This window comes from Leptospira perdikensis (genome assembly GCF_004769575.1).
Lineage (GTDB): Bacteria > Spirochaetota > Leptospiria > Leptospirales > Leptospiraceae > Leptospira_A > Leptospira_A perdikensis.
The window spans coordinates 114526-172196 of record NZ_RQGA01000007.1; the positions used below are offsets into that span (position 1 = coordinate 114526).

Here is a 57671-nt window from a genome sequence, read left to right on the forward strand (position 1 = left end):
AAAGAAGAAGGTTTCGCTATTGCTGATATCGACTTACAAAAGTTAAACGAAATTCGAAACCAATTACCAAGCTTAAACCATCGTTTGTTCTAGAAATGATGATCTAGACCCAATCATTCAGTCATGTAAAGAAAGATTTTCTATTACATTGATTTTGATCTTTTCTAAAAAAAAGATTTTTTCGTGGAAGAAGAAACCTTTTTCATGAGAATAAAATCTTTCATTACTTTCTCTGCTGCTTTTTGTTTTTCCATATGTACAAAGTGTCCACACTCTGAAAATAAAACTGCTTTGACATGGGGTGTGGTTCTTTCTAGTTCCATTACATCCTTTCCTGGAATGACTGGATCTTCTTCTCCCCGCATGATAAGGGTGGGTACGCGGTTTCCAAATACAATGGGTCTGATGTCGGTTCTATCTAACATCTCGAGGATCATCAGGATATACCTTGGGTTCAAACATTCAAATTGAGGATTGTAATCTTTTAGGAATTGTTTGATATCTTCTCTTGCATGGAAAGCAGAAGAATCATAAACCCCGTAGGAAAATCCAATTTGTAAGGCTTTCGGTAGAGACTTACCCACTTTAAACCCAAAGTCAAAAAAACTTCCTAAATTAGCACGAAGTCCTACCACACCGATTTTCAAAATCCCAGGGATGGGGCCATGGACAAAAGGTGCGATGGAAATGACTTGTTTGATCCGTTGTGGGAATAAGGAAGCGATGGCAAGGACAGCCATCCCACCTGTGGAATGACCAACGAGTGTAATGTCCTTTTCTCCTGCGGATGCCCAAATTCCTTGAGCTTGTGTTTCTAAAAAGTCTTGGAGGGTGAGTCCTTTTTTTTGATCAAAAATTTCCGCAGGATAATGCCCGACTAAGTCTAGTTCGATGACATCTCCAAACTGACGAAAAAAAGGAATGTTGAGGCCCCAATACCCTGCCGCCGAACACCAACCTCCGATGAGAACAATCGTCTCTTTGGCTTTGGGATTGAGCGACTTATGTTTAACGTAAGTGAGTCTATGATTTTTCCAATTATATATTTGTCTTTCTGACATAAGATCCTCTAGTCTTCAATGATACGGGGAAAAGAACTTAGAATTTTTGTTACCACTTCGTAGTTAATGGTTCCCGTCCAAGCGGCATGGTCATCTGCGGAAATCATTTCATTTCCTGACTTACCTAGAATCACCACATCGTCTCCTAGTTTTGCGTCAGGAATATGAGTGATGTCAAGCATTGTCATGTTCATACAAATTCTTCCTAAAATTTTAGCCCGTTCGCCATGTACCAACATGTATCCATGATTCGAAAGTTTCCGATCAAGCCCCTCATAGTATCCGACGGGAACAACTGCTAATTTCGTATCGTGAGTGGTTTTATAAGTGGATCCATATCCAATAAATGTACCTTGGTTTAGGTTTTGGATGTGTTGGATTTGTGTTTTCCAACTGAGTGCTGGTTTTAACATCCCCACATCTTTTTTCATAAGAGATAAAGAGAGTTTTGTTTCTAAACTCGGCCAAAGTCCGTAGAGAGAAATTCCAACTCGAACCAAATCCATTCTTGCTTCTGAAAATAACATTGCCGAAGCAGACGAAGCACAATGGCAAATCAGGTCAATAAACCCGTGTTTAGCGAAGGTATCAATGGTGTCTTGAAACCTTCCCAATTGTAACATAGAATAACTATGTTCTGTAAAATCTTCTGTGCTCGCAAAGTGGGTGGCAATCCCTGAGAGCGGAAGTTTCTTTTCAAAAATTTCTTTGGCAAGGACTTCTGCATCACTGGTAGGGATCCCAAGTCTCGACATTCCTGTATCCACTTTCAAATGAATTTTGGGAGTAGGGGAAAGTTTGGATAAAATTTCAATTTCTTCAATGCGAGAGACCATCACCCAAAAATTTTCATCGGCTAAAGATTCCTTTCTTTCTTTTAGGTCGGGAATACTTCCCATAATGAGGATGGTGGCTTTGGTAAATACACGGCGAATGGATAGAGCTTCTTCTAAAGAGTTAACACCCAAATAGTCAGCACCGGCATCGAGGGCGATCGAGGCGGTAGCAAGTAACCCATGCCCATAAGCGTTGGATTTGATAATGGCAGTAAACTTGGTTTTTGGTCCGATCAGTTTGCGAAATAGGGCGATATTATGGCTAAACGCCGAACGAGAGAGGTAAATTCGTGAAGAGAGCACGGTCCCATTTTTTTTTACTTTTCTCTTCTGTCGCTTCAGATATTTCTATTTTTGAATGCTTCCTAATCACTCTGAACTTCCGTCCTTCCCACCTTTTGCAAACTGGAAAGGGATCTCCCAGTACTTTCCCGTCCAATCCGATTCCGTTTGGTTGAATTATTGTGGGACTACTCCGGTCTCCACCTACGCTATCGAGATGATGAATCTCTATTTTCAAGAATATTCTAGGTTTGGAATCTTTGCCCCGAGTTTTGCTGAACCGACGATCAAAGCTGCCATCCGAAAATACATCGCAGAAATTTTGCATTGTGATCCATCTGAAATTGGGATTGTACATAACACGAGTGAGGGGATCAATCTTTATTCCCATAGCATTCAGATTCCCAAAGGAAAACGAATTTTAGTTCTGGAAAATGAATATCCGAGTAATGTATATCCTTGGGAACATTGGAAAGAAAAGGGGGTTGGTTTAGAATTTATTCCTGTGGGTAAAACTCCCGACGAGTTTTTAACCAACCTCAAAAATGAATTAGAAAAAGGGGACGTACATATTCTTAGCCTATCGCCTGTTCATTGGTGCACGGGTGTGGCATTTGATATGGATGTTGTTTCCAAACTTTGCGAAACCAATCATACCAAACTTGTGATCGATGGAAGCCAAGCGGTAGGCCATATTGACCTTGATTTTGGAAAAACAAAAGTGGCTTTTTGCGCCTTTGCTGCTTGGAAGTGGTTACTGGGACCTCTCGGGCTTGGAGTTGTATACTTATCCAAAGAAGAATCCAATGGATTCAAACTTATTTTCAAAGGCCAAGCTAGTGTTGTGAACGACTCCAGTTATTTTCCTTACAGAAACGAATGGAAACCAGCAGCCGACCAATTTGAACAAAGTACAATCAACTTCAATGATTGGATTTATTTTTATGCATCATTAAAGATGTTGTCGACTCTTGGGTTTTCTCGGGTGAGGGAAAGGATTTATGAAGTGGCGGGAATGTTTAAAGACGCTCTGCACGACTTAGGTTTTACTTTAGAATCTGATTCTTTTCCCAATGTGAAGACAGGAATTCTTGCCATCAATGGTCATAAAGATCCTTCCAAGTTCCAACCAGAAGCCATCCAGGCCTTTTTAAAACAAAGGAAAATTACTGCAGCCGTACGATTGGGACGACTCCGAATGGCTCCTCATATTGCGATTGAAGAAGAACATGTGGCCCGAGTGAAAGTTGCCTTAGAAGAATACTTAAAACAAAATTAAGTAGGGAGCTAATCCATTATATGGTCACAAAAATTTTGAAGCTGATTGTGAATGCGTTTCCGCTCGTCCTTCTTGTCGTTGCAGGTGTTGGATTTTTATATCCAGAAAAGATCATTTGGTTTAAGGGGCCTTGGATCACTTATAGTCTTGGTGCCATTATGCTTGGGATGGGTTTGACCCTAGAGGCCGAGGATTTCATTCGAATTTTAAAACAACCAAAACCCATTCTCATTGGAACTGTTTTACAATATACCATCATGCCTATCCTTGGATTTTCATTGGGATATCTCTTTCAATTGCCTGAAGCATACGCCGTCGGACTCATCCTTGTCTCTTGTTGTCCTGGTGGTACAGCATCCAATGTCATTACCTTTCTATCAAAGGCGGACGTTCCTTTGAGTGTGACTCTCACATCTGTGTCTACTATCCTTGGAATTCTTATGACACCGTTTCTTGTAGCCCTATTGATTGGCAGTCGATTGGAGATTGATCGTTTGGGTCTTGTGATCACCACCTTCCAGGTAATTTTAGTTCCCGTTGCTCTTGGTCTTTTTTTAAAATCGCTTTTTCCGAAACTTACAAAAGAGATCCAGGAATTCTTTCCTGTTCTCTCCGTTTTGCTCATTGCGATGATTGTGGCTTCGATCATTGCCAGTGGGAAAGGAACCATCCTTAACTCAGACTTTCGTATCTTTTTTGCTGTGATCCTTCTGCATCTAGGTGGGTTTGGTCTTGGTGGAATTTTCAGTTGGTATTTGACAAAGAATACAAAGACCGCAAAAACCATCTCGATTGAAGTGGGGATGCAAAATTCTGGGTTGGGAGCTGTGCTTGCCAAGACCCATTTCCTAGATCCGAGCACCGCAATTCCTAGTGCATTATCGAGTTTGACTCATTCGCTTCTTGGGAGTTTATTTGCTACCTATTTCCGAAGGGAGTCAAAAAATCCCGCTATTGTCGATTGACTATATATGGGGTCGGTACGTCATGGCATAAATTATGAGAGAAATCATAAAACTAACCTGTGTCCCATGTGCGATACCTGGGCGGTCAAATTACTTCCAGACTAAAAATAAGAAGACAAAGTCGGAAAAACTTGTGACTAAAAAATATTGCAAATTTTGCAAATCACATACTGATCACAAGGAATCCAAAGTCTAAGGATTAAGATGCCGAAACCAGCTGCAAAATCTTCATCAGCAGAGAAGGGAGTGGACAAAAAGTTCATCGAAGAGGTGCGTGAGCTCCTCCAAGAGAAAAAAGAGTCCCTTCTCATCAAACTCAACCAATGGGAAGACACAAGTTCTCCTTCTGGATTGAAAGAGATGGGAGATATTGCAGACATTGCATCCGAACTCAATTCAGAAGCCTTAACTTCTGTTTTGACTGAAAATGAAATTGAAACTCTGCGTGAGATCGAACTTGCGTTAGAAAAAATTGAAAACGGAACCTACGGGATCTGCGAAGGAACTAAGAAAAAAATTCCGATCGCAAGACTCAAGGCCATTCCGTGGACAAGATTTACTGTAGAATTTGCAGAACAAATGGCGAAAAGCCGTAACCGTGCCGGTGGATACCGTATGGATTCGTTGTCTGCTTATCCTGCAACGGGAATGGACGTGGATTCTCTGGATTAAGGGAGTCCCCTTTATTCTTTCAAATAATTCCCTTTTTCCTCACTTACGATTTCTCCCGATTCCTTAAAATTTACAATTGATTCACTACGCCAGGCTCTAAACTCTTTCTATCGTGAGTTTTCTAGGCCGACTACGCTCTTTACCTTTTTCTGATCTCGTTTTCTTTTCCTTTTGTACCTTCTCTCTGTGGACCCTCCATCGGTATGTGGAACCGGTTCCCGGCACTCACTTCTTTCCCTCTTTTCTTTTACAATTTTCCTTTGGATTCTTTCCACAGCTTTACCAAAGGAAATGGGGAAGGATATTCACTGCACTTGGAGTGTTTACCTTTCTCAGGCTTCCCTTTTTATCGGGACTGCCGATGGTAGGATCCTATCAGCTTGTTGGTTTGTTTCTTGGTTCTATTCTTGGAATTTGGACGAGAGAAACCATCCTTGTTCTATTGGGAAGGAATGAAACGGCACTTCCCAAACAATCGGAACAAATTCTCACCGATTGGATGATTCGTAATCCCACGGGGAAATCGATCCTTCCCATTTGGTATTCGACTTACTTTGGTTTTGTTTTTTTTCTTTTTGTTTTAACCTTACTTTGTCTTTTACAATACCAAGGTCTTGGGTTGGTCACAGGACTTGGTATTCAGGAATATTTGTATTTTCCTTCTCTTTCTTCAAGAGAAGCTATGGGCCTTTCTTGTAAGATCTTAATTCCTATCTCTTTGGTTGTATTGTATTTGTTTTCTGAAGAAAGGTCTATGCCTACACCGTCTAAGGACAGTTTGTCGGAACAGTTGCGGTTTGGAATCTTCTTAGGGTTTGGCATCAATTTGTTTGTAATGACGATCCAATCCATTTGGAGTTTGGAATTTTTTTCGGAAGGAACTTTGGAAAGTGTGAAGGCAGGCCGAACTACAGGGCTCCTCCAAGATTCAGGTTCCGCCTCTTGGATTTTGCCTGTTCTTTCATCACTTTGGATCACGAAACTCATCACCAACTGGCGTAAGTCCAAAGAAAGATTCAGTCTGATTCTTGCCATTCTCTCTTTTCTTTTTGTGACTTGGCTTGGTTTGAAACAGGGGAAAGCATTTTGGGTGGTATGGACAATTTCCAGTGCCATTGGAATCATCCATCTAACAACCGATTTGTGGATTATCTCTATCACAAAAAAAAGAATCACAAGGGTAGTTTTGTATTTAATCCTACCTATTTTAGGTTTTTGTGCACTCTACGGACTTAGTTTTTTAAAAAAGGATTGGGATCTTGTTGAGTTATCTAAACGTTTTATGGTTGCACTCCCGGTTTGGAAACAAAATCCATATCTTGCTCTTCAAAGAATGGATCTTATGCGAACGGAGTTACTCACCATCTGTCTAGAAGGAATCAAAAATAATCTTTGGCTCGGGAATGGAATTGGATCTTTCCCACTCGCACTTCTTGACCCATTTCGGATTGGAACAAAAACTTCTATGGAGATGATCGACTTTCCACCTAACTTCTATTTGTGGGTGATACATGATTTAGGATTTTTAGGTTTGTTCGTTTTTTTGTTTTTTATCGGAATATTTTTATGGGAGAGAGGGCTTTGGAAACAAAGTTTACTTCTAATTTTGCCCTTTTTATTCGGAGTCCAGATCCAAAATTCTGATGGAGCTTTTCTGTGTTTTTATTTGGTTTTACTTGGAGAAAAAGGATCGGGGTATTCTCCCTCCTTTGACAAACTTAGGAAAACAATTTGGTTTTCCCCTTTACTCCTCATTCTTTCTGTAGGTCTTCCATTAAATTACGCACTGTTTTATTCCCAGAGGTATTGGGATTTGGGCATTGGATCGGAGTATCGTAAGATCCAATTAAAAGAATACCAATCAGCGGCAACTATTCCTCCAAGGTCACCTAATTTTGAATACGAGTTTCATGGAAAAGTATGGGAATGGAAACTTTCAGAGTTTGGGTCGGCAAGGTCTGGGCGAATTTTTTTAGAAACTACTGATAAAAGTCCAGTAGTAGAAGTTTTATTTTTAAATTCTGATCGAACTACCCTCAAACAAGAGTTATTTGCGGAATCAAAATATGGATATGTATGGTCGGGAGAATGCCCAAAGGGAGCCTCTTTTCTTCGGTTAAAGTCTAGATCTAAATTGGAATTTCGATTGCCCAGGTCTCAGTTTGACGGCAGCAACCGAATCCAATTCTAGATTTTTATACTAACCTTCGAATGTATAAATCCTTTGTGATTTTGGCGACGGTTTTTCCGTCTTCACCTACAACTTCGGTTTCATAGGTTCGAATGGTTTTTTTCTCTTTTTTTAAAAGTTCTTTTATATCCTCAAATTCAGAATTCGGGATATGGAAAGTTGCAGTGACCGTACCCTCTCCTGGTTTGACAAAGTCGATTTTTGCACCTTTGTCCCAAACCATATAATCTTTTCCTAAGTTCATCATTAGTAAAAACATAAAAAATGGATCACACATAGAGTAAAGAGAACCTCCAAAGTGAGTGCCCACATAATTCGTGTTTGATAGTATGAGTGGCATAGTAACAACCATTGTGTTTTCATCCACAAGTTTTGGCAGAATGTTGGCACCTTCATAAGGTTTGAACATACGAAAAGCTTGTTCAAATCCGTAAGTTTGTTCCAAAAAATTCCATAAGGGGTTTACTTTGTATTCTAGAAGAATATCTCTGTTTCTCATACGTCCAGATTGGAAAATATAGAATGACTGGTCTACTATTTCTTAAGTTCTTTTTGTTATACTATAAAAATTTATCCGTTGAGTTGTCATATTCGTTACTACATAGTTTGGTGATGGTGGGGTAGTCAATTTTCCCATTGGGTAATAGGGGAAGGGATTGGTTGGTAAGAATCACTTTTGGGATATGACTTTCTGGCATTTCCTTTCGTAATGTAGTAAAAATCTCAGCCGGAGTAAGGTTTGTGGAACTAAAAAGTGCAATAGTATCTCCAATGTCATCCTGAATGCTGACACAAATAAATTTTCCAGGCAATGAGAGCCCGAGAATTTCCGATTCAATTCTGTCTAAAGAAACTCTTTTTCCTTTGTGTTTGATGATTCGATCCTTTCTTCCAAAAAGATACCAACCGCGTTCGGACCAATTTCCTAAATCATTCGTCGCATAATATTCATTATGTGGTATATCGTATTGTGTCCATCCTTTTGTTTCCAATAAGAAGGATTTATGGGATAAAAATGGACTTTTGATCTGGAGTTCAGACTCTTCTGTGCCTTCCGCTGGAACTAATTTTATTTCCAGACCATTGAGGATTTGGAACCGGTTTTGCCGGAGTGGGTCTCGAAAACCCATGGCACCGGTTTCCGTCGAACCGTAGATTTCTAAAACAGAAAGGTCACCTCGGTCTCGGAGAGTTCTTGCGAGAGGTACGGGGAATTTCATTCCAGAAACTACTGCATTTTTTGGTAGTGAGTTCCCGGAATCCAAAGCCGTTTGTAATTGGGGAGAAGAGGTAATCCAAAGTTTGGCTGCAGTCGTCGGTGCCCCTAAGTTTACAGGAACCCCAAGTTGTTTCGGAATCAAATACCCCCATAGGAGTCCATAAAGATGGCAGAGGGGAACAGAAACAAATACGCCTTCCGTATTTTGAAAGAGGGATTTGATTTCGGTTTCTTTTGTCCAGTACTCGATTTCCGTTTCGATTTCTATCCATTCTTTCCAAACCATTTTTGGAATTCCCGTCGAACCAGAAGTGACAAGACAAAAGGAACGAGGTGAATTGAGAACGGGCAGTGGAAACTTGTGGAGATGATTTTCGAGTAAGGTCCCCCGCCATAAAGGATCCACGAGGATAGGATGATTGGTTTCTAAATCGAGTTCAAATTTTCCAGAAAGGAAATACTCTGCATCAGCAAATCGGAGGATAGAAGAGGCCATAAAACAAAAAATCCTCCCCCCAAGGATTGGAGGAAGGATTTCTTTTCAAGCGGTAGGTATCTCTATTAAGCTGCTTGTTGTTTTTCTAAACGTTTTTTCATAAGGAAACCAAGAGCGGCTCCAATTACAATCAAACTTGCCGAAACTTCCAAAGCATTGTTACGAACTGCTTTGATTAAGTAGGCTGAAAAACCATTATCAGCATAAAAATCACTCACTCGAACTACATAGGAAGGACGGTTTGGTGCAGGGATTTGGTCTACATGTAGATACCAATCTTTATGAGCCACACCATTGGAGTGCATCCAAGAGTTGAAGAAGATATAACCCGAGGTAGAAGGTTTACGGATGTCAGCACCTTCTGTAGGGTGATTGAAAATTCCTGGAACAATGATGGCCCAAGGGAAACCAGTTTTGTCTATATAGGAATCTTTACCTTTGCTATCAGTGAAATAACCGGGACGGTAGATTTGTCTAAATACCCCATCTGTTTTTTGGTTGAAAGCAAGGAAGTAATTCAAATGTCCACCTACTAGGTTCTTAGTTGCATTCAAATCTACTGGTTCATCGAAAGTAATGGTTACCTGTGCAGTCACTCCACGAACAAAGTCATTGATTGTGAAAGTTGATCCTGCAGCTGGAGCATTTTTACTTCCGAAAAGTGTTTTATCAGAACTTGGAAGGAGAAGGACTCCTCGTTTGAGTTGTGCTGAATTTAAAGTCCCTCCAGTACAGTCTCCTGTAGCATTCGCAGTGTATTTTGGCGCAGCAGCACAACCACTCCATGGTTTTCCGCTACCATCTAAATAACTCACTTGCACTTTTGCATTAGTTGGAACATTCAATGAAAGTCTTAGTTCATGATTGTATCCTGCACCTTTTGCTACATGGGTGTAAGTTCCACGAATCGTCTTTACTTTGTTTGCTGGTGTTTTGTCCATCTCTGTGCTAAATACGGTGGAATGGTCATTTAAGTCAGCATCTCCCGCAGAAGGATACATGTCTTCGAAAGCAATTGTATATCGACCAGAACGTGCAGTAGTAGCCAGACTAGGATCATCTGGGAATTCATCGTAAACGTTGGCAATTCCATCACAATCAGAATCAACTGCTTGCACACAACCGTTCACTGGTTGGAAATTGGTTGTGTCTACATTGACGACCGGAGCTACAACAACAGTTCCTGCAGAACCACTACCAGTAGATGGTTGTTGAACTGGAGCTGTTCCTGTAAGTTCTACAACTTCACCAGTTGTTGGATTCACACCGATCACACTGATCTCTACTGTAGTTACAGTTGGTGGAACACTAATGGGAATGGTCACGGATCCATTGGAATCAGTGGTTCCAACTCCTACCACATTTGGTTCACCTGTTGTAGTAGTTTCTGTAACCGTCACCGGTGCGTTAGCCACAGGGCCGGATTCGTTCCCGACAACCACTGTCACCGGAACTGTAATATTTGTTTCAAAATTAAAATTACCACCATTGGTTTGGTCTACCACAACTGTTGTGGTTTCATTATGTACGGTAGTAGGTGCTGGAGTGGGAGCCGTTGCTACTGGTGCAGGTGTTGTTGTTACCGGCTCAGGATTACTTGGTGTTGTTGGTGTCGGTGCGGCAACTTCAGGTTCCGTTGTAGGAGTCGTAGTTGTTTGTCCTCCGCCACTAGTCGAACCACCATCTGTAGGAGTGGTTGTTTCTGTTGGAGCCGTGATTTGGCTTGGGTCTGTTGTTTCTAATCCAACCACAGTAAATGTGCCGTCGCCTGTATTGGCAGCTTCAGGAGCTGTTTGTGTGGTTCCGTCACCAAGTCCCAAAAATGGGAGGAGTAAAGCGCCTTTCTTTTTATTGGAACAGTCCAATACTAAGAGCGGTATCGCTAGAAAAATGATCCATCGTTTCATGTTGAGATGTCCTACCTGTATAGGGAATTGAACGACAAAATGCCAAAAAAATCAACGGTGATTTCAAAAAATTTAGGGAAATCCATTGGATTTTTTGGGGAAAGTACGAACAGAGATCAAAAAAATGAACGAAACCTTCCTAAAATCAGCCAAGAATAGCAGGTCTTTCTTTTAAAGTCTAGTTTTTTGCCACATGCGCCACTGCATTTCCAAAAACAAAATTCTGGAATCGTACCTCTTGGAATCCAAGTTCCTCTAAAATCTTTGCCAAACTCTCCTGGTCTGGATAGGTTTTGGAGGAATGGGGAAGGTAATCGAACATCTCATTTTCTCTGCCATAAAGCAAATATCCAAATAGAGGTACCATTTTGAAAAAATAGAAATCGGCAAAGAATTTCAAAAATTTGGGTCGCACACGCCCCACATCTAAATTCACAAAGACCCCACCTTTCTTTAACACCCGTTTGATTTCCATAAGGCATTTTTTTAAATCGGAAACATTCCTGAGTCCAAACCCCATAGTCACAATGTCAAAACTTGCCGTTGAAAATTGGCTCAGGTCCATAGCATCTCCGACAAGAAGGTTAACCCTTGGATCTTGAGGAATTTTATGGATGGCAAAATCTAACATCTTTTCCGAAAAATCTAGGCCTACAATTTGTTCTAGATTTGGTTCCTTCGAGAGCCGAAGGGTGATATCTCCTGTCCCGCAACAGAGGTCGAGGGCAGATTTTGCGAACGGAACGCTCTTTTGGGCCTCTTTGACCACCCAATCCTTCCAAATGCGATGTAGGAAAAAACTATTCCAGTCATTGAATTTGTCATAGGCTTTGGCAATTCCATCAAAATTAGTTCTTACATATTCCGGTTTCTTTTCTTGGGATGGCAGTTGGTATTGGTTCATAGAGGTCGATACATCCATGAATTGGACATTTTCAATTCCCGCAATTTTGATTTTTATCCTTCTTTTTTGTTTTTCACTCACTTCTTTTTATTTTTTCTTCCGATTGGTTCTCGGGTTGCATAAATTAAAGGATCGAAATCTCAGGTTAGAGATATTTCCGAAAGAACCCACAGAGACTGAATTAGAATTATTTTTTTCTCCTTTGGAAAGAACCATCCACTGGTTACCAACAATAGCTTCTCTGTCCATGCTTCTTGGACTTCTTGGGACTGTGATTGGAATTAACTCGGCTTTTGGAGCAATGGAAACGCAAGGAAAGGTGAGTTTGGAAGTACTTGCAGGGGGAATCAAAGATGCATTGAATACAACGATCGTTGGACTTCTTGTTGCAATTCCTTCTTTATATTTCCATAGGTACGCCGAAAATAAAATTCGATATATATCAGAGCTTTTGGTAAAAGATTTTTCTAACTCCGATGAAACTCCGTAAATCAAATTCAAATTCCGACATCGATATTAGTAGTTTAATCGATGTATTGTTTATTCTATTAATCTTTTTGATGTTAGCTGTTAGGTTTACGGAAACCACTTCTACTTTACAACTAGATCTTCCTAAAACTCAAACTGATTCTATAGGTGAAGAATCCCCAAAGTTCAAAATTCAGATTAATCATCTAGGTATTATTTATTTTGATGGGAAAGAAATAGTAAAAGATTCCTTAACCGTTCTTGTTCCCGAAAACGAAGATGGTAAATCTAGAGTAGTATTGGAAGTGGATAAAAAAGCAGAGTTTGCTTCGTTTGTTTTGGTTACAGATTTATTAAAATCAAAAGGATATCAAAAAATTGACATTGTCACTCTGAAGGATTAGAGGATTGAAGTAGATCGATTAAAAATTTATATCGTTTGTTTTGAACTTTTTGTTCTAAGATTTTTTTCCCTTTATCCTCTGTTTGGATGGCGTTTAGTACCCCTGTAAGTTGACCAAAGTTTTGGATTCGAATCAATTGTAAAATTTGTCGTTTTAATTCCGGATCGGAAGCATTTAAAAAACTATGAACAAATTCTTCCTCGGATTCTTCTAACTTAGTTACTTGTACAATTTCGTTTGTATGAATCGGACCAATTTTAGATTTTTGTTTTAATTCTTCTGGAACTAACTCTAATCGTGTGAGAGGAATTTCAAATGAGAATTCCGAACCCTCACCAATAGTACTCCTTACATGGATAGTTCCTCCTAGAAATTCGACTAACTGTTGGCAAATGGAAAGCCCCAATCCTGTTCCTTCTTTATAGGAACTGCCTTGTTCTGTTTGTTGGAAGGCTTCAAAAATAGAATGTAATTGGTCATTTGGAATCCCGATCCCTGTGTCTTTTACAATGAATCGAACCGAATCAAAAGATTGATCTGGATTACTTTGAATTTTGATTTCTAAACTCACCGAACCTTGGTTTGTAAACTTCAGAGTATTCCCGAGCAAGTTAACTAGTATTTGGCGAATTTTTTGAATATCTGCTTCGTAGTAAGAAGATTCGATGTTTTCAGCACCAATCAATTCGAAACTAATCGATTTTTCAGAAAAACGATAGGAAAACATGGAGAATAATGTATCCCAAAGTTGGACAAGGGGAAATCTCTCTCTGGTTTCTGTCATCTTCCCGGCTTCAATTTTGGAAAGATCTAAAATATCGTTAATCATTCCTAATAAATGGACCCCATTTTCAAAGAGAGAGTTAACATAACCTTTTAAGTGGCTTGGAAGATTGGGGTCTTTTTCCAAAATTTGAGAAAACCCGATGACAGCATGGAGAGGGGTTCTGAGTTCGTGAGTGATTTTAGAAAAGAAAACAGATTTAGAACGATTGGCTTTGATAGCAGCTTCTACCGCTTTTTGTAATCGTTTATTTTGTAATTGGATTTTTTGAGAATAATCATTTAACTTATCTTCTGCGATCTTTCTGTCAGTAATGTCAAAAACCGTTGACTTACTAATAATAAAGTTTCCATCTTTATCGAAAGTAGATGTTGAGTTTAAACTCACAAAAAAAGTAGATTTATCTTTTCTTACAAATTCCAACTCGACTCCGGTTAAATTTTCGTTGGGAAAAGAGTTGATAATAAGTCTGTATTTGTCCTGACTGCTTTCTGTCATTAAGTCATTGAATGTAAAATTCCCAACAATCTCTTCTCTTGCATAACCTAGCCAATCTAATTCGGTATCATTGATAGAAACAATGACGTTGTCTTTGTCAAATGAGTGGTAACCACAGGGTGCATTGTTATAAAGATCTAAAATCCTTTCATAGGATTTCATTAAGTTTTCTTCTGCAATCTTTCTGTTGGTGATATCGTTTCCGATGGATAAAACTTCGTAAGGATATCCAAACTCGTTTTTTAGAATTCGATTGGACCAAGTGACGGTTCGTTTGTCATGTTCTCCAATAAAAACATCATACTCTTGGCGAATATTTTGTTCAGGTCTATGGAAGATGTTCCATAATTGGGATTTCACTTCATTGGATTTTTCGATCGGGATTTGGAATAAATCTAAGACTACATCTTTTCCTTCTGCCAAGTCTCGGTTTATTTGAAAAAATTCTTCAGCGTATGGATTTATGGAATGGATTTTAAAATCAGGACTCCAACGAATGATGATGGAGTTTGCAGTATCGTAAATGTCTTGGTATTGTTTCTCTTTTTCGCGGATGGTGCGTTCGATTTCTTCCGAATTTTTCAAATTCTTTCTAAAAAGAATGAGTCGCAGTTTTTTTTCTTTTCTAAAGGCATTGTAATAATAAAAAACAATGAGTAATAATCCAAAAACAAAAAGACCTGTGAGGATTCCATCTATCATTTGATTTCTAATAATAACATGGTCATATCGTCAGCAACTTTACCACCAGAATACTTTAAGACTTCATGCTGGACGGATTCGAGAAACTCTTTTGAAGGTAGGTCGAGTCGCCTTTCGATGAGTTCCGTAAATTTATGATCTCCTAAATACTCTTCTTTATCGTTAGGAACTTCAAACATTCCATCGGAAAAAAGAAATAACCGATCCCCTGATTTCAAAAAAATATCTTCGTTATCTGCGTTGAGTTGATCTGGAAACATCATTAAACAAAAACCTTTGGTTCCAAGTTTGAGGATTTTTTTTTCGCGAATCAAAAACATACTATGGTGTCCTGCCATCGAATAGGACAAAAGATTTTCCTCAGCTTTATAACGTAGGTAAATGGCACTGATGAAGTGAGTGTTGATAAGGGGGGTGAGTTTGTTATGAATCCAATACAAACTTTCACTTGGTGCTAAAAAGGATTTGTCCATGGTTTTAAAAGTAATAATTGCCATTAGAGACACCATGGCTGCAGCGATCCCATGACCTGTTACATCGCCAAATAATATGTCTAAATCACCAGAAGGTAATAAGTCGTAGGTGATGAGATCACCTCCTACCAAATCCATTGGTTTGTAGGAAGTATAAATTTGATAAAGTGGAGAAGGTGGAAATTGGAATGTTACTAAATTTTCTTGATTGGATTTTGCTAGTTCTAAATCTTTTTGGATGGCTTGTAAAAGATCGATTCTTTCTTTTTCTAAAGTTTTGATTTTGATATGAGTTCGTATCCTTGCTAGGATTTCCGTTTCTTGGAAAGGTTTTGTGATGTAATCAACAGCTCCAGTTTCTAAACCTTTCACAATATCGGCTGTTTCGTTTAAGGCAGATAAAAAAAGAATGGGAGTATTTTTGGACCTATCCATACCAAGCAGCCGTTTGGCGACTTCAAGCCCACTGAGTCCCGGTAACAATATATCAAGTAAAATTAGGTCAAAATCTAAAACTTCGGCAAGTTCTAAGGCATACTCGCCATCATAGGCAACTGCCACTTCATATCCTTGGTTTAGTAAAATATGAGTAATGATTTCAATATTGGTTTCGTTATCATCAACAACCAAAATTTTTGCTGCTTGTTTTGTTTGCACAATTCATGAAGGATTTGGTGCAAAAAACATTTGGCAAGAGATTTTTAATTTAGTTTGATTCTATAAGATAGATAAATGAAAAAGATCATCCACATCGATATGGACGCGTTTTATGCATCAGTGGAACAAAGAGACTTCCCAGAGATGCGTGGAAAACCTGTTGTGGTTGGTGGATCTCCGCATTCTAGAGGAGTGGTCTGTGCTGCCAGTTATGAGGCAAGAAAATTTGGGGTTCGGTCTGCCATCCCTTGTTTTCAGGCATATAAACTTTGTCCTGATGCCATCTTCACTCCACCTAGATTTGAAGTATATAAATCCATTTCCAAAGAAATTCGTTCCATTTTTTTGGAATACACCGATTTAGTGGAACCTTTGTCTTTAGATGAAGCTTACTTAGATGTCACTGCAAATAAATTAGGAATTCCTTTAGCAAGCACTATCGCTAAAGAAATTAGGAAAAAAATTTTTGAACGTACTGAGCTTACTTGTTCTGCAGGAGTGGCTCAGAATAAATTTTTAGCAAAGATGGCTTCTGAAAAAAATAAACCTAACGGACTTTATGTGGTTATCCCCGGTGAAGAAGAAAATTTTTTAAATGAAATACCATTATATAGTTTTCATGGAATCGGGAAAAAAACCTATGAAAAACTGTCTCAATTAGGTTTCACAAAGGGGGCAGAGTTGAGGAAAGCAGAAGAGTCTTTTTTAGTCCAAGAATTTGGTAAGATGGGAGCTGTATTTTATCGGATGGTCAGGGGAATTGATGATAGGGAGGTGATTCCTTTTCGAGATCCTAAATCCATAGGAGTAGAAACAACATTTTCCCATGACTCAGAAGATTTTGCTTTTCTGATACTCACTTTGGAGAATTTATCTAAGGAATTGGAACTACGGATGGGTCGTAAGAATAAACAAGGAAAAACACTTACCTTAAAAATCAAATTTGAAGATTTTACAGTGAAACAAAAATCTATTTCCTCCGATTCTGTTTTCTACTTGGCAGACAACCTTTTCCAACAATCCTCGAATTTGTTGGCAACTGTTTGGAAGGAAAACATCGATCCATTAAAAAAAATCAGACTTTTGGGGATCTCTGTTACCAATTTTTCTTTAGATATTACAAATCAGGATCAACCTTCACTTTTCGGTTAAACTATGTTAGATAATGAAAACGATTTAGAATCTCTCGGACCTTTACAGGCACTTCGAGTCAAAGGTGATCCAGATGCACCCACTGTTGTATTGTTTCACGGATATGGTGCAAGTGCTTTTGATTTGTATCCCATTCATGAAGTTTTAGTTACAGATCAAAAATTCAATTGGGTTTTTCCCCACGGACATTTGAGTGTTCCACTTATGCCAGGTTATTCGGGGCGGGCATGGTTCCCGATTGACATGGCTGCTTTAGAAGAAGCAATTCGAAAAAATGATTTTCGAAATTTTTCAGACAAAGATCCAGAAGGGATGGATGTTGCAAGACAGGCGGCATATTTAATGTTAGATGCTATTGGTGTACCCTGGAACCAGTTGATTCTCGGTGGATTTTCTCAAGGGGCCATGCTTGCCACAGACCTAACACTCAGAAATGAGGAAATATCAAAAGGCCTTATGATCCTTTCAGGGGCTCTTGTAAATGAATCACTTTGGAAAGAATTGGCACCAAAAAAATCGATTTTACGTTTTTTCCAATCCCATGGAGAATTTGATCCTATTCTTGGTTATGCGGGCGCTAAAAAATTAGAAAAGTTACTCCGTAATTCTGGGCTTCTGGGTGAATTCATCGCTTTTAACGGAGGCCATGAAATTCCAGCACCTGTCATCCAAGGTGTCAGTCGTTATTTGAATAGTTTGTCTTAAAAATTCTCGCTGGTAAACCAGTTTGAATCTGTCTAAGTCAGTGGGTGGTCATTATGAAACGTTTTCTCATTTCATTCTTTTGTATGGGATTTTTACAAGGGGTCTTTGCTCAAGGGTTCGATCATAAACATTTAGTTTGGGACTCTTTAGTTAAAAAATATGTAAAAAATGGCCTTGTTTCCTATAAAGGAATCCAAACCGAAGAGGGTGCCCTTCGACAATATTTGGATACTTTATCCAAAGTTTCTGAGGCCCAATACCAAGGATTTACAGAAAAGGAAAAACAAAGTTTTTTAATCAATGCATACAATGCCTTTACCATTAAATTGATTTTAGATCATTACCCAGTGGAAAGTATCACAGATATTGGATCTCCGTTTTCCAAAATCAACCTTGCGCGAGGGATACCTTGGAAAAAAGAATTTTTCTCCCTTCTTGGGAAATCAAGGCACTTAGATTGGATTGAACATGAGAAATTGAGAAAGGATTTTAACGAACCAAGAATCCATTTCGCAATTGTATGTGCTTCTATTGGGTGTCCCAATTTGGTATCGGAAGCGTATGCACCCAATCAATTAGAGAAACAACTCCAATCAGCAAAACTGGGGTTTTTAAAAAATCCGAAAAAAAATTATTATGATAAAACTACGAACACTTTGTACTTAAGTAAAATTTTTAATTGGTTCCAAACCGATTTTACCAAAAAAACCACTCTCATTCAGTACGTACAAGAAGGGTTTGAGGAAACGATCAAACCGGACGCCAAAATTGCTTATAATGAATACAATTGGGATTTGAACGAACAAAAGTAAAATAGTTGGACTAGAATTTCGTTTTGGTGTAAGTCAGGTTATGGTTTTTTATCGGCTGTAAACAAGGCCACTGGAATCAAGGATAGATCCAGAAAAGCCCGAAAGAGATAGATACAGTTGGCAATTAAGTGATGAGTTCGAGTTCGTAGGTGATTTTTGCTGTTTTTTCGAGTGTTTTGGCAACAGAACAGTATTTTTCTAAACTAAGATCAATGGCACGTTTCACTTGTTCTTCTTTAAATTCGCCTTGTACTTTGAATTTCATATGGATGTTCTTAAAGAGATTTGCTTCTTCCACTTTCTCTCTTTCGGCATCTACTTCCACTGAATAGTCTTTCACTTCGATTCTATATTTTGCAAGAATCATCAATACATCAATACTACTACAACCAGCAAGTCCCATAATTAAAAGTTCCATGGGCCTTGGACCGGAATTTTTTCCGCCGATTTCAGGTGAGGCATCGATACGAATGGAATTGCCAGATTCATTTCTTGCTTCCAAACCATAAGGGGAGTCAATTCGATTGAGTTTGATATTCATAAATTTTAGATAGAGAAAAAGCGGGCCAATGACCCGCTTGTTTAAAAACTACTTATTCGGTTGTGGAGTGTAACGTAAATAAGGTTTGATGGTTTTAAATCCCTTCGGGAATTTTTTCTTTGCATCTTCATCAGAAACTGATGGAACGATGATTGTATCTTCTCCGTCTTTCCAGTTCGCAGGCGTTGCCACGCTGAACTGAGAAGTGAGTTGTAAAGAATCAATCACTCGTAGAAGTTCATCAAAATTTCTTCCTGTAGAAGCAGGATAAGTGAGAGTTAGTTTCACTTTTTTGTCAGGTCCAACAACAAATACAGAACGAACCGTAGTGGTTTCGCTTGCATTCGGGTGGATCATATCATAAAGATTGGATACCTTACGATCTGCATCTGCAATGATGGGATAGTTAACAGTAGTACTTTGTGTTTCATTGATATCAGAGATCCAACCTTTGTGGCTGTCAACTGGGTCAACAGAAAGTGCGATCACTTTTACATTTCGTTTTTCAAACTCTGGTTTGATTTTTGCTACGTATCCGAGTTCTGTTGTACAAACTGGAGTGTAGTCTTTCGGGTGAGAAAATAAAATCCCCCATCCTTGTCCTAAATATTCATGAAAGTCAATTTTGCCTTCCGAAGTTTCTGCTTGGAAATTGGGTGCTTCATCGCCTAAACGTAGTGCCATGGTGAGTCTCCTGTAAGATCAGTTATTCCAATTCTAAAAATCTTGTCCAAAAAGGCAAGAATTTGTTATACTTTATTGGATGAAATTTCCATTTTATTGAAATATTTCGCAGATTCCCTACTTTTTCGTCCGAGTGAAGGCGCCGTCCCAGTCCGGTTCTGGGGGAGTTTCGAGGTAATACTGGCATCTTTCCCATAGGAGTTTGCAGGCTTCGTCGCCGTTTGTGGTGAGAAGGGTGTAGAATTTTTTCCCCGCTTCCTCAAATTTACGGTTCAAATACGAGAAAAGGGCAGATTCATAAGCCTCAACAAATTGATGATCTTCGCCAGTTTCGTCTCCTTTCTTGGAGCGAACTTCATAGAGAGTGACAGGTTTTGTTTTTCCTTTCACTCGCACAATGTCCAGTTTCCTTGTGAAAAAATGGTCTTTGATTTCATCTTGGACAAACTCCGAAACCAAAATACAAACTCCATAATCTTTTCCTGCCGCTTCTAGTCTTGCAGCCAAGTTGACGGTATCACCCATCATGGTATAAGATGCTAAAGCGTCGGTTCCCATAAATCCCACTTTCGCATAACCCATGTTTAATCCAACGCGGAACTTCATTGTATGGGCTTCCGGGATATATTTATTTTCCTCTTTCCATTCCATTTTTAAAACTTCTAGTTTATCTCGCATTTCTACACTCGCAGAAACTGCTTTCAAACAATGATTTTCTACATCCAGTGGTGCATTAAAAACACCAACGATGGCATCCCCAATGTATTTATCCAAAACACCATCATGGTGTTTGAGGATAATGGTCATGGCAGATAGATATTCGTTCAGTAGGTTTGCTAGTTCTTTTGAATTTAGTTTTTCAGAGATGGCACTAAATCCAGCGATATCAGAAAAGAAGGCTGTGATGATTTTTTCACTTCCTTGCTTTAACTTTTCTAAATCTTTGAGAGCTTCTCCCACCACCACAGGATCCACCATACTTCCAAGTACACCGCGCATTTTTTCGCGGTCTTTTAATCCGGAAACCATTTGGTTGAGTGCCACAGTCAAATTGCCAAATTCATCATTGCCACCATCATCAAAATGGACATGGAGATTCCCTTGACCTACGTCTTCAGCACTTCGAATGATTTTTCTGATTTTTTGAACTACCACACCAGAAATAAAAATAGCAAATACTATGGCCACCAAACAGATCGTAATGGCTGTAAAAACAATCTGATTTCGATTGTCTTTGATGGCTCGAATTCCGTCCGTTCTATCCACAAGAGTACGAATGAGACCCGAAAAGTTATCTCGGAGTACAAGATTTGGAACATTTTCGGATTCCAAAAGATGAGTTCCATCTAACTTCCACATAATTTCTTCTGATTCACTGCGAGAGTGACCAAAACTTCCATCAGGGAAAAGTTTTTTTAATTCTTTTGTTGGTGTTTCTTGTTCGGCGGAACTGATCCATTTACGAATGGCTTTCCAACGATTCCTTTGGGTTTCCCGAGAATCCGGATCTTGATAATACCTTTCATATTCAGTAGGATCGGTTTTGAATTTCATTAAAATCCAATCTTCCAAAGCGACATCGCGTAAACTTCTTAAAGATTCAATTTTTTCCCAATTTTCCAAAGGGATCGGATAATTTGTTGTTACTGCATCAAAAATTTGATCCCTCTCTCCAATGAGTTCGTTATAGGATTTATAAAAACTGGTGAAGAGTTTATCTTTTGCGGGTGGGATAGGAGGTTTCGAGTTTTTTAAAAATTGAATTCGATCTCTGAGTTTGGGGATAAGACTTGTAAGCTCATTTGTGATTCGGTAGTCTTCTTTGATGACTTCTCTGTAATCTCCAAGGTTAGATTTAACACTGCTTAAATGAAAGGCTCTTTTCGTAGAGTTTTGATGACGGAATAGAGGAGAGTGGAGGGCTTGGATTTCTCTATCTTGCCATTCATACACATACTGTTTTTCATTTTCATCGAGTATTGATATATCATCTGCTAGGCGCTGAAAGGACTCCACCAAACTTTCTTCCATTTGGTCAAACTGATCAATTTTTGCTAAAGGGGAAGTGTTGTCTATGATTTGAGTATCAAACGAGGCAACCGAAGTTTCGCCTGGAATCATGGCAGAAAGAGGGAAGGTTTGGATTCGAAAGAGTTGGGTGTCGAGGCCTAGTTCTTCGAGTTTCCTTTTTTTGGAATCAGCATAGAACTTTGCAATGAATAGATCTAGTTGCGATTTATGATTTCGAATTTCCTTTTTTAAATTTTTGACATTTGTTTCCCAATTTGTTTTTGCTTCTGGATCTTCGGGAGGAGTTTGTTTTTGGGCTTCTAAATACTTTTCTTCACCCAGAACATAAGAAGAAGCAAGATTAACTAAAGTATTCCATTCTCTTTCACTAATACTTCGGTTAGATGCTTCCCGTAATTGTTGGCGGATCTCGCGTTCTAAAACTGCCACATCATCTTTGGTTAAATAAACGGAGAAAAATGTATCTACCTTCTTTACTACTTTTGAGGTACCGAGGGATCCAAACAAATTGGTTTTGAATCCAAACACAGAAACTGTCTTTTTTTTGGTCACCACTTTCGCGGTTCGGTATTTTTTTAGTTCTTCTCTTTGTCTTTCGATCCTTAACTTAAATTCTTCGATACGGATTAAATTTTGCGATATATTCTCAATCTCCATTACCAAACTAGCAATAAAGTTTTTGGAAACGGCAGCCTGTTTTTCATAACTTTCAGAGAGGATGGCTGTTTGTTGGCGGACAGTGATGATGGAAAGTAGGAGGATGGTTAAGGCAATCAAAGTACCCGTAAACCATGCAAGTTTGGCTCTAATTCCTTCGGAAAGAATTTTCCAGACAAGAGTGAGCCCGGTTTGGATCATTTTAAAGAATTCCATAGGGATGGATGAAACTTGAGACTATGAGTTCTCAATGCAAGATTTTTTGTATTTCATGCGTTACTTTGTTAGGTGAAAAATGCAAAGAATTTGATAAGGGATTGTTCTTTCAATTTTGCTTGCTATTTTTCACTTCATAGGTATTGTTTTTTTAGCAAATGTCCATCAATCGATTTGATTTACTCGCCATCGGGGGCGGTCCTGCCGCACAAAAAGCTGCTATCCAAGCAAGCAAAATGGGAAAAAAAGCAGCCATCATAGAAAAAGACCCTTACTTGGGTGGTGGTTGTGTCCATTACGGAACCATTCCTTCCAAATCTTTACAAGAAACGAGTCGGTTTTACAGGAACTTAAAGTTGTCCAAATTGCATGGACTCCAGTCTCCTCAAACAGCGACACTCACATTACAAGAATTGATGTTTCGTGCCTCTACTGTAATTGAAAAAGAAGAGGATGTAACTCGGGAACAGATGATTGAAAACCGTGTTACCACTCTTACAGGTTGGGGAACGATCATCGATGCCCACCATGTGGAAGTGACAGATTCTGCTGGTAGAAAAAAGGTCTACGAAACAGAAAACATTTTGATTGCTACAGGAAGTAGTCCTCGTAGACCCACTAATGAAAACATTCCTTTTGAAGACGGACTAATTTACGATAGTGACGGACTCTTTGCTATGAAAAAAATGCCTACCTCTCTTGCAGTGGTGGGTGCTGGAATTATCGGATCTGAATATGCTACTATTTTCTCCCATATTGGTGTTCAAGTACATCTCTTCGATTCGCAGAGTCGGATTCTTGGTTTTTTAGATGAAGATGTCTCCGGTGAAATGGCCCGTATTATGCAACAATCAGGAATATCCATTCACGTTGGCTCTTCTATCACTAACTATAAAAAACTAACAAATGATGAAGGATATGAACTTACAACTAATAAAGGTGAAGTGGTTCGTGTTCAACAAGTTCTAATTTCTCGTGGTCGATTGGGTAATGTAGATAATTTAGGATTGGAATCTGTTGGTATCATTCCCAATGACAGAAAACAAATTATAGTCAACGAAAATTACCAAACAAATATTTCTAATATCTACGCCTGTGGTGATGTCATCGGATTCCCAAGTTTGGCTTCGGTATCTATGTACCAAGGTGCTTATGTCGCAAAACATATGTTTGGTTACCCTTCGGTTCCTGTTGATGCTGAAGAATTTCCGATCGGGATTTATACATTACCAGAAATTGCAACCATTGGGCCCACAGAAGAAGCCTTACAAGCGCGTGGGGTATCTTATGGAGTGGGGATGGCAAAGTTTGATACCATCACTCGGGCTCAAATCAGTGGGGACCAAGTTGGTCTTTTGAAAATTCTTTTTGATAAACAATCTAGGCGAGTTTTGGGAGTGCATATCATATCCGATAAAGCAACGGAGCTCATTGCCCTGGGACAATGTGTGGTGAATCTTAAGGCACCTATTGAGTATTTCACCGAACATATTTTCAACTACCCAACCATGATTGGGGCATATAAAAATGCTGCAAACGACGCCCTTTTAAGAGAAAAATAATCTGGGTTCCTTGAGAATCTGACCTGTCCCGGTTGTTTACTTTTATAGAGAGGAACGGGATTTTACTTGTCAGAGACTCGGTTTTACCAACACATACAAGATTGTGTCAGACAAAGCTGTCTCTATGAGTCAAATTTATGAAAGAAGCCATAAACGTATTTATGACTTCCTCTACAAGTACACTCAAAATGCGGACACGGCAATGGATTTGATGCAAGACAGCTTTCTCAGTTTCCATAAACATTACGGCGATGCCGGTCTCTCGGAAGAGAAGTCCGTCATGGTTTTGTATACAATTGCTCGCAATTTGTCGATTAATTATGCTAAAAAGTTTTCTACCACAAGAGAGATTGTTTCTGATGAAATCGAATTTCATAGCCACAATCCTAAATTAGAAATCAAAGCAGAATATCAGGATCTAGAAGACAGACTCTATTCTTTTTTGGTTGAGTTGTCGGAAGAAGAACGTTCTGCTTTGTTACTTAAAAATGTGGAAGGATTTCAGTTGGTGCAGATCGCTGAAGTTTTGGGAGTTTCGGTTTCTACTGCTTCTCGGTTGGTCATAAAAGCCACGGAGAAGGTGTTAGCCATCGCTAAGAGAGAGAACCTGGTACCGGATTAGTTTCAATGAACGAATTTGATAAGCAACATACAATCGCTAAATGGGAAGAACTCTTACGTAAACCTTCAAAAGTTACGGAGTCCAGAGAATTTCCATCCTGGGAAACCGTTTCCAAGCGAAGCATTCAATTCGAATACAACCCAAAGTCTGATTCCAAGGTAGTTTCTTTTTTTCGTAAACCTTTAGGTCTGACTGTTGTGGGTGGATCTTTTCTTTCCCTTGCTGCGACTTTATTTTTTGTTTTTTTATTGAATCCCTCACAATCAAACGAGACAAATCTCGCGTTGGCTCCTTCTGCTAAAATAACAAAGGAGATCAGTTCTCCTTTAAAGGTCATCGTTTCTTCCGTCAAAGGAAAGGTTTCTGTTCTTCCTGAAGGGAGTTCCAAGCCGGTTTCTCTAGTAAAAAGTTATCAATTAGCTTCTGGGGATATTGTCATTACCGACGGATTCTCACAAATTGATTTGGACTTCGAAACGGGATCTTGGATGCGAATCACTCCTAATTCCGAAGTGGTTATGGATTTAATTGAAAAAAATAGTGATGCCCAGTCACAAAAGTTTTCTGTTAAAAAAGGTAAGTTATTTGCTTCCGTCTCTAAACTATCTAAAGGCAGCGAGTTTGTCGTCCAAGCGGGTGAGCATCTTACTCAAGTTAGAGGAACTGTTTTTAGCGTTCAATTTGATGGGCAAATAGAAGTGGTTGCCGTTCGTGAAGGTTCTGTTGCTGTTGGAGATCTTATTTTAAATGCAAAACAACAAACGACTGTAAAACTGGGGGAACCAGTTTCTCTCGTGGCCTCAGCAGTAAATCCAAAAGAAGAGAAGGAACTCAAGGCCTTTCAAACACAAACCATACTTGCTCGTGAATCGAAACTCTACGAAGAACATGCAAGACTAGAACTTGTACGATTGGAAGATGGAACAGAATACCGAGGAGTGATTCTTGGTCAGTCAGAAACACATCTTCACTTCCAAGGATTGGAAGGTCTGATCGAAATACCGATTCAAAAGATTTTAGAAACAGAAAAAATCCGTTAATTTCTATAAGTTTTTGACAATATTGTCTTTTCCTGAGAAGGTTTACCCTAACACCCTAGGGGAATACCTTAAAGGAAGCCATGTCTCAAAATCATAAAAAAACCTTTCGTTTTCACTATCTCATCGATAAGGAATTCCAGTTAAAGTTTTTAGCTCATTATTCTCTTTTGTTTATATCTGGGGTTCTTGTGACTTTAGGTTTTCTTTATTGGTTGAACCAATCTAAATACGATGGTGGTGCGGTATTTCGTCTTCGCCAAGACGCGCAGACTGTGTTTTGGAAAGTAGAGAATGAAGATGCAGGCCCCGGTGAAGCGAAAGAGAAATTTGTTCCTCGGGAGATTTACCTTCCGAACTACGATCATCAATTGAATATGTATACCATCCAATTTGATGCTGTGGTCACACTATCCATTTTGTATCTACTTTTGATTACTGTGTTTTCGGTCTTTAAATCACATAAAATGGCTGGTCCCGTATTTAGTATCAAACGTTCCTTACAACGGATGGCATCGGGAGAACCGATTGAAACCATTCGCATTCGGAAAGGAGATGAGTTCCAGGAACTCGTTGAAGTATTAAACGAAGTGATTCAAAAGCGCGTCGCTGATAGCGGGAAGAAGTAAACATAATTTAACTATGTCGCATTGCCGCCGAGAAGCCCCCACCCTGAATTGGGTGGCGGAGGCGGGCTTGTGGGCTTTCCCAAAATCACACCTATCAGAAATCTCTTCACCTGACAACTCTCCCGTACAATCCGTAACTTTTTATTTCGATTAGTTCATGTTTTGAAATTTCCAAACCAGAAAACCTGTTTATGAGAGCCTCACCCGAACAAAGTTCAGGATAGAATTTTTCATCACTCACATTGTCATCCTGAAAAGTTTTCTGATTCTTTCGATTTGACTTTCTTTTTCTTTTCCTAAAGAATTTTCCATTATGAAAATTAGACAAAGTTACATTTTATCGGGTCTTCTGTTTGGTTTGATGAGTTTGGGGGTTGGGTGTAGCCAACCAACACTTGCTAGGTTAAGCTCAGATAATATTTTGGGTGCCGATGCAAAAGCAAAACTACTCGAAGCCTCTCGCCGTATTGATGGTGTAAAGTTCGCACCACTTGGTGCAGGGTCAGCAGGTGCTGAAGCATCCTCATCGTTGTTAAACGGGGTTTTAATTCCTGTTTTAGCAAAGATTGACCCGGATAAATACTACAAACGGGATACTGTGGATGCTTGCGAAAAGAATATTTATCTTTTGGGACTGGCTCTTCCTAACTATGCTTCCGTAGAACTTTCTTGCGAAATTGTAGAGGTTAAAACCTTCGATTTCTAATCCTCATGCCAATGGGTTCTTTCTAAACGTTATGTAAGCAAGATAACTCATTGGCAAATACGCGCAGGCTAAATCCACAAAGACAAACCAAAGGGGAGAAGGTAGAATTAAGATATTCGTGACTCCGCCGACTAAAAAGAAAAGTCCTATCACAAATGAATACTTGAGTCTTTGACTTGTTGCGAATCGAGAGACAAAGGCAGAGCCAACAAATGTGCCAAGGGCATGTGCAAGAAAAGGAAACAAAAAATGTTTGGGTTCGAACAAATGGATCGAAGCTTTTAAACCTTCCATGGTTGTGACATCGGCTCCTTTCGGTGGTGGAATGATTTCTCCACTCACCGTAATCAGGCCCATATTCACGGCACTGCCTAAAAAAATCCCAAGTATGACCCAAATTACATTCATTACTATTGTTCGCATATAGATCCTCGTATTTTGTCCCGATGGGTTTCTTTTAAATCTTAAAGGAGTTACGTTGTAAACAAGATTCCTTTGCCACCGATCGTAGCGGAAATCCTTTCGCGGATGCGAAAGATTGGAGCGGAGAGCGGGATCGCTTCCTGTTTAGATTTCAATGCAGAATCCAATGGCGAGGCGCAAGGGCAGTCCACATAATGAGTGTTTAATTTTTGACTTCCAAGACACAAACTGGTTTTGTATGGAGAGCTTTTTTTAAAAGGCATTAGTAACGGACCTTTCGAACAGATATTTCTGCGAACAGGCTACTCGTACTTCGAGCAGATGATTACATGATGCAGCTTACTACTTCCGATAATGTATCTTATGTCACATATGGTGCGGGGTGTTTTGTATAGAAAGGCACATCGGTAACACATTCGATCACTCACATTGGGTTACATGGAGAACACATGTGAGGATATTTGGGAAGGACTTGAGAAATTGGATCGAAATTCCAAACTATTAATGATACAACTAGGACTTCCAATGATTTCAAGAGAGAATTAAAATGAATGATAAAATATTTTTACGAATCGCAAGTGGACTGCTGATCTTTCATTTAGCCGGTCATTCGATTGGAAATGCAACTTGGGACCAAACTGATGATCCCATCAAACAAAATGTAATACAAGAGATGACAGGACACCAATTTCCTTTTATGGGAACAAATCGAAGTATGGGAGAATATTTTTATGGATATGGACTGATTACTTCGGTTGCTTTAGTCGTATTCGCTGCTTATTTGATTTTCCTTTCTTTCTCTCTAGATGAAAATCGAAACTTGATCAAAAAACTCATCTGGGTGACAACTCTTGGTCTTTTGGGAATCAGCAGTATAGAGTTTATATATTTCTTTCCGCTTGCCGCTGGGACAACGCTACTGGCCTCTCTATTTTCTATGATGGCAGCAATCTCTATGTCTAAAAAAAAACAATAGGCTTTTATTATTTGGTTCCACAGGTTTTTTTCTTTATGTCCTCACAAAGATAAGAGCCAACCAGACGTTCTGCATCACATCGGAACTTGGCTGCAGCTTTTACTTCTGCGGTGCCAGTGACCGATGATGTTAGTTCCGAACAATAGGAATACGATTGGTAAACCACAAGAGAACAAACTAAATAATCCAAATCTGCTCGTTCACAGGCTTCATAAGAAGGATTGGTTTTAGTGCAATGGACTAAAAGAAATAGAAAACAAATCGAAACAACAAAGGAACGCACTTAGTCCTTAGACAGACCAGAGTGCGATTTAGTTTTTAGTTTTTTTCTCGAGTCTCGCGTTCTCTTCCACATATCGTATTTGAGGGTTTTGTTTGAGTTCCATCTTTAGTTTTTCTAATCCCGGATCTTCTGTGAATGTAATTCGGTAAGCAGGATTCACTTTGATTTGGAGTTCTAACTGATAGTTGCCAAAACCTTGGAGGATTTGTTTCCATTCTTCGATAGTGAATTCTTTTTCTGTACCAACAATGTACTCACCACTGCCGATTGGCTTCAGTGGCACATTGGTTAGAATTGGTTTCTTTCGTTCCGGCATATTTTCCTTCATCCCTTGTGCACAAGATACAAAAGGGATGAGAAGACCAATTAGTAAAATCTTATTGAAGTGTAGCTGTAACACCAGTTACCTGATTTAGATGTTTTGCTGATGCGTTTGCATTGATGGACTTACCATATTGTGTGTTGGCAGAAAGTGATGCCGTAGCAGTTCCACCAGCAATGAGTTTTTGAATGACTTCTGTGTAAGTCAACAATGGGTTATAGGAACGAATTAGTGCTGCAACTCCTGCTGCATTCGGTGTTGCCATTGATGTTCCATTATAAAGTCCGTAAGAAGTGTTCGAGGCTACCCAAGCACTCAAACGAAAATCTCCAACCATGGCTCCCCCATTTTGAGTAGAACCATCTGATTTGAACCGATAACCAACGGTGCAACTAGTTCCAGCGGTGTTCATACAATTTGTAAGTATTGATTCCTCTGATCCAACAAAAGAATACACACCAAGACGGCACATTTTAGTCACATAAAGGCTTCGATTGTAATCAGCCATTGTAATTAAGGATCCAGTGGTAAATGGGCTACCCGATCCATTTAAATAGTAAGCTTCAGTAAAGTCGTAACAATTATTTGAGATGTTCTCACCATCAGAGACAATTGTATGGAATACAGATACTTTTGTTGAATTACTTGGAATGGTAAATGTTTTATAAACCTTTCTATCAATATTTGCCGCAACTGAAGTAGGAGTTGGGTATGGAGCTGTAAAGTTCCAATCAATCACGGAACAATCATTAGGTATTCCAAGCCCTTTGAGTGTAGCAGTTCCTACCGTACAACTTTGATAAGCCCAAGTAACCAGACCACCGGATCCTTCTGTTGTCCATCCTGTATAGTTAGAAGTTCCTTCGTTAAATACAGTTTCGCTTCCAAATATACTGTGAATGTTTGTACCAGGTGCACCAAAGTCGACAGTACGACTAGCAGCAGTTGTTGTTGTGTCATAGTTAGAGAAACTAGCTCTTGCATAATTTTGATCTAATGCTGCTATACAAATCTGGTTTGCATTGTTATTTTTACATGGGTATGAATTCCCAGTTTTTAAATCTGTATTTTCATTCCCAGCTGCAACCACCACCAAAACATCATTTGTTTTAGCGTATTCAACAGCATCGTAAATCAACTGGCTATATGCCGTTCCACCCAAACTCATGTTAATGACTTTGGCACCGTTACGAACGGCAAAATAAATTCCATCAGACACAGAAGCATTACTACCTCCGCCGACTCCAAGTACTCGAACCGACATGATTTTTGCTGTTTGGCAAACTCCAGAAATCCCTTTGTTATTGTTCCCGACGGCACCGATAGTTCCAGCTACGTGGCTTCCGTGCCCTTCTTCGTCCTTAGGATTATTATCTCCAGAAGCAAAGTCCCAACCGTGATAAGGACAACCACCACCAATAGCAGCTCCGTTTTTATCAACACAACCTGCCGAACCGTCCCACATATTTGCCGTTAGGTCTTCATGACTGTAGTTAACTCCAGTATCTAGAACAGCCACAATGATAGAACTACAGCTAGTAGTCACATCCCAAGCACCTAATACATTCATATCATTCCCCGCTGTTCCAGGGTTGTTGGTTGTATAAGATGGTGATGAAATAGTTTGTGCAGTATTACTAAGACCCCAAAGTTTACTAAAATCAGTATCGTTAGGTGCTGCCGCTTGTGCGTAATAATAGTATTTCGGTTCTGCGTATTCAACACCAGGATCTTGTTTGGCACGTGTCAATGCTTCCTGAACTGTCTCTGTGTTTGCGATCTTAACCGTTGTAAAATGAGCTCTTTTGCTCACATTCTCTACGTTAAATCCTAGAGATCTTGAACGAGTAAACAATTCATCGTTTGAAATCTCCGATTTGAATTTAATTACGATTTCGTCAGGGGCAAACTCAGGTTTGTTTGTACGACCTGATTTTGACTCTGCATTAGATAAACTATTTTGAAATTGGAACGAACCAGAAAATAAATGATTCTGAATAGGATCCGAAACTAAGACAGTAGATCCTAGTACAGTCAATAAACTTAGAATTTTAAGTTTTGAAATGTGTTGTTGTATCGTTGTTTTCATATGTTTTACAATTCCTTAAATTAGGTTGAAGGTACAGTGGCTGAAGTTTGTGTCGATGGTGTCCCACCGGCCGTATTATATTTCCCAAACGCATAAACCTTAATGTACCAGGTCCCATATGTATTTACAGTAATGGTTTTGGAAGTTGGTGTGTTTCCACCTGTATTTGCCACTGTATCACAAAAGATGGTAGTTCCGTTAACACTGGCAGGATCAAATCCAGTAGTTTTACTATAACAAACTTTATACCCACCATCTGTATCGTTAGCTGCCTTTTCTTTCACTGCCGTCCAGGAAACTAGAATATCAGCTCCCGTTTTTCCTGTTCCTTCTACATTGATATCAGCTGAGGAAGCAGTGCCATTGTTTCCGTTAGTGCTTGTAACTCGAACAACTGCCGCCTTTGCACCAGTTGTTGTTGGAGCAAAAGTAACCGTAAAGGTAGTGCTTTGTCCTGGAGTGAGTGTGGAGGATCCCGCAGCGCTCGTTGTAAACTGATCTGTATGCCCACTATTTTCGTTCACCGCAAGACCAGTGAGAGTTGCCGTTCCGCTATTTGTGATAGTTACCGTTTTGGTCGTTGAAGTAGTTCCTGGCCAAAACGCGCCGTAAGAAGGAAGTGTTCCACCAGAAGTATAGGAAGTTGAATTATGCGATATGCCAATGGTTGGCACTGGTTTGACCGTTGCCGTTCCATTCACCGTAAAGATATAGTTGGATGGGGTCGCATTCACTGTAATGGTTGCTGATTTTGCCCCAGAAGTGGCTGGAGAAAAAGTAACATTAAAAGTAAAACTACCGTCTTGTGCTAAGGAAGATCCGTTCGCAGCAGTCACAGCAGAGACAGCGAATTGGGCATTGGAACTTTCTACTACAGGTGTTCCGAGTGTAGAAGAAAGACTTCCTGAGTTACGAACTGTAAATTGAACGGCGGATCCAGAAGATTGTTCCTCCACACTTCCCATGTTAAAACTTCCGTTGTGGGCAATTTCTGTTGCTGATTGGGAAATGGCCAATTGAGCCGCTGCCGCTCCACCCGTTCCTGTAAATGTTAATTGAAACGCGGAAAGAGCTGGATCAGAAGTCGATAAACGAACGTTTGCTGTTTTGAGTCCTGTGGTCGTCGGTTTGAATCGTAAAGTAAAAGTAACGGATGCATTTGGTGCCAATGTGCTTTGTGATGGTTGTGTTAGTTGGAAATGAGCACTATCTGTTCCCGTTAGAGTTACAATGGGGGATCCTGGAAGTGTAAGGGAAGCAGTCCCCGTATTTTGAATCGTTAAGGAGGCAAGTTTTCCATTGGTTGTGTTGATTGGCTCTGTACCCAAACCAATTAAAGCACCACTTTCTCGGACAACGCCGGAGTAGGTAATTTGTAATTTAGGGGCGGAAGTATCAGTCCCCCCACCTCCACCACCACCAAGAAGTGCAATCAGGCCGAGACCAGCGCCACCCCCACCACCGCCAGGGCAACCAATCGTAAGTAAAGAGGTTAATACTAAGAATATTAGAAGATTCAGTTTTTGATTCATAGGTAAACAGCGCATAATTTTTTACCTATCGTTATCTTGGTTCGATTTTTTTCAATCGTACCTTCTGTTCTCTACTTGGAGAAAACCGTTAAATCTGTTTTTTACACATTTTTAGAACGTTGAATCTGTTTTATTTGAAATTTTTTTTAACTGTTAGGTCCAAGAGTTGGAAAATTTACCTTTCCCCTAAGTTTTGTTTTATGGTCAGTCCTCTTCTGGAGGGCTTATCACTCCTTTTTTAGGGATTTCCTTACGGTGACGAATGTCATCTTCGCACTCCAAATGCCTGTAAGACGAGAGAGATGGGATGGTTTTGTCCGTAAATTCGCTATGATCTAGATCGTATTCCCAGTATTTGGTGAGGTTCCCCTGCCAATCATAAGGAATTGTTTTATGAAAAACAAACTCACGTTCTGTTGTCCATTTTATATGTTGAATCTCTAATATTAAATTCCCTATAAAAAAATTGGGTATGGGAAAGAAATACAAACAACCAACAATTAATTCCTCATCCGTGTAATTCCTTTGGGAAGAGAAAGGTAAAAAGAAAGGTTCTTTCGACTTTGCAAGAGGAAGCGGATAAATTCGAAATGATTGTTGAGCCGCATTTGAATGGGTTTCAAACGTAAGAAAAACGGGGACTTCTTCCAAGTTTCCGACAGTTCTATCTTTTCCACGAACCAATCGTAAAACCAAATAACTTTCTTTATCAGAGGGGGAAGTGGGTATTATCTTTGGATCTTCCGTCTTGAGTGTTCGAAAACCCATACAATGTATATAGAAATGAAAGAAGATAAGGAGGATACAGTTAGATCGTTTGATCAAACTTCCTGATTGCCTTTTCTTTAGAACCATGTTAGAATCAAGTATGGTATATTACTTAATTCTAACAACCATTCCTGTAGCCATTGTTTCGGCATTTTTCATTCATTGGTTCACCTTACAAGGAGAGTCAAACCCACTCAAACGCCTGGAACATTCCCGAGGGATTTATTTGGGATTTTCCTTTCAAATTCTACTGTTTGCTTGGTTATTATTCCAATTGGGACATGCTAGGTTTGCCTATCCTCTCTATGCTATCGGTTTTTCTTTTTTAGGAGACTGGTTCAATCTTCAATTTCCTATTGCGAAAAAACAAATGGAAGATCCAGTTCTTGGGGGAATATATAGTTTTGCCATTGCTCAAATTTTCTTTTTGTTATCTTTTTGGAAATTGACCACTTGGAATGAATTGTATACGGGAGTATTACCATATGCGATTACTGGTGTTTTGTTGGTTCTCCCGGCTCTAATTTTCTATTTTCGAGTATACAACCCAAAAAGATCTAAATGGGTGATGGGATCCGCTTTTGTTTATGGGCTAGTTCTTTGTTTTTTTGTTTCTTTATGTATCAACGCCTATTTAGCATTTGGTGGAGTTTGGGTTTATTTAGCCATTGGGGCTGGGTTCTTTCTGCTTTCTGACGCAGTAATGGGAGAAACAACCATCAATGGAACAAGGCATCCTAAATGGGAATTCCAAGTTCCATGGGTTACTTATCTCATTGCACAAAGTTTTTTACTCGTAGGTTTCTTTCTGGTATCTCATACAAGGCATTTAGTTTAGATTTCCATCAAAGATTCTAATGTATTTTTTCTAACAAATCATTGTTTGGTGATGAAAGTTTCGACTGTTCCCAAGCAATGATCATCCGTTTTCGATTAGGATCCCACCTGTAACCACCAAACAAACCTGATGTTTGAATCACACGATGACAAGGAATGAGATAAGCAATGGGATTTTTACCAATGGCAGTACCTACTGCTCTTTGGGCAGATGTTTGTCCTATTGCATTTGCAATATCCCCATAAGTGCAAACACTTCCCATGGGGATTTTTAATAGTGAGTTCCATACCTTGAGTTGGAATTCTGTTCCATACACATACAAAGGAATCGGAGTTTTAGGAAGAATCCATTTTTGGAAGTAGTCTTTGATCTTTTGGTGTAAATGCGACTCCCCTTCTTTCCATAAGGCATTGGGAAATTCGTTTTTTATATCAAGGATTCCTTTTTCAAGAGAATCGATAAATTGAAGGGATTGTATCCCCCGATCAGAAGATACAAGTAAGATGTCCCCAAATGAAGAAGGAAATACTTCGTATTGTAAAACCAAACCCTCTCCACCTCGTTTGTATTCCCCGGGTGTCATTGCTTCCATTTTTATAAATAAATCATGCAAACGACCAGTTCCAGAAAGACCAAGGGAATATGTAGTATCCAAAAGAGTTGATTCTTTTAACAAACGTTTGGCGTGTGATACGGTAACAAATTGCAAAAACTCTTTTGGAGAGACCCCTGCCCAGACTCGGAAAACCTTTTGGAAATGGAAGGGACTAAGAGAGACCCGTTCTGCCAAAACATCCAAGTTTGGTTGATCCTCGAAGTGCTCCAATACGTATTCGATGGAGTCTTTTATGATTTCGTAGTGTTTGTGATTTTCATCCACAAAGATGATCCTAACGGATTTTCTTTCCGCTGAAAACCCGATTCTTGCGATTTCTGAAAATAAAATACAATTTGTTTGATTTTTTTGAATCCAATCTTAACCTCTTCTATAAGAATTAAAAGTGTTCCCTCCTTTGTATCCATTCCCAGTCCTAACCGCCTTACAATCCATTGTTGATTCCATCCAAACCAATCCAGTCACGATTTTGGATGCACCTCCTGGAACTGGAAAAACTACAGCTCTCCCCACAGAACTTCTAAAAGCAGGTGTTTCTTCTGGGAAAAAAATCTGCATCTTAGAGCCTAGGCGAATTGCTGCAAAAAATGCTGCTAAACGAATCAGTCAATCTCTGAACGAAGATGTAGGAACTACGGTAGGATACCGAGTCCGTTTCGATACCAAAGCCAACAAAGATACAAAGATTGAGTTTGTAACTGATGGGATTTTAACAAAAATTTTACTCACAGACCCGGAACTAAAAGACTATGGTTTGATTATCTTTGATGAATTCCATGAAAGGCGACTCGATTCTGATTTTTGTTTTGCATTAACACGTCGCACCCAAGAAGTCTTTCGAAATGATTTGAAGTTGCTCGTCATGTCCGCTACTTTAGAAGGACAAAATTTTGAATCCATAGGAATTCATTCGAAACCAATTCGAGTTAAAGCAGAAACACATCCCTTAGAAATTTTCCATATGGGGGATTCCAATAAAAATGTAAATTTTAGGTTACTGGACCTAATTCCAAAGGCCGTAGAACAAACAGAAGGTGATATACTAGTTTTTTTGTCTGGGAAAAAAGAAATCCACGACCTAAAAAACGGATTGGAACCCATACCACAAATCAAATCGAATGCGGTGGTGATGAGCCTTTATGGTGATATGAATTTAACAGATCAGGAACGAATTTTTTCACCAAATCCACAAGGTAAAAAAAAGATCATCCTTTCCACAAACATTGCAGAGTCATCCGTAACAATACCCGGAGTCCGCGTTGTTTTTGATACAGGTTTTCACAAACATGCAGTGTTCGATTCGGAATCGGGAGTTTCTCATCTAATCAAAGATCGTATCAGTTTGAGTAGTGCTAAACAAAGGGCTGGCCGAGCTGCCAGAGAAGGCAAAGGTTTTGTGTATCGCCTTTGGTCTTTGGAGGAAGAAAAATCTTTTTTGGATCGTACGAAACCAGAAATTTTAGAAGGGGACATTGATCGTTTGGTTTTGGAAGTAAAATCTTGGGGTGAGGAAATTCAACAATTACCTTTTTTAGACCCACCAAACAAAGGCTCTGTGGCAAAAAGTGTTCATCGTTTACAACTCCTAGGTTGTTTGGATTCACAATCCAATCTTACGGAACTCGGAAAAGAATGTTTAAGGTATCCCCTTCCCATTCGATTGGGAAAAATTTTATCCGTTTTACCAAAAGAAAAAGAAAGTGTAGTTGCAGACATTGTTTCGTTAGTGGGAAAAGAAAATTTTGGAACAGAAGCAAAATCGTTTCCGAAAGAAAATCCCCCAGAAAGTTTTCCCTATGAATTGAAGGCAGTATTTGATCAAATTTTGCGTATTTACAGGGAAAAATCGAATCTTTCATTGGTTTTGCCTGGGAAGGACAGACTGTTTTATTTAGCTTCTGGATTCCCTGATCGGATAGCCAAAACCAAAATTCTAAATGGAAAAGAGTTTAAACTTTCGAATGGAAAACAAGGAATCCTAAATACAACATCCATTCAAATTCCAGAATACATTCTTGTTTTAGATACATTTTCTTTTGGTCAGGATCTATTGATCACAAGTTTTCTTCCTATTGAGGAAAGTGAAATTGAAAAATTTTTTTTAGATCTCATTCACACAAAAGTGGTATCCGAAACAAGAACCAACCAACGCGGAGAATCGTTCCTCGTTGTAAAAGAAGAAAGAAATTTGGGGGAACTTGTTTTGAATTCTAAAGAAACAAAATCACCTGATCCAACCATACTCAGTTTGGCACTGACTGAATATATCACCAAGGCTGCCTTAGAAGAAGAATGGGAAAAAGATTTGGAGTTAAAAAACTTCTATAACCGAGTCCGATTTTTAGAAAATCATGCGGTTTTGGATATTAAAACTGACTTTCCTCATTTGAAAGAAACCTGCAAAGAATGGTTATTCCCTTTTATTAATTTTGACTCAGGAAAACTTTCTTTAGACAAACTCCCTTATTTAGAGGCATTTAAAGCCTATGTAGGGTACGACAAATTGAATTTAATCGATTCCTTTGCACCCTCCTCAATTCAAGTTCCTTCTGGTTCGCAGATCCAATTGAATTATGATGGAATAGAGCCGGAATTACATGTCAAATTACAAGAGTTATTTGGCCTAAAATCTCTACCAAAACTGGCAAACGGAAAGGTGAGTATCCTCATCCACCTGCTCTCTCCTGCTCGCAGACCCGTACAAATCACTAAAGATTTAGAAAGTTTTTGGAATCAAGGTTATCATGAAGTAAAAAAAGAATTAAAAGGAAGGTATCCGAGGCATCCTTGGCCCGATAAACCTTGGGAAGCTACACCCACAAAACATTTAAATCAAACCAAACGTTCGTAAGTGGATACCCAGCCTTTTTTATTCACAAAAAATTTGATCTGACAACTAGGACATAAATAATCACCTGCTTGTCTCCATCTAAGCAGTGTTTGGCATTCAGGGCAATGAACAGTTTTTTCTTCTGTTTTGGGAGCGAGTTCGTTTGCAGGAGTATCACTGACGATTTGTGATTCTAAATAATGAATACAATCCGATTCAGTTGTGTATAAAGACAATCCTTGTTTATGTTCTTCCGGTATGGAAATTTGAAGCCCAAATCCTGCTACTTTCGAACCTGTTTCTTTACAACGCTCCGTGATCTTTCTGATAAATTCCCACCCTACTTCTGTCACCTCTTCTACTTGTGAAAAATCAAGACAAAAAAGTGAGGGGGAAAGAGTTTCCTCCTTCAATTTCAGATAGAGTTCGGAGCCAATTTCCGCGGAAAATGTTCCCGCTAGGCGGAAAAGAAGTGATTTCAAACAGGTTTTTCCTCTTTTCTATTCTTCGGAAAAGATTCTGTATTTACAAGGAATTTTGTTCCTAATACCTTTATTTATCAGATATGAAATCGATACCGAGACGGTACTGGGTTTTTCCAGTCGACATACTCTTTATGTTTTTGTCGTATTTTCTCGCACACCTTGTGCGTTTTGAGAACATACGGTTTTTAGATAGTTATCCAGACTTTTGGGTCTGTGCCACAATCGTTGTAGTCTCTCGAAGTTTGGTATTTCTCTTTTCTGGAATCTACAGATCCCTTTGGTCTTACGCTTCCTTACACGATTTACTCTCTATCATAAAAGCGACGGTTCTTTCTTCGCTTGTTTCCACTCTGGCACTACTTTTTTACAATCGATTCTACCAACTGTCTCGAATGGTACCGATTCTTGATACACTCATTCTACTCGGATTTTTATGTTTACGAAGTTTGAGTTGGAGGATGTTACGAGAACAAATTTTCCATTCCGACAAATCTAAGGGAGGAACTCCCGTTTTACTTGTAGGAGCTGGGAAACTCGGCAGTTCTTTCTTAACAGAGATTAGACGCAATATGGATTTGGATTACCAACCGATTGGATTTTTGGATGACAACCTCTCTAAAAAAGGTGGTTACATTCAAGGGATTCCAATTCTCGGATCGACAGATGAAATTGGCAAAATTTTAGTTCGGTATGGTGTCAAAAAAGTCATTATGACTGTCCCCCAACCAGATGGACGGGTGGTCAGTAAACTTATGAAAGAATGTGAAAGTGCGGGAGCTGACTTTAAAATTTTACCTACTTTTGGTGAATACTTATCAGGGAAACCGAATATCACACAACTTCGTGAGGTACAAGTAGAAGACCTTTTGGGAAGGCCTACTGTAGATTTAGAAATTGAATCCATCCGTTCTTACTTAGAAAAAAAGGTAATCCTTGTTACTGGGGCTGGTGGTTCTATCGGTTCCGAAATTTGTCGCCAAGTGGCACTTTTTAAACCAAGTGTCCTTGTCATTCTAGATGCCGCAGAAACTCCGTTATACGAAATTGATTACGAACTTCGAAAAAATTTTGCAGATTTGAATATCGATATTCGTCCTGTCATTGCCGATGTAAAAAATTTATCGCGGATATCTGCTGTATTTGAAGAACACCGCCCTTCCGTAGTTTTCCATTCTGCTGCTTACAAACATGTTCCAATGATGGAGATCAACCCGTCGGAAGCCGTCTTAAACAATGTGATGGGCACAAAGAATGTAGCAGATGTTTGTCGACTGATAGGTGTGGATCGTTTTGTTTTGATATCCACTGACAAAGCAGTCAATCCAGTCAATGTGATGGGTGCATCAAAAAGGGCTGCTGAAATTTATTTACAACATATCTCACAAAACTCTAGAACAAAGTTCATCACCGTCAGGTTCGGGAATGTTTTAGGTTCCAATGGAAGTGTGATCCCTAGGTTTCGAGAACAAATCAAACGAGGGGGACCGGTTACAGTTACCCATCCTGAAGTCATTCGTTATTTTATGACCATACCGGAGGCCACACAACTGGTGTTACAGGCAGGGAGTATGGGAGAACATGGAGAAATTTTCCTTTTGGATATGGGAGAACCTGTAAAAATTCTTTCCCTTGCCGAAGAGATGATTCGTCTTTCTGGATACACTCCTCACAAAGATATACACATTGAATTTTCTGGTCTTCGCCCAGGAGAAAAGTTATATGAAGAACTTCTTTTAAACCAAGAAGGGATTAAAAAAACACACCATCCAAAGATTCGCATTGCAGCACCTTTGGAAAACTATAACCTACTACTTTTTCAAAATAAATTGAATCGGTTGTTTTCGCTTGCTAAAGCAAACAAAAATAGAGAGGTCTTCGGAGCCTTCAAAGATATCATTCCCGAATATAAAGTCCACGACGAATACATCGAGTGGGAAACATCACATGGTAAAAGGAATTTATGAGCGAAAAACTCACCCAGGAAGAAATCACCACATTACGTGAGTTTAAAAGAGACTTATTTAATCTCTATTGGGAACGGTTTGGAGTATTTTATATCCATGTAATGCCACATCCAAAACTGGAAATCGGTAAACGTGGGTTACTGAATGCAGAAAAAGAATCTGGCATTGTACTTGTGTTTGGTGACAAAGCTGTAAAAGTTTTAGACAGTAAACCAGATTACCTATTTGCAGAATTACAATTTGGTTCCGCTTGGGAACCTACTATGATTCCTTGGGATGCTGTATTTAGAATTTACGATAAGTTTCAAAACTCTGCTACTCAACTTCGGTTTCTCCAAGTAGAAGCAGGTCCTAACGCAGAAGAAAGTCCTCCTAAACCAAAGGTCACGAAACCAGAAGTCACTGGAGATGGGAATGTAATTCGTGTGGATTTTGGAGGGAAACGGAACGAATGAATTTTTTTACAATCACGAGAGGTGATCTCGACGGTTTTTTCGGTCTCATGGTAGACAACCTCATCCAACTCCTAGTTTTATCAGCTCTTTGTATTGGTGTTTGTGGTTTTCCACTCCTCTTTGTTACTTCTGTTGTCCTTCCGGGTGCTGCGGTTTCCTTACTGGTTGGAAATGTATTTTATGCATGGCAGGCCTGGAAACTCGGGCAACGAACTCACCGAACAGATGTTACTGCGATCCCCTATGGAATCAATACAGTTTCTCTCTTTGCCTTTGTCTTTTTTGTTATGTTCCCCACCTACCAAGCCACAGGTGACTATGTAGCTGCATGGAAAGCAGGTCTCCTTGTGTCCTTTGTTTCCGGATGTATCGAAGTGATCGGCTCTTTTGTTGCTGCAAAAATCCGAAAGTATACTCCTCGAGCCGCCCTTCTCTCTGCTTTGGCAGGAATTGCCATCACCTTCATTTCGATGGATTTTTTACTTCGTACTTTTGAAAGACCCATTGTCGCCTTTATTCCGCTAGGTGTCATTTTATTACAATATTTCGGTAAAGTTCGTTTCCCTTTTGGAATTCCTGGGGGACTACTTTCGGTTATGTTTGGAATTTTATTGTCCTATTTGTCTTCGTTTTGGGGAGATCCTATCTACAAACCAGGAGCCATAGAAAACGGATTACAAACTCTTGGGATTTATTTTCCCAAAATTTCCATCAGTCCTCTAATTGATACACTTAACTATGCGAATATCAAAGCCTACTTTTCTATCATCCTTCCCATGGGTGTTTTTAATGTCATAGGTTCCTTACAAAATATTGAATCCGCAGAAGCATCGGGAGATAGTTTTGATACAAAAACTTCTCTTCTTGTCAACGGACTCGGTACTCTTGCGGGAACTGCATTTGGTTCACCTTTTCCTACAACCATTTATATTGGACACCCTGGATGGAAGGCACTCGGGGCTAAACATAGTTATTCGGTGCTTTCTGGAATTTTTATGACCATAGTCAGTTTGTTTGGACTGATGGGTCTCATCCAAGCCTTGATTCCTGTCGAAGCGGGGATGGCCATTGTTCTTTGGATCGGAATTGTGATCACAAGCCAGGCCTTCCAAGCCATACCGAAACACCACTCTCCCGCCGTTGTGGTTGGTCTTCTACCTGCCTTTGCAGGTTGGGCAGTGCTTATCATTCAAAACGTATTTATCTTTTTAGATGGGAAACTACAATCCACCTTACAAGAGCTAGGTGTAAAGCAAACGATCCACTTCTCTTTATCTGATATTCCTCCACATTTAAACTTTCTCCCCTATGCTTTGGGTGGTGTCATCGCTTTGTCACAAGGTTTTCTCATCACATCAATGGTTTGGTCTGCGATGGTAGTTTTTATTTTAGAAAGAGAATGGACAAAAGCTTCCCTTTGGGCAGTGATTGCAGGGATTCTTTCAATAGTGGGTTGGATTCATGCATATGAATTACAAGGGAACGCCATTCTGAACCGATTTACAGAACTTGCAAGTTGGGACTTTCCCATTGCCTACTTTTCGTTGGCGACTTTATTTTTATTGATACAGCTTCTCAATAATCCAAAAGGAAATCCGGACAAATTCGGGCATTAATTTGCTTGTAATCTAGGACTCAAACAAGTACAGTTTGAGTCTAACAAACAGGTTCCACGTGAACCTTAAGGAGAACAATTTCCTATGACTTGGATCAAACGAATCGGTTTTTTCCTGTTAACCAATATTTTGATTATGACTACCATCTCTATCGTAACCACTCTACTTGGTTCGATGGGATTTAGCATCCGTGCCTATGGTTTGGATCTAACACAGCTCATTGTATTCTGTTTAATGTGGGGTATGGCGGGGTCTTTCATTTCGCTTTTACTTTCTAAAATGATGGCGAAGTGGTCGATGGGCGTAAAAGTCATCGATCCTAAAAATGCTTCTGCGCCTGAGATGGATGTCTATCGCCGAGTACAATCTTTGGCACAACGAGCACATCTTCCTATGCCTGAAGTAGGAATTTACGAATCCCCTGAAGTGAATGCATTTGCGACAGGTCCAAGTAAATCTAGCTCTTTAGTGGCAGTTTCTACGGGATTACTCAATCGTATGAACGCACAAGAGTTAGAAGGTGTACTTGCACATGAATTGTCACACGTTGCCAATGGAGACATGGTGACACTCACTCTGATTCAAGGTGTTGTGAACTCGTTTGCTATGTTTATCTCTCGTATCATTGCTTATATTGCTTCCAACGCAGTGAAAGAAGAAATGGCACATATCGTAAGGATTGCAGTGACCATACTTCTAGACATTGTGTTCTCGATTCTTGGTTCTATGGCAGTGGCTTATTTCTCACGCCAAAGAGAGTTTCGTGCGGACGCCGGTGGTGCGAAACTTGCGGGAAGAGAATCAATGATTTCTGCTTTGGAATCACTACGCAAAATGGTAGATATGCCAGAAGATCCGAGAGGAGAGGCTCTTGCTTCCTTTAAGATCTCTTCTAATAAAGGTGGATTCCTTTCCTTGTTTGCAACCCACCCTGCTTTAGAAGAAAGAATTTTAGCCCTCAAACAAATGAGATAAAATCTTCTCACAAAAGACTAACAAAGTAGAAAGGTCGGCTAAATAGTCGGCCTTTTTTTATTGCAAAGCCTTAGTCTTCCTTGGTTTCATCCTATTATGTCCATTGTTAAATCTAAGATCCGCACCATTCCCGATTACCCGAAACCAGGGATTCTTTTTCGCGATATTACTTCCCTTCTCATCGACCCAGAAGGATTCCAACTCACCATTGGAATGTTTGTAGAACGATACCAAAATGCTAAATTAAATAAAATTGCTGCTATTGATGCCCGAGGTTTTATCCCTGGTGCTGCTTTGGCTTTCCAGTTGGGTGTAGGATTTGTTCCCATCCGAAAGAAAGGTAAACTACCGGGAACCACTATCTCCGAGTCTTATGCTTTGGAATACGGTGTGGATCATGTGGAAATTCATACAGATGCCATCAGTCCCGGCGAACGTGTTTTAATTATGGACGACTTGATTGCCACCGGGGGTACTTTGGAGGCTTCAATCAAATTGGTTCAAAACCTTAAAGGTGTGGTTCATGAATGTTCTACCATCATCAACTTACCAGATTTAGGTGGAGCAAAACGAATTAAAGATACTTACGGAATTGATGTATTTTCTATTTGCGAATTTGAAGGACATTAAAATAGAAATTTAATTTCTGCTAAAAACAAAGAGTTCTCTTTAGGTTATAGATTTCCAATCAGAACTCTTTGTTTTATCCACACGGATACTTACCTCGTTTCCAAGAAAATTCCATCGAACCACAAACAATTTTTTTAAAATGTGAATCCCACGTCCGCTTGTGACTAACTTTCTATCTGATTCGATAGGGCTTGGAATGAGCCTGGGATTAAAACCTTTTCCACTATCAATTACGTATACGTCGATGTATTTACGTGATTCGAATACATGAACTGTAATGATGTCCTCTTCTCTTTTCCCACCATGTTCTAGTGCATTGTCCAGAGTTTCATCCACAAGGATCTGAAACCAAAAACTATCCATAACCGTTCGCCAATTCCTTTTCTCATACAATCCCCAAAGGTTTTCTTTGATGAGTCTTGAATTAGATCTTGTTGCTGGGATTTGGTCTTCGAATATTTTTGTCGATCTTTCAAATAAAAAAGAAAACGGATGAGTTAAGTAGTCTTCTGTGAAAGAATAATGGAACAAAAAGATAACAAAACAAGAAAGAAATAACAAATTCACAAAAAGGAAAAAATGTAAAAAATATTTTGTTGTTAAGGGTATGAGCTCGGGGAAAAAACAAAGACTTATAAAAAGGATACAAGTAAGTAAGGTAGCTAAATAAATATATTCCATAAACTTTTGAATCGCAGGAAAGTTATACCTGAGTTTGGCGATGATCAAATAAGCAAATGCAAAAAACGTAATCGAGTAATAAGCGTTATAATAATATTTCAATAAAATCAAACTAGTCCCAGGATATATTTCGTTTAGGATTCCCAAGTCTACAAATAACAACATGATCCCCATTCCGAGTACAAAGGAACAAATGACAACAAGGCGTGGAAAATTGCGAAAGAAAGTTGGAAATTGTAATCCAAAGTATAATAGAACAAATGATAAAAAGATCAAATAGGTGGAGAGTGTATGGGGATGGTTAAGAATGTTTTTTTCTAAGAACAAACTATTAGCAAAGATTGTCAAATCTCCGATAAAGAAAAAAGCCGCTAAGACAGAAAAACTTGTTTTCATTCTTGTCCGCGGATTCTTTCTAAATGAAACAATGCCGGCAATCAATGAAAAACAGGCGGTAACTCCAAATATGATGGATTCAAACAAACTCATGCAAAAACAAAAAAAAATTCTCCTCTCCCCATCTCTCTTTGCGAGTACTATTTTATTTTTTACGAGTTTATTCCTAAGTCCACTTTATCCTGAAGAAAACAGACAATCCATCGACGAAATCAAGAAATCTGTAGTCCAAATCCGAGTGTTTTCACAAGCCAAAGACCCCTTCTCTCCCTGGATTTCCTCTGGGATTTCTGCCTCCACTGGCTCTGGGTTTTTAATCTCTCGAAACCGCATCCTCACCAATGCTCACGTAGTCTCCAACGCCAAATTTATGGAGGCACAAAGGAACAACCAAACCGAATGGTATGAATTGAAAGTTCTATTTATTGCTCATGATTGTGACTTGGCTCTTCTCGAAGTTGCGGATCCAGAATTTTATACCGATAGTAATTACTTAGAATTAGGGAACTTACCAGAGCTTGCAAGCCCTGTGGATATTATTGGCTATCCGATTGGCGGTAGCAAAATATCCGTTAGCCGAGGAATTGTTTCTAGGATTGAACAGTCAACCTATGCTCATTCTCAAATCGATAGTCATTTGGTGGTTCAAGTGGATGCAGCCATCAATCCTGGAAACTCGGGTGGGCCTGCACTACAAAATGGGAAAGTAGTTGGTGTTGCCTTCCAAGCTTCCACCAAAGGAGAAAACATTGGTTATATCATTCCCACAGGAGTGATCCAACATTTTCTAAAAGATATTGAAGATGGAATTTATCATGGTTACGTCGAATTAGGAATTCAAACACAACCTTCCTATTCAGATTCCCATAGGCAATTTTATGGAATTCCTAATTTGGAGGAAGGTGTCTTTGTTACAAAGGTTTTGAAATCAGGTTCTGCTGATGGACATTTAAAACCAGGAGACTACTTAACAGCAATTGATGGGCGTAAAATTGGGAGAAATGGGAATCTACTTGAAACAAATTCGATCGACTTTCTGGAACTTGTGGACAACAAGTTTGCGGGTGAAGAGATCCGATTTGATCTGATTCGGGATAAGAAAAAAATTAGTATAAAATTCCCAGCGAAAAAAATGCCACAGATGGACCACCAAAGGTCAAGGTATGGCGTAGATTACGATTATCTCGTGTTTGGTGGTCTTGTGTTTCAAACAGTCAATCGAGACCTTCTCGAAGCATGGAGTAAAAACGGACAAACACAAGGTGGAAGTTTACTCGTTTACCGATTTTATGATGCTACAACTCTTTCTGACGGACAGTCAGAAGATGTAGTTTTGTACCGGAAATTACCTCATCCGATCAACTCTAATTCTGATTTTTATTTGAATATGGTCGTGGAATCTTTGAATGGAATAAAGATCAAAAATCTAAACCATTTGAAGGAGACTGTTCGGTCTTCCACAGAAAAAACCATCCGAATCCAATTTTATGGAATTCAATTACCTATGATTTTGGACCGAGAAGAATCAGAACGGGCTGACCTGGAAATAAAAAAATCTTACCACCTAACAGGAAACTAATTTAATGTTATTCTTAAATAGAAATTCTATAATCTTTTTTATTTTCTTAATATCTTTGACAGGACAATTAATTGGAAAATCGATTCCGGTGGCAATGACGGATGCATCTATTCTCCAAGTCAAAGTAACCGTTCAGTATCCCCATTTTCTCCAACCTTGGAGGTTTAAAAATCCTGAGGTTCGTCATTCCACCGGAATCTATATTGGCGAAAATCAAATTTTAATCCCAGCCCAAGCAGTTTATTTTTATACAAGTATTGAAATCAAAAAACCCGATTCGCTGAAAGTATATACAGCCGAATTAGAACGATTAGATCCGGACTTAGGACTCGCCATTTTAAAATTGAATGATCCGAATGTTTCTAAAGACCTAAAGGCAGTTGTTTTTCCAAACGAATTATTTTTACCGGGTACTGGCCTCGTAATGGAAAGTAAAGACCAACGGACCTTGGAAGAAAAGAAAATTCGAATGTTAAGGTTAGATATAGATTCGTATTCTAGTGGTTATGTGGAACTTCCCTTTATAGAAATCCAATCCGAAGAAAAACTAGATGGTGTGGGCGAACTCATCGTGGATGCTACTGCGAGAATCCCCCAAGGTATTTTATACCAATTCAAAGAAAATAATACGGGAAGAGTAATCCCTTCATTTTCTATCAAACATTTCATTGAAGGAAAACCATTTCCGTTTAAAGGATTTCGATTTAAACCTTTAACGGATACGGCAACCAGAAACCACTACGGATTACGAAAGGATGATTTAGGTGTACTTGTAGCAGAAATTTATCCAGGATCTTCTGCGGATGGGGTTTTACAATTAGAGGATGTATTACTTGAAGTTTCTAATTGTAAAATAGATCCTAAAGGTTACTTTGATCATCCAAAATTTGGGAAACTAAATGTATCTTATTTATTTCATAATACCAACGATGCAGACTCTCAATTCGGAAAAAAAATAAAACTAAAAGTATTTAGAAATAAAAAACCAATATCCCTTGAATTAGATTTAAAACCACTCCCAGAGTCTGCTATTCGAATTCCACATGGGAACTCCAGGTTTCAAACTCCCAAATATTTAATGTTAGCAGGTATTATTTTCCAAGAACTTTCGGAACAATATTTAACAGAACATGGGAACCAGTGGCGGAATCGAGTAAATAAAGAACTACTTTACTTAAACGATTTTTACCGTATCAAAAGAAATACAAACGAAGGAAAAGTAGTATTTTTGTCCCAAGTATTACCACTGTCAGGAAATAAAGCTTACCACACAGCTCACCAAATGATTCTAAAAACTGTAAATGGAACTCCCATCCAATCTCTCACACAATTACAAAATTTTGTACGCGATTCAGATTCAACTTACATTCGTTTTGTGATGTCTGATGGATTCGAACTTATTTTTAAAAAACCAGAGATCCAAACACTCAATGCAGAAGCAAAACAAAGTTTTCAGATTCCAAAGGATTCTAATTTTTAAAATCCTATTTGGTAACCCAATTGTTTAGAAATGAGTAAAACTTTTACGAGAAATAAAACAAGAATGAATAAAGTGAATAGTATATATTCTTGTTTGCGAATCGTTTTATCTTCATTCATCAACAATAATAATACCGGAATCGAAAGCGTAAACATACGAGAGACATTTTCATAAACTGACCAAAAATGGTAATATCCAGCCGTGCCCACCATAAACATAACTAACAAAAATGAAATTCGAAATTCCCAACCTTTGCGAACTTGACCCGTAAAAGGCAAAAACAATCCCAGAAAAAATAAAATAAGAAGTGGAAACCTTGAAAATAGCCGAGCCAAGTCTTTCCAATTAGTACCACTGGCAACTTGTCTCCAAATAGATTCCATATAGGAAATAAGTCCCTCAAATGGCAGAATAAAATCGGTAAGCCGACCCGGTCTCCAATTCGGGAAACGGTATGCCAAATACAAATGCCAACAAACAGGAATGATCAGTACAGAACCAACTACAAAAATCCGTTTCCAATCTTTTCGGAAAAGAGCGGCAAGACCTAAGGGAAATAACAAAAACAAAGCAGGTTCTTTAGTTAAAATGGCCAAACTTGAAAGCAAAATAAAAGGGAAATAATTTTCTTTTACATAATAATAGTAAGCTATAACAAGGATCGATACCATTACTGTATCACTTACGAGTACATAATAACTTCCCAAAGCAAAAGGACTTAGAAGATATAAAATGGCAAAAGGTTTTGTATCTTCATTCAAAAGCCGACGTAAATAGAAATAAGAAATGATTGTTAAAACAATATTCCAAAAGTACATCCCAAATATTGCTGCAGATTTACCCAAAAATCCAAACAAAGCAATTAACAAAGGATAGCCGATTCGCGGTGCCCGGTAGGATTCATCAAAACCTTTTGGCCAATTGAGATTAAATTCAGAAAGTGGTCTTGAGAAATAATAGAAGATTTGGCCATCATAACCCGCACCTAAATCTCCCTTTTCTCCTTTGAATAAAACTGCTTTTTCCGGTGTTTCTGTTTGGTTTTGTAAAGCAAATTCATAACCAAAGTTCACCATAGAACTCGGATTCCATTCATACTTTTTCCAATACCCTAAAGCGGAAATTCCCCAGATGAGAAAAAAAGACAACACAGTAAGCCACTGTTTCGAATTAAAAAACAAAAATATTGGTAATAGACGTTTGAATACCATCGGTTTTGACTCCAACTAAGGATTTGAATTTGAAATTTTAGACTCTACTGACTGAGAAAAAACAGAGTTATAATAATTGGCACCTTCGTATGTTAGATGATGCGGATCAAAAAAGTAACGAACATCACTTACTGCGTCCGTATGATCAATCAATGTTTGACCTCGAGTTTCCAAATGAGATTTTAATTTGGAAATCCAATCCTGTCTCCACTTTGAATTTTTATAAAAGGCAAATTCAATTGGATTTTCAGGGCTTAAAACCAATACAAAAGGAACTTTGTGTTCGTAAAAATAATCAGAGATTCTGAGGATTCGATCAAATTCGGGCCACGGGGAGAAGGATATAGTGTTTACATTTTTTTTGGCTTCCCGAACAAAATGTAACCGCCAAAGTTCATTTCTAGTTCCTGCATCACGGATCATACGTTCAAAGTAGTCTTCTTTAAAGTCCGCAGTTGTCATTGTTACTAAACGTGTATCATCCCAATAACTACCGCGAGAGTAGGAACGATTTTCAAACTTTGAGTTTTTACAAAAAAAATGCGATAACCGAACACCGACAGATTCATCTCGCCCATACCGAATGAGGTTCACCTCTTTTGCAGAAGGTAATTCAGATAGAACTTGGATTTGTACCACGGACCAGTCCATTGAATTTTGAACTAACGATCCCCAATCCAGATCATTCCAACCGGAATGATCAAAGGTTTTTTCTATTTCCTGAATCGACATTTGATTGGAAAAAAAGTTTTTATCTTTAAAAAAACGAAACTTTAATTTTGTTTTTGGCTTTTGAATGAAGATGGACTCTTTTGATTTTTTTTCCGAACAAGTTAAAGTTGCAGTCTCTTTAGTCCATCCTTTAGACCAAATCCCTTCTATTGGTTTTTCCCCTTGGTAGAGATGATATTTTCTACCACTACGAAAGTGATTGTCTATATAAACTTCTATTGGATCCCAGAAGAAAACACGAAATCGACTTACATAAAATAATGATTTGGTGGCAAGTTTAGAGATGGTTTTTCTTGGTAACTCTATCCAATGATCATTTAAGTATGCTTTAGGATAAATTGTTTTTGCAGGATATCTTTCCCCAAATTCTTTTACCCATTTTTCCTCATCAAAATGGAATTTCCCGTCCATCGGCGTCTGGTATTCCCACTGTAAATCCGCAAAATTGTGTATATACACCACTAAATTAGGATGGGAAATTAAAAGATTTTCTTTATAATAATCCAGATCCGTTGGCGCCATGGCCACATGTGAAAAAAAAGAATATTTAGTTTTGGGATTTACTTTTTGGTTCAAAAGGTCTGGTAATACCGAATACAAAGCAACAGAACTTCCGGCAATGATGGTTCGATGTTTGTCTTCTGAAGACTGCAATTCTTTTGTTTTGTGAATGAAATTATACCATGGAGAAGAATCCCATTCTGTTTCATTTGGGAACAAAAAATATAGGTCGAAAAAAAACAATCGATCCAAAAAGAAAACCCCACCAAACAAACTGCAGGTGATGATAAAAACCTTCCATTTCAGTCCGAAACGGGATTTGTTTAGGGGTATTGTGGGATCAGTTTCCATTTTCGTAACAAAAGTTTCTTAGCAAATTGGATTGCCAGTTTTAATACCTTTCGGTTAAAACTACTATTCGAAAAGATATAACGAATTGATAATTCTTTAATAGAACCACCATTGTTTGATACAATCGATAACGCTTCCATATGAAAGTCAAAGGCAACGGATTCCAAAGGATATGTTGCAATTTTTTCAAACATAGGTTTCGAATATCGTCTGTATCCGCTAGTGCAGTCTCGTAAACCAGCTCCCAAAAGATTCAAAATTCCCTTGGAAAGGCAGTAGTTCATTACTTTGGCAGCAAGCCAAGAAATAAACCTACGATAAATAGGAACGTTAACAGTAGAAGTTCTAGAGCCAATGACCAAATCACACTCAGGAAAGGATTGGAACTCTTTCAGATAACTAGCGTCATGTGACAGGCCGGCATCCATAGTGATGACCCAGTCGTATCCTTTTTCCACGGCATATTTCATTCCATCCTGAATGCCTTTTGGAATATGAGTATTTTTTTCATGTCGAATGACGTGAAGGCGTTTTCCAAATTCTTTCTGTAGTTTGGCCAAGATAGTTGGTGTAGAATCCTTACTGGCATCATCCGTTACTGAAACATCTGCATAGACAATGGCACCCCGCACCACCTCTTCGATGGTTTCAGCTTCATTGTATGCGGGGATGATGACCAAAGTTTTATTTGCCATACTACTTTCCAGAGATATTGAATACGTCTTTGTTTGCTTCAATCCATTTTAGGAGTCGAGTGACACCTTCTTTTGGCAAAATTTTTGGATTGAATCCGAATTTTTTTGCTTCTTTGATGTCGCAAATAAAATAACGCATGTCACCTGGTCTTTCGACCTCAAAAAGGATTTCTTGTTTTTTACCGAGAATTTCGCCAATCAGATGAATACATTCCAAAAGTGAAATTTTATGAGGACTTGCTCCACCAATATTGTACACACCAGGAATTGGGTTTTTAAAAAACTCTAAATAAGACTTAGCGCCATCTTCTGCATGTAAGATATCTCTTGTTTGTTTTCCTGTTCCAAAAATTCGAAGTGGAAGCCCAAACACCGAACGGATTGCAAAATTTGCGACCCAACCATGATCTTCACCACCAAACTGGCGCTCGCCGTAAATTCCAGTGAATCGAAAACTAGCAGCTTTCACTCCATACATATCTGTATATGATCTTACATAGTGTTCCGCACTCATTTTAGATGCGTGGAGAGGAGAAATTTGACCCACCATTGTTGGTTGTTCCACCGAAATTTCCACAGGATTTCTTTCGTAAGAAGTTTTACCTTCCGTCAAACTATCATTAATGGAGTTTCCGTATACGTGGATGGAAGATGTATTCACAACAGGGATTTTGTGTTTTCTCGCCGCTTCCATCACATTAAAAGTTCCAATTACGTTTGTTGAAAAATCTAATTCAGGGTCTTCCCAGGAAATTGTCATAGCAGGTTGAGCTGCAGTGTGAATGATATAATCACAATCCGCCGAACGGTCCATTAAATGTTCTAAATTTCGAATGTCACCTTTAACCATAGTGACACCAATTGATTTTAAATAATTCCAGTTATAATCTCGAGTGGCATCACTACCATAACCAGTTCGTTTTAATTCATATTTGGTCATGTTGTCAAAACTAACTACATCCCAACCTTCTTTACGAAATAATTCACAAACATGGGATCCTAAAAATCCACATCCGCCTGTTACCAATACTTTATTCGCCATCGCGATCTTCTCCTAGGTAAAACTTTTTAGATAAAATCAATTTCACTATGTGAATTACATCCGAAATCATATCTCGCAATCGGTATTCCACCTGTCCTACAGGTTTGAAGTAAGAAACAGGAATTTCAATACAACGCATATGAGATCTAACAATGTCGATCATCAGTTCGACAATGAACTTACGATCCTGAGTATATAACTGTGGTTTGACTCGCTCGTAAGACTCACGCCAAACAGAAAAAAATTGACAATCCACATCAGTAAATCGTGGTTCTTGTCCCCACCAAAATACTTCGACCAATTTTCCCATCAGTAAGTTCACTAAACGATAAAGAGGTTTGAGATTGGAACCTTGTTCGATCATCTGTCTTGTGGTGCGAGTACCAATCACCATATCAGAGTCTTTCATATACTCTAGTAATTTAGGGAAATCTTTGGAACGAAAAGATCCGTCAGGAGAAACAACAACAATGATATCGCCGGTTGTGTATTCAATTCCCCTTCTCACTTGTTCCCCAAGTCTTGTAGGATCCCCATCACCAGGGAAGGTATAAGTTTTAACTTTTTCCTTTTTACTGAGTGCCAAAGTTTCGTCTGTTGATTCGTTATCGATAACTATAATTTCATTAAATTTATCTTTGAAATCAACAATCACATCAGTGATGGATCTTTCGTTATTGTTTGTTGGTATGACTAAACTTGTTTTAAATTTATGAAATAAATCATTTCTTACTTCATACACTGCATGATAATAATCTTGCATCGAGTTGATATTGAAATATTCGCAACTAAGGGTTGTTGCATATACCCCACCTTTTGATTCTTTGGCCATCTTATCGATAACATCTGTGATCTCCACAACACCAGACTTAGTCGAAGTTGGAGTTTTTTTGAAAAACTCAAAGTAATCAGGGGTAAAAAAATAGCTACCCAACCCTAGAAGTTCATTGGGAGGGTTTTCAGGTTTTTCAACCAAATTTAGTATTTTATCATTCTCTAATACAACAGAATAGTTCTTTCGAATTCTTGAAAGTAAAGATGTTTTTACAATCCCAATCGATGCTGCCATATTGGGATGTTTTTTTAAAACTTTTAGAAAATGATCGTGGTCTGTGCGGTAATAAAACTCATCCCCGAGAATGGTGAGAAATGGTTCGTGGATGGTTCTTTCGAGACTGGCTACGTCCGAAGCCAATCCTTTTTGAGTCCAATCGACAGGTTCGATCACTACTTTCGGCAATGCCAAACGAATGTGGTCAATTTCCGAGATGATTTGTTCTTTGAGATGGCCTACCAAAACATAGATCTTTTCAATTCCAAAGGTTTTTACCATCAGTTCCACATTACGGTGGAGGATGGACTTTCCTTCGATGACGAAGAGAGGTTTTGGAATGAAACTGGTTCGGGGATATGCTCGGGTTCCTTTTCCGGCAGCTGCAATGACCCCAATTCTAATCTTTTTCAATGTAAAAGGAAAGTCCCTGGAACGAACCCGTGGGTCAATTAGAAAAGGTTCGTTTCCACCGGTAGAATTGCAGACCGGGTTCCGATTTGTATCCTTGGAACGGCTCCCAGGTTCGTTTAGATGGATTCCAGGACTTTTCTGGATCTTTTCCACCCAACCCGTTTAGATGGAAGCCCCAAATGCCTTCTGTAGTCATCCGTTCTGCCTCAAAACGAACCGCGACAGGACTTCCCACATTGTGTTCTATCACATAAGGTAAGGGAACCTGTTTTCTTGTCCCAAGCAAAGATTCCGAAATCTGATAAAGCCCATTCGAATCCGCTTCTAAGCGGAACTGTAAATGGTCACAGTCAAACCGACGAAGGAGTGCCATTTTTTTGCCCCAACTGTCTGCAGCGCGAATTTGGCAGGCCTCAGGAACTAGGAGGAGACCTGACCCTTCCGTTGTGACCTTTCCCACAAATAATACTTCTTCCCATCCACGAGAATTTTGGAACCGTAACTCCTGGGCATTATAAAAAGACTTTCCCTTTTCTGTGAAAATCTCTATTCCTAATATTAGATAGCCATTCTCCGTAGCGAGTTTCTCGGAAAAATACAAGCCATCCAACGACTTTGCGAAGTTTGGATTCGTCCAAAAGAATGTCAGGGAAAAAAGACCCGCTGCTAGGAATTTATGCATTTGAAACGACTGATCCTTTTTCCTATTCTTTTCATAACATCATTCACGTCTGATTGCAATCTCCTAAATCCACAAATAGAAAAAAATAACAACCTGCTCCTACTCCTGGGTGCGTATTCTTTATATGGAGCCAGTTGTGTGAATGGTCCAGATATCTGGGCAAGGGATCTAACAACATCAAGTAGTGTTTGTGTAGCGGTAGATTTAGTAAGTTCTGGGACCAACGTAGAAGTTTATAAAGAAAGATCGTTATTCGTTAATTACGATTTAGTTAAGTTTGCTCGTGATTTTGATACAATTACTTATCCTATATTGATATCTACATTTGGGGCACCGAGTGATGTGGATGGTGACGGTAAAGTAAAAATTCTCGTCATGGACATTCGAGATGGTGCAACAGCAAACAGTGCTTATGTGGCTGGATACTACGACCCAGTGAACTACTTCCCAGACAATATATTCTCACGGGTTCGTTCCAATTACGCAGAAGTTTTATATTTAGATGGGAAAGAACTGATAGCAGCAGTTAATTATGATCCCAATGCGTTTGCTTCCACTGCAGCCCATGAATTCCAACATCTATTACGGTATCCCAGAATGAGGAATGCAAACCAAACCGACGAACTTTGGATCAACGAAGGTACAAGCGAAGTGTCAAGTGACATTGCAGGATATGGACCCCAAAATAGTCGAATGGATTGTTATTCGGGAGTCAATGATTCGCGTTGTAATGATGGGATCAATGGGGTCTCACTAATCGACTGGGATAGTTCTAATTCTGATATCTTAAAACAATATTCCTATGCCTATGTCTTTATGCGTTATCTCTATGATATCTCTGGAACCACCAATACACAAAGACAAACCTTCTTTCGAGAAACTGTCATTGGGGCATCTGGGACAAGGGCAAATTCGACAGGGAACCTAATCACCTTGTTTAGAACTGCTGCTCCCAATTTCGATTCTTCATTACTCGGTTCACAAAACTCTGATGTATTCTTTCGCATCTTTACTTTACTCAGTGCTCAAAGTTTTGGACTAGCCAATCTTACTGCCGTAGAACAAGTGACAAGTGATGCTACCGCACCGACAACAATCAACCTCAGTGCGGCCCTAACCAGATATCCTTTTTCCGCAAATTTTACTAGGATCATCACAAATCCAGTCGCACCCACGACAGCAAAAACTTCCATCAAACAAGGATCCACAAACTTCTATAATACGGGAACACCTTCCATTTCTGCTGGTTCATCTAGAAAAAACTATGGACGGGTTACTACAGGAACAACTAAAGGAATTTTCTTTTGGGCGGATGCCCCTTCCGGGTTGACTACAAATTTAAAATATGTGCAAACGGACAATGAGGGAACGGTTCCTTCCATTCCACAAAAACCTCGTTCCCTCAAATCAGTGATTGAATCCTCCACTGGGCCTATACCCATTTGTGGAATCGAATTTACAGACGATTCGGTTCGTACTTCCGAAAGTATTCCAATAGAATAGAACGCATTAGACTACGATAACAATCCTTTGCTACGTGCCCTCCATCTGCAAACGCATTACAGGTATAAGACGGATCGTTCTTCAGTTTCAGAATTGAGAAATTTTTACTGGATGTGAGTGTATCGATTTCCTTTTCCCAAGTTTTCACCAGAGCCTCTTTTTCCATTAGAGCTTCAAAGTCAGGAGAAGAAAGTGGCCAAACAATCACCGTTTTGATTTTTTCTGCCTGCAATCGGTCTAATATTTTTTCATAAAAACCAAATTGCATGGGACTACGAACGTAAGATGCAAATAACCAATCCAGAGTTCTATGGCTTGTCATTTGTAAAGAATTGGAATCCTTTTCCATATAATTGTCTATAGGAGAAAGTCCATTTCCATTATGAGTCAGGATATAATCATAAGTTGCCTGATGCATTCCAATAGCGTTATCCAAATACGGATTTTTATAATTTTTCCACATTTGGTCTATATAGGGTTTATAAGTTCCCACTGCAAAAAGTTTACGACCCAGATAAAAAGAGGCATGGTCTTTTCCAAACAAACCCAAATTAGAAAGAACATAGGATAAATCGAAACTATAAGTTAGGTTTGAACTTTTGAATACTGAGTTTTGGTTGAACTGATTTGGATCGGTTTCCATAACAACGAGATCTGGTTTAATGCCCGCATCCAAAATCTTTGTTAGCTGAAAGTCATAATAAGCAGGTGTGGTTACCGCGGAAGAAAGGTTGTAAACATCCCAATCCGGATAAAAAGAAACCAATTCATCATGATCAAAATAAAGTAACCGCGACGAACCCAAAATGAGCATGATTTTTTTGACTTTGGGAGAATGAACTCCCGGTTTTTCAGTAAGGAGTTTTTCTAAAAAATCCGACTTGGCTTTATAATTAACAGCCGTTAAGTCAATCTTAGTAATTGTCTGAATGTAGGGAATTCTAAATATAGAATCAACAACAAACAAAAACAGTAAAAGGATAACCGGGTAAAAAAGAAACCGTGCCTTGAGCATATCTGAAAGGAGAAAGGAAACGGATTTAATTGTAAAGCGAATTGAGACACCTCCCTCGATGTTTCGGTCGAGGGAGTCGAAGTTTTAAGCGACTTGGATACGAGCTAGTTTGCGTTTCTTTTTTAGATTTACAAACCAATCATCCGAGTTACGGACATGGCTTACTAACTTTTTCACGTATTCCCGATTTTCCGGATTCAAAATCTCACGTGCTTCTTGAATGATTTCTTCTACAGTCTTCACATGAAAGGTAAAATAACTAGTAAAGAGCTCGTAATACTCTCTGTCTGTATTCTCCCAGTCCTTTGACTGAATGTCATTGTAAAACTCAGATAACTGTGGTATGTCGATCTCAGGTGTCGCATCAAAATGATTGTTCATCAT

55 protein-coding genes (2 of these 55 only partly in view) are annotated in these 57671 nt (G+C 39.0%); 27 read left to right on the forward strand and 28 right to left on the reverse strand.

Annotated features, from left to right (window positions below; all coding sequences use genetic code 11):
• Positions 1-93: the 3' portion of a carbon-nitrogen hydrolase family protein gene (locus EHQ49_RS07650; RefSeq protein WP_135578041.1), read on the forward strand. 717 nt of this gene lie to the left of the window's left edge; only the last 93 of its 810 coding nucleotides appear in the window; the start codon falls outside the window, past its left edge; its stop codon occupies positions 91-93.
• A gap of 71 nt (positions 94-164) precedes the next feature.
• Here the strand turns inward: EHQ49_RS07650 and EHQ49_RS07655 are convergent, their stop codons facing one another.
• Complete coding sequence (locus EHQ49_RS07655) at positions 165-1061, reverse strand: alpha/beta fold hydrolase (RefSeq protein WP_135578043.1); 897 nt, start codon at positions 1059-1061, stop codon at positions 165-167.
• An 8-nt stretch (positions 1062-1069) separates the two neighbouring features.
• Positions 1070-2200, reverse strand: a complete 1131-nt coding sequence (gene alr, locus EHQ49_RS07660) for an alanine racemase (protein ID WP_135578045.1) — start codon at positions 2198-2200, stop codon at positions 1070-1072.
• A 55-nt stretch (positions 2201-2255) separates the two neighbouring features.
• Here alr and EHQ49_RS07665 point away from each other — a divergent pair, with 55 nt between their 5' ends.
• The 5 genes from EHQ49_RS07665 (at position 2256) to EHQ49_RS07685 (ending at position 7286) form a co-directional block, all read left to right on the forward strand.
• A complete protein-coding gene (locus EHQ49_RS07665; protein WP_135578047.1) occupies positions 2256-3458 on the forward strand; it encodes an aminotransferase class V-fold PLP-dependent enzyme in 1203 nt (400 codons plus the stop codon).
• A 20-nt stretch (positions 3459-3478) separates the two neighbouring features.
• A complete protein-coding gene (locus EHQ49_RS07670) occupies positions 3479-4423 on the forward strand; it encodes a bile acid:sodium symporter family protein (RefSeq protein WP_135578049.1) in 945 nt (314 codons plus the stop codon).
• A 34-nt stretch (positions 4424-4457) separates the two neighbouring features.
• The gene (rpmG, locus tag EHQ49_RS07675; RefSeq protein WP_081431684.1) at positions 4458-4619 is read left to right on the forward strand and encodes a 50S ribosomal protein L33; all 162 of its coding nucleotides are present in this window, start codon (positions 4458-4460) and stop codon (positions 4617-4619) included.
• A gap of 8 nt (positions 4620-4627) precedes the next feature.
• Entirely contained in the window at positions 4628-5095 is a 468-nt protein-coding gene (locus tag EHQ49_RS07680; RefSeq protein ID WP_135578051.1) for a TraR/DksA family transcriptional regulator, read from the forward strand.
• Positions 5096-5300: 205 nt separating this feature from the next.
• Positions 5301-7286, forward strand: a complete 1986-nt coding sequence (locus tag EHQ49_RS07685) for a hypothetical protein (protein ID WP_135578053.1) — start codon at positions 5301-5303, stop codon at positions 7284-7286.
• A gap of 4 nt (positions 7287-7290) precedes the next feature.
• Here EHQ49_RS07685 and EHQ49_RS07690 read toward each other — a convergent pair whose 3' ends face one another.
• From EHQ49_RS07690 to EHQ49_RS07705, 4 genes are all read right to left on the reverse strand, one after another.
• On the reverse strand, positions 7291-7785 hold the full coding sequence (locus EHQ49_RS07690; protein WP_135578055.1) for a YiiD C-terminal domain-containing protein: 495 nt from the start codon (positions 7783-7785) through the stop codon (positions 7291-7293).
• A 61-nt stretch (positions 7786-7846) separates the two neighbouring features.
• Positions 7847-9001, reverse strand: a complete 1155-nt coding sequence (locus tag EHQ49_RS07695; protein ID WP_135578057.1) for a class I adenylate-forming enzyme family protein — start codon at positions 8999-9001, stop codon at positions 7847-7849.
• 65 nt (positions 9002-9066) lie between these two features.
• Complete coding sequence (locus EHQ49_RS07700) at positions 9067-10908, reverse strand: LruC domain-containing protein (protein WP_135578059.1); 1842 nt, start codon at positions 10906-10908, stop codon at positions 9067-9069.
• A gap of 178 nt (positions 10909-11086) precedes the next feature.
• On the reverse strand, positions 11087-11812 hold the full coding sequence (locus tag EHQ49_RS07705; protein ID WP_135578061.1) for a ubiquinone/menaquinone biosynthesis methyltransferase: 726 nt from the start codon (positions 11810-11812) through the stop codon (positions 11087-11089).
• A 16-nt stretch (positions 11813-11828) separates the two neighbouring features.
• On the opposite strand from EHQ49_RS07705, the gene EHQ49_RS07710 reads away from it, so the two are divergent.
• Together EHQ49_RS07710 and EHQ49_RS07715 are read left to right on the forward strand one after the other, a co-directional pair.
• Positions 11829-12302 (forward strand): MotA/TolQ/ExbB proton channel family protein, encoded by a 474-nt coding sequence (locus tag EHQ49_RS07710; protein ID WP_167482997.1) that lies wholly within the window; start codon positions 11829-11831, stop codon positions 12300-12302.
• Positions 12289-12684: an ExbD/TolR family protein gene (locus tag EHQ49_RS07715; protein WP_135578065.1), complete on the forward strand. Its 396-nt coding sequence runs from the start codon at positions 12289-12291 to the stop codon at positions 12682-12684. The genes EHQ49_RS07710 and EHQ49_RS07715 overlap by 14 nt, the downstream gene beginning before the upstream one ends.
• Here EHQ49_RS07715 and EHQ49_RS07720 read toward each other — a convergent pair.
• Entirely contained in the window at positions 12668-14668 is a 2001-nt protein-coding gene (locus tag EHQ49_RS07720; protein ID WP_135578067.1) for a PAS domain-containing sensor histidine kinase, read from the reverse strand. The two genes, EHQ49_RS07715 and EHQ49_RS07720, sit on opposite strands and share 17 nt — an antisense overlap.
• Positions 14665-15798 carry a PP2C family protein-serine/threonine phosphatase gene (locus EHQ49_RS07725; protein ID WP_208732184.1) on the reverse strand — a complete coding sequence of 378 codons (1134 nt, stop codon included), beginning with the start codon at positions 15796-15798 and terminating at the stop codon, positions 14665-14667. Before EHQ49_RS07725 ends, EHQ49_RS07720 begins: the two co-directional genes overlap by 4 nt.
• A 75-nt stretch (positions 15799-15873) precedes the next feature.
• Between EHQ49_RS07725 and dinB the strand changes: the two genes are divergently transcribed.
• From dinB to EHQ49_RS07740, 3 genes are read left to right on the forward strand one after another with little or no spacing between them, the layout of a single operon-like run.
• On the forward strand, positions 15874-16950 hold the full coding sequence (gene dinB, locus EHQ49_RS07730; protein WP_135578072.1) for a DNA polymerase IV: 1077 nt from the start codon (positions 15874-15876) through the stop codon (positions 16948-16950).
• Between the two features lie 3 nt (positions 16951-16953).
• A complete protein-coding gene (locus EHQ49_RS07735; RefSeq protein ID WP_135578074.1) occupies positions 16954-17655 on the forward strand; it encodes an alpha/beta hydrolase in 702 nt (233 codons plus the stop codon).
• A gap of 53 nt (positions 17656-17708) precedes the next feature.
• Entirely contained in the window at positions 17709-18467 is a 759-nt protein-coding gene (locus EHQ49_RS07740; protein WP_135578076.1) for a DUF547 domain-containing protein, read from the forward strand.
• Positions 18468-18591: 124 nt separating this feature from the next.
• Here the strand turns inward: EHQ49_RS07740 and EHQ49_RS07745 are convergent, their stop codons facing one another.
• The 3 genes from EHQ49_RS07745 to EHQ49_RS07755 all read right to left on the reverse strand — a co-directional run bounded on the left by EHQ49_RS07745 (position 18592) and on the right by EHQ49_RS07755 (position 22581).
• On the reverse strand, positions 18592-19008 hold the full coding sequence (locus EHQ49_RS07745; RefSeq protein ID WP_135578078.1) for an OsmC family protein: 417 nt from the start codon (positions 19006-19008) through the stop codon (positions 18592-18594).
• A gap of 48 nt (positions 19009-19056) precedes the next feature.
• Complete coding sequence (locus EHQ49_RS07750) at positions 19057-19692, reverse strand: peroxiredoxin (protein WP_135578080.1); 636 nt, start codon at positions 19690-19692, stop codon at positions 19057-19059.
• Positions 19693-19809: 117 nt separating this feature from the next.
• Positions 19810-22581, reverse strand: a complete 2772-nt coding sequence (locus EHQ49_RS07755; RefSeq protein ID WP_135578082.1) for an adenylate/guanylate cyclase domain-containing protein — start codon at positions 22579-22581, stop codon at positions 19810-19812.
• A gap of 173 nt (positions 22582-22754) precedes the next feature.
• On the opposite strand from EHQ49_RS07755, the gene sthA reads away from it, so the two are divergent.
• The 5 genes from sthA to EHQ49_RS07780 all read left to right on the forward strand — a co-directional run bounded on the left by sthA (position 22755) and on the right by EHQ49_RS07780 (position 27152).
• Positions 22755-24158: a Si-specific NAD(P)(+) transhydrogenase gene (sthA, locus tag EHQ49_RS07760; protein WP_135578084.1), complete on the forward strand. Its 1404-nt coding sequence runs from the start codon at positions 22755-22757 to the stop codon at positions 24156-24158.
• 124 nt (positions 24159-24282) lie between these two features.
• Entirely contained in the window at positions 24283-24780 is a 498-nt protein-coding gene (locus EHQ49_RS07765) for an RNA polymerase sigma factor (protein WP_135578086.1), read from the forward strand.
• Between the two features lie 5 nt (positions 24781-24785).
• Positions 24786-25820, forward strand: coding sequence for a FecR domain-containing protein (locus tag EHQ49_RS07770; RefSeq protein ID WP_135578088.1), 1035 nt, complete (start codon positions 24786-24788; stop codon positions 25818-25820).
• Positions 25821-25900: 80 nt separating this feature from the next.
• On the forward strand, positions 25901-26446 hold the full coding sequence (locus EHQ49_RS07775) for a hypothetical protein (RefSeq protein ID WP_135578090.1): 546 nt from the start codon (positions 25901-25903) through the stop codon (positions 26444-26446).
• 313 nt (positions 26447-26759) lie between these two features.
• Entirely contained in the window at positions 26760-27152 is a 393-nt protein-coding gene (locus EHQ49_RS07780; RefSeq protein WP_135578092.1) for a TIGR04452 family lipoprotein, read from the forward strand.
• Between the two features lie 3 nt (positions 27153-27155).
• On the opposite strand, the gene EHQ49_RS07785 is transcribed toward EHQ49_RS07780, so the two are convergent.
• Positions 27156-27575 carry a hypothetical protein gene (locus EHQ49_RS07785; RefSeq protein ID WP_135578094.1) on the reverse strand — a complete coding sequence of 140 codons (420 nt, stop codon included), beginning with the start codon at positions 27573-27575 and terminating at the stop codon, positions 27156-27158.
• 547 nt (positions 27576-28122) lie between these two features.
• Between EHQ49_RS07785 and EHQ49_RS07790 the strand changes: the two genes are divergently transcribed.
• Positions 28123-28551, forward strand: a complete 429-nt coding sequence (locus EHQ49_RS07790) for an LIC_13387 family protein (RefSeq protein ID WP_135578096.1) — start codon at positions 28123-28125, stop codon at positions 28549-28551.
• Positions 28552-28558: 7 nt separating this feature from the next.
• Here the strand turns inward: EHQ49_RS07790 and EHQ49_RS07795 are convergent, their stop codons facing one another.
• The 5 genes from EHQ49_RS07795 to EHQ49_RS07815 all read right to left on the reverse strand — a co-directional run bounded on the left by EHQ49_RS07795 (position 28559) and on the right by EHQ49_RS07815 (position 33632).
• Positions 28559-28834, reverse strand: coding sequence for a hypothetical protein (locus EHQ49_RS07795; RefSeq protein ID WP_135578098.1), 276 nt, complete (start codon positions 28832-28834; stop codon positions 28559-28561).
• Between the two features lie 28 nt (positions 28835-28862).
• Positions 28863-29150, reverse strand: coding sequence for a hypothetical protein (locus EHQ49_RS07800; protein WP_135578100.1), 288 nt, complete (start codon positions 29148-29150; stop codon positions 28863-28865).
• Between the two features lie 61 nt (positions 29151-29211).
• Positions 29212-31245: a S8 family serine peptidase gene (locus EHQ49_RS07805; protein WP_135578102.1), complete on the reverse strand. Its 2034-nt coding sequence runs from the start codon at positions 31243-31245 to the stop codon at positions 29212-29214.
• Positions 31246-31265: 20 nt separating this feature from the next.
• Entirely contained in the window at positions 31266-32777 is a 1512-nt protein-coding gene (locus EHQ49_RS07810) for a choice-of-anchor D domain-containing protein (RefSeq protein WP_135578104.1), read from the reverse strand.
• A 204-nt stretch (positions 32778-32981) separates the two neighbouring features.
• Positions 32982-33632, reverse strand: a complete 651-nt coding sequence (locus tag EHQ49_RS07815; protein ID WP_135578106.1) for a hypothetical protein — start codon at positions 33630-33632, stop codon at positions 32982-32984.
• A 13-nt stretch (positions 33633-33645) separates the two neighbouring features.
• Here EHQ49_RS07815 and EHQ49_RS07820 point away from each other — a divergent pair, with 13 nt between their 5' ends.
• Positions 33646-34383: a lysoplasmalogenase family protein gene (locus EHQ49_RS07820; RefSeq protein WP_244241400.1), complete on the forward strand. Its 738-nt coding sequence runs from the start codon at positions 33646-33648 to the stop codon at positions 34381-34383.
• 16 nt (positions 34384-34399) lie between these two features.
• Here EHQ49_RS07820 and EHQ49_RS07825 read toward each other — a convergent pair whose 3' ends face one another.
• Positions 34400-35263, reverse strand: a complete 864-nt coding sequence (locus EHQ49_RS07825; protein ID WP_208732185.1) for a methylated-DNA--[protein]-cysteine S-methyltransferase — start codon at positions 35261-35263, stop codon at positions 34400-34402.
• A gap of 121 nt (positions 35264-35384) precedes the next feature.
• Here EHQ49_RS07825 and hrpB point away from each other — a divergent pair, with 121 nt between their 5' ends.
• The gene (gene hrpB, locus EHQ49_RS07830; RefSeq protein ID WP_135578112.1) at positions 35385-37850 is read left to right on the forward strand and encodes an ATP-dependent helicase HrpB; all 2466 of its coding nucleotides are present in this window, start codon (positions 35385-35387) and stop codon (positions 37848-37850) included.
• On the opposite strand, the gene EHQ49_RS07835 is transcribed toward hrpB, so the two are convergent.
• Complete coding sequence (locus tag EHQ49_RS07835) at positions 37832-38311, reverse strand: hypothetical protein (protein ID WP_135578114.1); 480 nt, start codon at positions 38309-38311, stop codon at positions 37832-37834. The two genes, hrpB and EHQ49_RS07835, sit on opposite strands and share 19 nt — an antisense overlap.
• Before the next feature lie 83 nt (positions 38312-38394).
• On the opposite strand from EHQ49_RS07835, the gene EHQ49_RS07840 reads away from it, so the two are divergent.
• From EHQ49_RS07840 to EHQ49_RS07860, 5 genes are all read left to right on the forward strand, one after another.
• Positions 38395-40278 carry a polysaccharide biosynthesis protein gene (locus EHQ49_RS07840; protein ID WP_208732186.1) on the forward strand — a complete coding sequence of 628 codons (1884 nt, stop codon included), beginning with the start codon at positions 38395-38397 and terminating at the stop codon, positions 40276-40278.
• Positions 40275-40733 (forward strand): ClpXP protease specificity-enhancing factor SspB, encoded by a 459-nt coding sequence (locus EHQ49_RS07845; RefSeq protein WP_135578118.1) that lies wholly within the window; start codon positions 40275-40277, stop codon positions 40731-40733. The genes EHQ49_RS07840 and EHQ49_RS07845 overlap by 4 nt, the downstream gene beginning before the upstream one ends.
• Positions 40730-42349, forward strand: coding sequence for an NCS2 family permease (locus tag EHQ49_RS07850; RefSeq protein ID WP_135578120.1), 1620 nt, complete (start codon positions 40730-40732; stop codon positions 42347-42349). The genes EHQ49_RS07845 and EHQ49_RS07850 overlap by 4 nt, the downstream gene beginning before the upstream one ends.
• Before the next feature lie 84 nt (positions 42350-42433).
• Positions 42434-43324 carry a protease HtpX gene (htpX, locus tag EHQ49_RS07855; protein WP_135578122.1) on the forward strand — a complete coding sequence of 297 codons (891 nt, stop codon included), beginning with the start codon at positions 42434-42436 and terminating at the stop codon, positions 43322-43324.
• A 96-nt stretch (positions 43325-43420) separates the two neighbouring features.
• Positions 43421-43954: an adenine phosphoribosyltransferase gene (locus EHQ49_RS07860; protein ID WP_135578124.1), complete on the forward strand. Its 534-nt coding sequence runs from the start codon at positions 43421-43423 to the stop codon at positions 43952-43954.
• Positions 43955-43993: 39 nt separating this feature from the next.
• Here EHQ49_RS07860 and EHQ49_RS07865 read toward each other — a convergent pair whose 3' ends face one another.
• The gene (locus EHQ49_RS07865) at positions 43994-45031 is read right to left on the reverse strand and encodes an ATP-binding protein (RefSeq protein WP_135578126.1); all 1038 of its coding nucleotides are present in this window, start codon (positions 45029-45031) and stop codon (positions 43994-43996) included.
• A 31-nt stretch (positions 45032-45062) separates the two neighbouring features.
• Here EHQ49_RS07865 and EHQ49_RS07870 point away from each other — a divergent pair, with 31 nt between their 5' ends.
• Both EHQ49_RS07870 and EHQ49_RS07875 read left to right on the forward strand, forming a co-directional pair.
• A complete protein-coding gene (locus tag EHQ49_RS07870) occupies positions 45063-46610 on the forward strand; it encodes a S1C family serine protease (protein ID WP_135578128.1) in 1548 nt (515 codons plus the stop codon).
• Positions 46611-46614: 4 nt separating this feature from the next.
• Complete coding sequence (locus EHQ49_RS07875; RefSeq protein WP_135578130.1) at positions 46615-48090, forward strand: PDZ domain-containing protein; 1476 nt, start codon at positions 46615-46617, stop codon at positions 48088-48090.
• Here the strand turns inward: EHQ49_RS07875 and EHQ49_RS07880 are convergent.
• The 6 genes from EHQ49_RS07880 to EHQ49_RS07905 are packed head-to-tail and all read right to left on the reverse strand — an operon-like array spanning position 48087 to position 54769.
• Positions 48087-49301 carry an AZOBR_p60025 family cell surface glycopolymer formation protein gene (locus tag EHQ49_RS07880; RefSeq protein WP_135578132.1) on the reverse strand — a complete coding sequence of 405 codons (1215 nt, stop codon included), beginning with the start codon at positions 49299-49301 and terminating at the stop codon, positions 48087-48089. The genes EHQ49_RS07875 and EHQ49_RS07880 overlap by 4 nt on opposite strands.
• Positions 49302-49316: 15 nt before the next feature.
• Positions 49317-50885 carry a hypothetical protein gene (locus EHQ49_RS07885; RefSeq protein ID WP_244241401.1) on the reverse strand — a complete coding sequence of 523 codons (1569 nt, stop codon included), beginning with the start codon at positions 50883-50885 and terminating at the stop codon, positions 49317-49319.
• Positions 50858-51580, reverse strand: a complete 723-nt coding sequence (locus EHQ49_RS07890; protein ID WP_135578134.1) for a glycosyltransferase — start codon at positions 51578-51580, stop codon at positions 50858-50860. The genes EHQ49_RS07885 and EHQ49_RS07890 overlap by 28 nt, the downstream gene beginning before the upstream one ends.
• A 1-nt stretch (position 51581) precedes the next feature.
• Positions 51582-52622, reverse strand: coding sequence for an NAD-dependent epimerase/dehydratase family protein (locus tag EHQ49_RS07895; protein ID WP_100792235.1), 1041 nt, complete (start codon positions 52620-52622; stop codon positions 51582-51584).
• Positions 52612-54087 (reverse strand): nucleotidyltransferase family protein, encoded by a 1476-nt coding sequence (locus tag EHQ49_RS07900; RefSeq protein WP_135578136.1) that lies wholly within the window; start codon positions 54085-54087, stop codon positions 52612-52614. Before EHQ49_RS07900 ends, EHQ49_RS07895 begins: the two co-directional genes overlap by 11 nt.
• Before the next feature lie 34 nt (positions 54088-54121).
• Positions 54122-54769 (reverse strand): hypothetical protein, encoded by a 648-nt coding sequence (locus EHQ49_RS07905; RefSeq protein ID WP_135578138.1) that lies wholly within the window; start codon positions 54767-54769, stop codon positions 54122-54124.
• Here EHQ49_RS07905 and EHQ49_RS07910 point away from each other — a divergent pair.
• Positions 54764-56272: a peptidase MA family protein gene (locus EHQ49_RS07910; RefSeq protein ID WP_244241402.1), complete on the forward strand. Its 1509-nt coding sequence runs from the start codon at positions 54764-54766 to the stop codon at positions 56270-56272. The genes EHQ49_RS07905 and EHQ49_RS07910 overlap by 6 nt on opposite strands.
• On the opposite strand, the gene EHQ49_RS07915 is transcribed toward EHQ49_RS07910, so the two are convergent.
• Both EHQ49_RS07915 and EHQ49_RS07920 read right to left on the reverse strand, forming a co-directional pair.
• Positions 56226-57287, reverse strand: a complete 1062-nt coding sequence (locus EHQ49_RS07915) for a DUF1574 domain-containing protein (RefSeq protein WP_135578140.1) — start codon at positions 57285-57287, stop codon at positions 56226-56228. The genes EHQ49_RS07910 and EHQ49_RS07915 overlap by 47 nt on opposite strands.
• A gap of 84 nt (positions 57288-57371) precedes the next feature.
• Positions 57372-57671, reverse strand: partial view of a PLU-1-like domain protein gene (locus tag EHQ49_RS07920; protein ID WP_135578142.1) — the 3' portion only. Its footprint extends 63 nt past the window's final position; 300 of the gene's 363 nt are visible here — the last part of the coding sequence; its start codon lies beyond the right edge, outside the window — the gene reads right to left on this strand; the stop codon is at positions 57372-57374.

Bases quoted from the DNA above. Each gene is read 5' to 3' on its own strand.
- EHQ49_RS07740 (WP_135578076.1), top strand. From the start codon at position 17,709: ATGAAACGTTTTCTCATTTCATTCTTTTGTATGGGATTTTTACAAGGG.
- EHQ49_RS07870 (WP_135578128.1), top strand. From the start codon at position 45,063: ATGCCGGCAATCAATGAAAAACAGGCGGTAACTCCAAATATGATGGAT.
- EHQ49_RS07720 (WP_135578067.1), bottom strand. From the start codon at position 14,668: ATGATAGATGGAATCCTCACAGGTCTTTTTGTTTTTGGATTATTACTC.
- EHQ49_RS07665 (WP_135578047.1), top strand. From the start codon at position 2,256: ATGCTTCCTAATCACTCTGAACTTCCGTCCTTCCCACCTTTTGCAAAC.
- EHQ49_RS07715 (WP_135578065.1), top strand. From the start codon at position 12,289: ATGAAACTCCGTAAATCAAATTCAAATTCCGACATCGATATTAGTAGT.
- EHQ49_RS07820 (WP_244241400.1), top strand. From the start codon at position 33,646: ATGGTATATTACTTAATTCTAACAACCATTCCTGTAGCCATTGTTTCG.
- EHQ49_RS07840 (WP_208732186.1), top strand. From the start codon at position 38,395: ATGAAATCGATACCGAGACGGTACTGGGTTTTTCCAGTCGACATACTC.
- EHQ49_RS07775 (WP_135578090.1), top strand. From the start codon at position 25,901: ATGTCTCAAAATCATAAAAAAACCTTTCGTTTTCACTATCTCATCGAT.
- EHQ49_RS07700 (WP_135578059.1), bottom strand. From the start codon at position 10,908: ATGAAACGATGGATCATTTTTCTAGCGATACCGCTCTTAGTATTGGAC.
- EHQ49_RS07890 (WP_135578134.1), bottom strand. From the start codon at position 51,580: ATGGCAAATAAAACTTTGGTCATCATCCCCGCATACAATGAAGCTGAA.
- EHQ49_RS07695 (WP_135578057.1), bottom strand. From the start codon at position 9,001: ATGGCCTCTTCTATCCTCCGATTTGCTGATGCAGAGTATTTCCTTTCT.
- EHQ49_RS07735 (WP_135578074.1), top strand. From the start codon at position 16,954: ATGTTAGATAATGAAAACGATTTAGAATCTCTCGGACCTTTACAGGCA.
- EHQ49_RS07705 (WP_135578061.1), bottom strand. From the start codon at position 11,812: ATGAACCAATACCAACTGCCATCCCAAGAAAAGAAACCGGAATATGTA.
- EHQ49_RS07860 (WP_135578124.1), top strand. From the start codon at position 43,421: ATGTCCATTGTTAAATCTAAGATCCGCACCATTCCCGATTACCCGAAA.
- EHQ49_RS07910 (WP_244241402.1), top strand. From the start codon at position 54,764: ATGCATTTGAAACGACTGATCCTTTTTCCTATTCTTTTCATAACATCA.
- EHQ49_RS07850 (WP_135578120.1), top strand. From the start codon at position 40,730: ATGAATTTTTTTACAATCACGAGAGGTGATCTCGACGGTTTTTTCGGT.
- EHQ49_RS07805 (WP_135578102.1), bottom strand. From the start codon at position 31,245: ATGAAAACAACGATACAACAACACATTTCAAAACTTAAAATTCTAAGT.
- EHQ49_RS07770 (WP_135578088.1), top strand. From the start codon at position 24,786: ATGAACGAATTTGATAAGCAACATACAATCGCTAAATGGGAAGAACTC.
- EHQ49_RS07790 (WP_135578096.1), top strand. From the start codon at position 28,123: ATGAATGATAAAATATTTTTACGAATCGCAAGTGGACTGCTGATCTTT.
- EHQ49_RS07745 (WP_135578078.1), bottom strand. From the start codon at position 19,008: ATGAATATCAAACTCAATCGAATTGACTCCCCTTATGGTTTGGAAGCA.
- EHQ49_RS07885 (WP_244241401.1), bottom strand. From the start codon at position 50,885: ATGGAAACTGATCCCACAATACCCCTAAACAAATCCCGTTTCGGACTG.
- EHQ49_RS07815 (WP_135578106.1), bottom strand. From the start codon at position 33,632: ATGGTTCTAAAGAAAAGGCAATCAGGAAGTTTGATCAAACGATCTAAC.
- htpX (WP_135578122.1), top strand. From the start codon at position 42,434: ATGACTTGGATCAAACGAATCGGTTTTTTCCTGTTAACCAATATTTTG.
- EHQ49_RS07875 (WP_135578130.1), top strand. From the start codon at position 46,615: ATGTTATTCTTAAATAGAAATTCTATAATCTTTTTTATTTTCTTAATA.
- EHQ49_RS07905 (WP_135578138.1), bottom strand. From the start codon at position 54,769: ATGCATAAATTCCTAGCAGCGGGTCTTTTTTCCCTGACATTCTTTTGG.
- EHQ49_RS07765 (WP_135578086.1), top strand. From the start codon at position 24,283: ATGAGTCAAATTTATGAAAGAAGCCATAAACGTATTTATGACTTCCTC.
- sthA (WP_135578084.1), top strand. From the start codon at position 22,755: ATGTCCATCAATCGATTTGATTTACTCGCCATCGGGGGCGGTCCTGCC.
- EHQ49_RS07690 (WP_135578055.1), bottom strand. From the start codon at position 7,785: ATGAGAAACAGAGATATTCTTCTAGAATACAAAGTAAACCCCTTATGG.
- EHQ49_RS07680 (WP_135578051.1), top strand. From the start codon at position 4,628: ATGCCGAAACCAGCTGCAAAATCTTCATCAGCAGAGAAGGGAGTGGAC.
- EHQ49_RS07755 (WP_135578082.1), bottom strand. From the start codon at position 22,581: ATGATCCAAACCGGGCTCACTCTTGTCTGGAAAATTCTTTCCGAAGGA.
- EHQ49_RS07865 (WP_135578126.1), bottom strand. From the start codon at position 45,031: ATGAAAACAAGTTTTTCTGTCTTAGCGGCTTTTTTCTTTATCGGAGAT.
- dinB (WP_135578072.1), top strand. From the start codon at position 15,874: ATGAAAAAGATCATCCACATCGATATGGACGCGTTTTATGCATCAGTG.
- rpmG (WP_081431684.1), top strand. From the start codon at position 4,458: ATGAGAGAAATCATAAAACTAACCTGTGTCCCATGTGCGATACCTGGG.
- EHQ49_RS07750 (WP_135578080.1), bottom strand. From the start codon at position 19,692: ATGGCACTACGTTTAGGCGATGAAGCACCCAATTTCCAAGCAGAAACT.
- EHQ49_RS07670 (WP_135578049.1), top strand. From the start codon at position 3,479: ATGGTCACAAAAATTTTGAAGCTGATTGTGAATGCGTTTCCGCTCGTC.
- EHQ49_RS07895 (WP_100792235.1), bottom strand. From the start codon at position 52,622: ATGGCGAATAAAGTATTGGTAACAGGCGGATGTGGATTTTTAGGATCC.
- EHQ49_RS07915 (WP_135578140.1), bottom strand. From the start codon at position 57,287: ATGCTCAAGGCACGGTTTCTTTTTTACCCGGTTATCCTTTTACTGTTT.
- EHQ49_RS07880 (WP_135578132.1), bottom strand. From the start codon at position 49,301: ATGGTATTCAAACGTCTATTACCAATATTTTTGTTTTTTAATTCGAAA.
- EHQ49_RS07845 (WP_135578118.1), top strand. From the start codon at position 40,275: ATGAGCGAAAAACTCACCCAGGAAGAAATCACCACATTACGTGAGTTT.
- EHQ49_RS07785 (WP_135578094.1), bottom strand. From the start codon at position 27,575: ATGCGAACAATAGTAATGAATGTAATTTGGGTCATACTTGGGATTTTT.
- EHQ49_RS07655 (WP_135578043.1), bottom strand. From the start codon at position 1,061: ATGTCAGAAAGACAAATATATAATTGGAAAAATCATAGACTCACTTAC.
- EHQ49_RS07810 (WP_135578104.1), bottom strand. From the start codon at position 32,777: ATGAATCAAAAACTGAATCTTCTAATATTCTTAGTATTAACCTCTTTA.
- EHQ49_RS07710 (WP_167482997.1), top strand. From the start codon at position 11,829: ATGAATTGGACATTTTCAATTCCCGCAATTTTGATTTTTATCCTTCTT.
- EHQ49_RS07800 (WP_135578100.1), bottom strand. From the start codon at position 29,150: ATGCCGGAACGAAAGAAACCAATTCTAACCAATGTGCCACTGAAGCCA.
- EHQ49_RS07780 (WP_135578092.1), top strand. From the start codon at position 26,760: ATGAAAATTAGACAAAGTTACATTTTATCGGGTCTTCTGTTTGGTTTG.